54 protein-coding genes (2 of these 54 cut by a window edge) are annotated in these 56,482 nt (G+C 59.0%); 30 read left to right on the top strand and 24 right to left on the bottom strand.

Annotated elements, in window-relative coordinates:
• Positions 1-2,443 carry the 5' portion of a T9SS type A sorting domain-containing protein gene (locus tag E5K02_RS23425; protein WP_135398589.1) on the bottom strand. 437 nt of this gene lie to the left of the window's left edge, so the window shows 2,443 of its 2,880 coding nt (coding positions 1-2,443); the start codon lies at positions 2,441-2,443; the stop codon falls past the left edge of the window.
• A gap of 328 nt (positions 2,444-2,771) precedes the next feature.
• On the opposite strand from E5K02_RS23425, the gene E5K02_RS23420 reads away from it, so the two are divergent.
• The 6 genes from E5K02_RS23420 to E5K02_RS23395 all read left to right on the top strand — a co-directional run bounded on the left by E5K02_RS23420 (position 2,772) and on the right by E5K02_RS23395 (position 8,092).
• Positions 2,772-3,470, top strand: a complete 699-nt coding sequence (locus E5K02_RS23420; RefSeq protein ID WP_135398587.1) for a peptidoglycan-binding domain-containing protein — start codon at positions 2,772-2,774, stop codon at positions 3,468-3,470.
• Positions 3,470-3,856: a His-Xaa-Ser system protein HxsD gene (gene hxsD / locus E5K02_RS23415; protein ID WP_135398585.1), complete on the top strand. Its 387-nt coding sequence runs from the start codon at positions 3,470-3,472 to the stop codon at positions 3,854-3,856. The genes E5K02_RS23420 and hxsD overlap by 1 nt, the downstream gene beginning before the upstream one ends.
• Positions 3,840-5,348, top strand: a complete 1,509-nt coding sequence (hxsB, locus tag E5K02_RS23410; protein WP_206026010.1) for a His-Xaa-Ser system radical SAM maturase HxsB — start codon at positions 3,840-3,842, stop codon at positions 5,346-5,348. Before hxsD ends, hxsB begins: the two co-directional genes overlap by 17 nt.
• Before the next feature lie 7 nt (positions 5,349-5,355).
• A complete protein-coding gene (gene hxsC, locus E5K02_RS23405) occupies positions 5,356-6,507 on the top strand; it encodes a His-Xaa-Ser system radical SAM maturase HxsC (protein WP_135398583.1) in 1,152 nt (383 codons plus the stop codon).
• A 419-nt stretch (positions 6,508-6,926) separates the two neighbouring features.
• Positions 6,927-7,106 (top strand): hypothetical protein, encoded by a 180-nt coding sequence (locus E5K02_RS23400; RefSeq protein ID WP_135398581.1) that lies wholly within the window; start codon positions 6,927-6,929, stop codon positions 7,104-7,106.
• Positions 7,107-7,162: 56 nt separating this feature from the next.
• Positions 7,163-8,092 carry a toxin-antitoxin system YwqK family antitoxin gene (locus tag E5K02_RS23395; RefSeq protein ID WP_135398579.1) on the top strand — a complete coding sequence of 310 codons (930 nt, stop codon included), beginning with the start codon at positions 7,163-7,165 and terminating at the stop codon, positions 8,090-8,092.
• A 750-nt stretch (positions 8,093-8,842) separates the two neighbouring features.
• On the opposite strand, the gene E5K02_RS23390 is transcribed toward E5K02_RS23395, so the two are convergent.
• Positions 8,843-11,947, bottom strand: a complete 3,105-nt coding sequence (locus E5K02_RS23390) for a Tn3 family transposase (protein WP_135398577.1) — start codon at positions 11,945-11,947, stop codon at positions 8,843-8,845.
• Between the two features lie 138 nt (positions 11,948-12,085).
• Here E5K02_RS23390 and E5K02_RS23385 point away from each other — a divergent pair, with 138 nt between their 5' ends.
• On the top strand, positions 12,086-12,724 hold the full coding sequence (locus E5K02_RS23385) for a recombinase family protein (RefSeq protein ID WP_135398575.1): 639 nt from the start codon (positions 12,086-12,088) through the stop codon (positions 12,722-12,724).
• Between the two features lie 25 nt (positions 12,725-12,749).
• Positions 12,750-13,304 carry a murein L,D-transpeptidase catalytic domain family protein gene (locus tag E5K02_RS23380; protein ID WP_135398573.1) on the top strand — a complete coding sequence of 185 codons (555 nt, stop codon included), beginning with the start codon at positions 12,750-12,752 and terminating at the stop codon, positions 13,302-13,304.
• A 53-nt stretch (positions 13,305-13,357) separates the two neighbouring features.
• Here E5K02_RS23380 and E5K02_RS23375 read toward each other — a convergent pair whose 3' ends face one another.
• Positions 13,358-14,338 carry a lipid A deacylase LpxR family protein gene (locus tag E5K02_RS23375; RefSeq protein ID WP_135398571.1) on the bottom strand — a complete coding sequence of 327 codons (981 nt, stop codon included), beginning with the start codon at positions 14,336-14,338 and terminating at the stop codon, positions 13,358-13,360.
• A gap of 267 nt (positions 14,339-14,605) precedes the next feature.
• On the opposite strand from E5K02_RS23375, the gene E5K02_RS23370 reads away from it, so the two are divergent.
• From E5K02_RS23370 to E5K02_RS23340, 7 genes are all read left to right on the top strand, one after another.
• On the top strand, positions 14,606-15,001 hold the full coding sequence (locus E5K02_RS23370; RefSeq protein WP_135398569.1) for an HYC_CC_PP family protein: 396 nt from the start codon (positions 14,606-14,608) through the stop codon (positions 14,999-15,001).
• 166 nt (positions 15,002-15,167) lie between these two features.
• Complete coding sequence (locus E5K02_RS23365) at positions 15,168-16,529, top strand: efflux RND transporter permease subunit (RefSeq protein WP_135398567.1); 1,362 nt, start codon at positions 15,168-15,170, stop codon at positions 16,527-16,529.
• A 1-nt stretch (position 16,530) separates the two neighbouring features.
• Positions 16,531-18,423 (top strand): efflux RND transporter permease subunit, encoded by a 1,893-nt coding sequence (locus E5K02_RS23360; RefSeq protein ID WP_135398565.1) that lies wholly within the window; start codon positions 16,531-16,533, stop codon positions 18,421-18,423.
• 10 nt (positions 18,424-18,433) lie between these two features.
• On the top strand, positions 18,434-19,747 hold the full coding sequence (locus E5K02_RS23355) for a TolC family protein (RefSeq protein ID WP_167856561.1): 1,314 nt from the start codon (positions 18,434-18,436) through the stop codon (positions 19,745-19,747).
• On the top strand, positions 19,725-21,173 hold the full coding sequence (locus tag E5K02_RS23350; protein WP_135398561.1) for an efflux RND transporter periplasmic adaptor subunit: 1,449 nt from the start codon (positions 19,725-19,727) through the stop codon (positions 21,171-21,173). Before E5K02_RS23355 ends, E5K02_RS23350 begins: the two co-directional genes overlap by 23 nt.
• Positions 21,166-22,617 carry an efflux RND transporter periplasmic adaptor subunit gene (locus tag E5K02_RS23345; protein ID WP_135398559.1) on the top strand — a complete coding sequence of 484 codons (1,452 nt, stop codon included), beginning with the start codon at positions 21,166-21,168 and terminating at the stop codon, positions 22,615-22,617. Before E5K02_RS23350 ends, E5K02_RS23345 begins: the two co-directional genes overlap by 8 nt.
• 80 nt (positions 22,618-22,697) lie before the next feature.
• Entirely contained in the window at positions 22,698-22,955 is a 258-nt protein-coding gene (locus tag E5K02_RS23340; protein WP_135398557.1) for a heavy metal-binding domain-containing protein, read from the top strand.
• A gap of 150 nt (positions 22,956-23,105) precedes the next feature.
• Here the strand turns inward: E5K02_RS23340 and E5K02_RS23335 are convergent, their stop codons facing one another.
• From E5K02_RS23335 to E5K02_RS23320, 4 genes are read right to left on the bottom strand one after another with little or no spacing between them, the layout of a single operon-like run.
• Positions 23,106-23,318 (bottom strand): hypothetical protein, encoded by a 213-nt coding sequence (locus tag E5K02_RS23335; RefSeq protein WP_135398555.1) that lies wholly within the window; start codon positions 23,316-23,318, stop codon positions 23,106-23,108.
• A 37-nt stretch (positions 23,319-23,355) separates the two neighbouring features.
• Positions 23,356-23,586, bottom strand: a complete 231-nt coding sequence (locus E5K02_RS23330; RefSeq protein ID WP_135398553.1) for a GDCCVxC domain-containing (seleno)protein — start codon at positions 23,584-23,586, stop codon at positions 23,356-23,358.
• A 10-nt stretch (positions 23,587-23,596) separates the two neighbouring features.
• On the bottom strand, positions 23,597-24,220 hold the full coding sequence (merTP, locus tag E5K02_RS23325; RefSeq protein WP_135398551.1) for a mercuric transport protein MerTP: 624 nt from the start codon (positions 24,218-24,220) through the stop codon (positions 23,597-23,599).
• Positions 24,217-24,588 carry an ArsR/SmtB family transcription factor gene (locus E5K02_RS23320; protein WP_135398549.1) on the bottom strand — a complete coding sequence of 124 codons (372 nt, stop codon included), beginning with the start codon at positions 24,586-24,588 and terminating at the stop codon, positions 24,217-24,219. The genes merTP and E5K02_RS23320 overlap by 4 nt, the downstream gene beginning before the upstream one ends.
• Positions 24,589-24,756: 168 nt before the next feature.
• Between E5K02_RS23320 and E5K02_RS23315 the strand changes: the two genes are divergently transcribed.
• From E5K02_RS23315 to E5K02_RS23285, 7 genes are all read left to right on the top strand, one after another.
• Complete coding sequence (locus tag E5K02_RS23315) at positions 24,757-25,137, top strand: metal-sensing transcriptional repressor (protein WP_135398547.1); 381 nt, start codon at positions 24,757-24,759, stop codon at positions 25,135-25,137.
• A gap of 70 nt (positions 25,138-25,207) precedes the next feature.
• Positions 25,208-25,498 carry a glutaredoxin gene (locus E5K02_RS23310; protein WP_135398545.1) on the top strand — a complete coding sequence of 97 codons (291 nt, stop codon included), beginning with the start codon at positions 25,208-25,210 and terminating at the stop codon, positions 25,496-25,498.
• Positions 25,499-25,610: 112 nt separating this feature from the next.
• Positions 25,611-28,013 carry a heavy metal translocating P-type ATPase gene (locus E5K02_RS23305; protein ID WP_135398543.1) on the top strand — a complete coding sequence of 801 codons (2,403 nt, stop codon included), beginning with the start codon at positions 25,611-25,613 and terminating at the stop codon, positions 28,011-28,013.
• A 76-nt stretch (positions 28,014-28,089) separates the two neighbouring features.
• Entirely contained in the window at positions 28,090-28,452 is a 363-nt protein-coding gene (locus tag E5K02_RS23300; RefSeq protein ID WP_135398541.1) for a heavy-metal-associated domain-containing protein, read from the top strand.
• Positions 28,449-29,144, top strand: coding sequence for a cytochrome c biogenesis CcdA family protein (locus E5K02_RS23295; RefSeq protein WP_135398539.1), 696 nt, complete (start codon positions 28,449-28,451; stop codon positions 29,142-29,144). The genes E5K02_RS23300 and E5K02_RS23295 overlap by 4 nt, the downstream gene beginning before the upstream one ends.
• A gap of 385 nt (positions 29,145-29,529) precedes the next feature.
• On the top strand, positions 29,530-30,708 hold the full coding sequence (locus tag E5K02_RS23290; protein ID WP_135398537.1) for a DUF2231 domain-containing protein: 1,179 nt from the start codon (positions 29,530-29,532) through the stop codon (positions 30,706-30,708).
• Positions 30,709-30,714: 6 nt separating this feature from the next.
• Positions 30,715-33,117 carry a multicopper oxidase domain-containing protein gene (locus tag E5K02_RS23285; RefSeq protein ID WP_135398534.1) on the top strand — a complete coding sequence of 801 codons (2,403 nt, stop codon included), beginning with the start codon at positions 30,715-30,717 and terminating at the stop codon, positions 33,115-33,117.
• A 15-nt stretch (positions 33,118-33,132) separates the two neighbouring features.
• On the opposite strand, the gene E5K02_RS23280 is transcribed toward E5K02_RS23285, so the two are convergent.
• Together E5K02_RS23280 and E5K02_RS23275 are read right to left on the bottom strand one after the other, a co-directional pair.
• The gene (locus E5K02_RS23280; RefSeq protein ID WP_135398532.1) at positions 33,133-34,059 is read right to left on the bottom strand and encodes a toxin-antitoxin system YwqK family antitoxin; all 927 of its coding nucleotides are present in this window, start codon (positions 34,057-34,059) and stop codon (positions 33,133-33,135) included.
• 214 nt (positions 34,060-34,273) lie between these two features.
• Positions 34,274-34,699 (bottom strand): hypothetical protein, encoded by a 426-nt coding sequence (locus E5K02_RS23275; protein WP_135398530.1) that lies wholly within the window; start codon positions 34,697-34,699, stop codon positions 34,274-34,276.
• A 249-nt stretch (positions 34,700-34,948) separates the two neighbouring features.
• Here E5K02_RS23275 and E5K02_RS23270 point away from each other — a divergent pair, with 249 nt between their 5' ends.
• The 4 genes from E5K02_RS23270 to E5K02_RS23255 all read left to right on the top strand — a co-directional run bounded on the left by E5K02_RS23270 (position 34,949) and on the right by E5K02_RS23255 (position 39,512).
• A complete protein-coding gene (locus E5K02_RS23270) occupies positions 34,949-35,491 on the top strand; it encodes a hypothetical protein (protein ID WP_135398528.1) in 543 nt (180 codons plus the stop codon).
• A gap of 1 nt (position 35,492) precedes the next feature.
• The gene (locus tag E5K02_RS23265) at positions 35,493-35,792 is read left to right on the top strand and encodes a hypothetical protein (RefSeq protein ID WP_135398526.1); all 300 of its coding nucleotides are present in this window, start codon (positions 35,493-35,495) and stop codon (positions 35,790-35,792) included.
• A 143-nt stretch (positions 35,793-35,935) separates the two neighbouring features.
• Entirely contained in the window at positions 35,936-38,332 is a 2,397-nt protein-coding gene (locus E5K02_RS23260; RefSeq protein WP_167856560.1) for a hypothetical protein, read from the top strand.
• A gap of 127 nt (positions 38,333-38,459) precedes the next feature.
• The gene (locus E5K02_RS23255) at positions 38,460-39,512 is read left to right on the top strand and encodes a tyrosine-type recombinase/integrase (RefSeq protein ID WP_135398521.1); all 1,053 of its coding nucleotides are present in this window, start codon (positions 38,460-38,462) and stop codon (positions 39,510-39,512) included.
• A 55-nt stretch (positions 39,513-39,567) separates the two neighbouring features.
• Here E5K02_RS23255 and E5K02_RS23250 read toward each other — a convergent pair whose 3' ends face one another.
• The 11 genes from E5K02_RS23250 to E5K02_RS23205 all read right to left on the bottom strand — a co-directional run bounded on the left by E5K02_RS23250 (position 39,568) and on the right by E5K02_RS23205 (position 49,039).
• Entirely contained in the window at positions 39,568-41,457 is a 1,890-nt protein-coding gene (locus E5K02_RS23250) for an AAA family ATPase (protein WP_135398519.1), read from the bottom strand.
• Between the two features lie 12 nt (positions 41,458-41,469).
• Positions 41,470-41,946: an ABC-three component system middle component 5 gene (locus E5K02_RS23245; RefSeq protein WP_135398517.1), complete on the bottom strand. Its 477-nt coding sequence runs from the start codon at positions 41,944-41,946 to the stop codon at positions 41,470-41,472.
• A gap of 1 nt (position 41,947) precedes the next feature.
• The gene (locus tag E5K02_RS23240; protein ID WP_135398515.1) at positions 41,948-42,541 is read right to left on the bottom strand and encodes an ABC-three component system protein; all 594 of its coding nucleotides are present in this window, start codon (positions 42,539-42,541) and stop codon (positions 41,948-41,950) included.
• A 3-nt stretch (positions 42,542-42,544) separates the two neighbouring features.
• A complete protein-coding gene (locus tag E5K02_RS23235) occupies positions 42,545-42,730 on the bottom strand; it encodes a hypothetical protein (RefSeq protein WP_135398512.1) in 186 nt (61 codons plus the stop codon).
• A 406-nt stretch (positions 42,731-43,136) separates the two neighbouring features.
• Positions 43,137-43,352 (bottom strand): hypothetical protein, encoded by a 216-nt coding sequence (locus tag E5K02_RS25710; protein WP_167856559.1) that lies wholly within the window; start codon positions 43,350-43,352, stop codon positions 43,137-43,139.
• A gap of 20 nt (positions 43,353-43,372) precedes the next feature.
• Positions 43,373-43,522, bottom strand: coding sequence for a hypothetical protein (locus E5K02_RS25705; RefSeq protein ID WP_167856558.1), 150 nt, complete (start codon positions 43,520-43,522; stop codon positions 43,373-43,375).
• An 18-nt stretch (positions 43,523-43,540) separates the two neighbouring features.
• Positions 43,541-44,782, bottom strand: a complete 1,242-nt coding sequence (locus tag E5K02_RS23225; RefSeq protein WP_135398506.1) for a Fic/DOC family protein — start codon at positions 44,780-44,782, stop codon at positions 43,541-43,543.
• An 18-nt stretch (positions 44,783-44,800) separates the two neighbouring features.
• Positions 44,801-45,052 carry a hypothetical protein gene (locus E5K02_RS23220; RefSeq protein WP_073112438.1) on the bottom strand — a complete coding sequence of 84 codons (252 nt, stop codon included), beginning with the start codon at positions 45,050-45,052 and terminating at the stop codon, positions 44,801-44,803.
• 102 nt (positions 45,053-45,154) lie between these two features.
• Complete coding sequence (locus E5K02_RS23215) at positions 45,155-47,440, bottom strand: type IV secretory system conjugative DNA transfer family protein (RefSeq protein WP_135398504.1); 2,286 nt, start codon at positions 47,438-47,440, stop codon at positions 45,155-45,157.
• Positions 47,441-47,488: 48 nt separating this feature from the next.
• Entirely contained in the window at positions 47,489-48,508 is a 1,020-nt protein-coding gene (locus E5K02_RS23210) for a DUF5712 family protein (protein WP_135398502.1), read from the bottom strand.
• Between the two features lie 6 nt (positions 48,509-48,514).
• Entirely contained in the window at positions 48,515-49,039 is a 525-nt protein-coding gene (locus E5K02_RS23205) for a BfmA/BtgA family mobilization protein (protein ID WP_135398500.1), read from the bottom strand.
• Positions 49,040-50,048: 1,009 nt separating this feature from the next.
• Here E5K02_RS23205 and E5K02_RS23200 point away from each other — a divergent pair.
• Both E5K02_RS23200 and E5K02_RS23195 read left to right on the top strand, forming a co-directional pair.
• Positions 50,049-50,825, top strand: coding sequence for a ParA family protein (locus tag E5K02_RS23200; RefSeq protein ID WP_135398498.1), 777 nt, complete (start codon positions 50,049-50,051; stop codon positions 50,823-50,825).
• A 3-nt stretch (positions 50,826-50,828) separates the two neighbouring features.
• On the top strand, positions 50,829-51,392 hold the full coding sequence (locus E5K02_RS23195) for a hypothetical protein (RefSeq protein ID WP_135398496.1): 564 nt from the start codon (positions 50,829-50,831) through the stop codon (positions 51,390-51,392).
• Between the two features lie 233 nt (positions 51,393-51,625).
• On the opposite strand, the gene E5K02_RS23190 is transcribed toward E5K02_RS23195, so the two are convergent.
• The 4 genes from E5K02_RS23190 to E5K02_RS23175 all read right to left on the bottom strand — a co-directional run bounded on the left by E5K02_RS23190 (position 51,626) and on the right by E5K02_RS23175 (position 53,954).
• A complete protein-coding gene (locus E5K02_RS23190) occupies positions 51,626-52,588 on the bottom strand; it encodes a zeta toxin family protein (RefSeq protein WP_167856557.1) in 963 nt (320 codons plus the stop codon).
• Between the two features lie 17 nt (positions 52,589-52,605).
• Positions 52,606-52,833, bottom strand: a complete 228-nt coding sequence (locus E5K02_RS23185; RefSeq protein ID WP_073112424.1) for a hypothetical protein — start codon at positions 52,831-52,833, stop codon at positions 52,606-52,608.
• 279 nt (positions 52,834-53,112) lie between these two features.
• Positions 53,113-53,490 carry a hypothetical protein gene (locus tag E5K02_RS23180; RefSeq protein WP_135398492.1) on the bottom strand — a complete coding sequence of 126 codons (378 nt, stop codon included), beginning with the start codon at positions 53,488-53,490 and terminating at the stop codon, positions 53,113-53,115.
• 62 nt (positions 53,491-53,552) lie between these two features.
• The gene (locus E5K02_RS23175; RefSeq protein WP_073112420.1) at positions 53,553-53,954 is read right to left on the bottom strand and encodes a hypothetical protein; all 402 of its coding nucleotides are present in this window, start codon (positions 53,952-53,954) and stop codon (positions 53,553-53,555) included.
• 273 nt (positions 53,955-54,227) lie between these two features.
• Here E5K02_RS23175 and E5K02_RS23170 point away from each other — a divergent pair, with 273 nt between their 5' ends.
• Entirely contained in the window at positions 54,228-54,701 is a 474-nt protein-coding gene (locus E5K02_RS23170; protein WP_135398490.1) for a DUF1905 domain-containing protein, read from the top strand.
• 723 nt (positions 54,702-55,424) lie between these two features.
• Positions 55,425-56,482, top strand: partial view of a replication initiation protein gene (locus tag E5K02_RS23165; protein ID WP_135398488.1) — the 5' portion only. 76 nt of this gene lie beyond the right edge of the window; 1,058 of the gene's 1,134 nt are visible here — the first part of the coding sequence; its start codon is at positions 55,425-55,427; its stop codon lies off the right edge, out of view.

Genomic DNA, 56,482 nt, shown 5'->3' with positions numbered 1-56,482 from the left:
GGGCCACCTGGCCGCTGCCGGGTGTGCCCTTCATCAGGGTGATGGAGCGGATAGCCTCCCCGTCTACATCGTTCACCGACAGGGCAATGGCTGGCGCAACCGGTGCCGTGAAGATGCTGCCCATCGGCTGGCCACCCACGGTATAGGTGACTTCCGCGTTCCAGTCATCGGAGGCATAGAAGCTGCGCTGGCGCAGGGCCGTCAGCAGGGCCTCTTTCGTCAGGCTGGGAGCCACAATCACCAGGCGGCCCTGGGTGGTGCGGTTGAAGGTTGTGTTGTGGTTGTCGTGGTCGAGCGTGATGCCCACGTGGTAGCCCTTGGCCAGCAAGGCCGTGAACGTGCTCTCGTAGCTGCTACTGCTGGGGTTGCTGTAGGTCACGTTCGTCGAGGTGGCTGGGCCCGAGCGCAGCACCGTGCCTACCACAGCCGAGTCGGCCACCGCGCGGAAGGCACCGGTAGCCAAGTTGTTGTAGTCGCCGCTCTGCGGGTGGGCCAGCGTGGCGAAAGCCCCCGGGCGTTTGTTGATCTGCCGGAACAGGGCATTATAGTCGCTGCGGGGCACGTACACGTCGTAGTTGCCCGGCTCCCAGCCCAGCAGCTCATTCACCCCGTAGACCAGCGCGTGGCCGCCCCCGGAGATAACGCCCCACTCCATGCCGTAGAGGGCCACAAAGTCGGCGTTGGTGGCCTGGTCGGCCTGCTGCAGGCCGATGGCGTAGTTGGGCCGTTGCATGCCAGCCTGGCTGTGGTTGTGCTCGGCAATGCCTAGAAAGTCACTGTGCAGCGAGGCGTCGGCGAATTGGAAGTCCTGCAGCGGGGTGCTGGCTCCGGAGCTGCCCGCATCCTGGTTGCCGTCGGAGAAGGCCGAGTGCGCGTGTAGGTTACCAAAGAAGAAGCGTGGCGTGCCCACCGGTGGGGTGGGCACCACCAGCTGCGCAGTGGCCGGTGCCGTGGTGCGGTAGGCCGTCGCGCAGCCCGTGCCGTTGAACTCGTACACGGCCACGTATAGGGTTTGCCCGGTGGGTAGGTTCGAAAGCGTCACCGTGGTACCCGTACCGGAATAGACCACAAACTCGCCGGGGGCCAGAGCCGAGCCCGTGCCGTAGGAGCTGCCGCCAGAGTATACCATGCCGCTCACGGGCAGCGTGGTCGGTGCCTGGCCGGCACGCACGACGACGAGTCGGCCGCTGCCATTGCCCGGCTGCCAGGACACGACGGCGCCGCGCGTGCCCGAGAGCGTCGCCGTGGCCGCGGTGGCTGAAGCGGTGGGTGCCGTGGCCAGCTGGCAGGGCTGGGTGGTAAAGGTTACGCTCACTGTCGGGCCCTGGGAGGGGCTTTGTAGGTAGTTGGTGGCGCAGCCCGCCCCGTTGTACTCGTAGACTTGGTAAGTGTAGGTAGTGTTGGGCTGCAGGCCCTGCACGGTCACGCTGGAGGCCGTACCAGTAGCCACGGCGTAGGCACCCGTACCTAGTTGTCCGCCGGTGCCAAAGCTGGCGCTGACCGGGTACGTAACGCCGTCACTGGGCAGAGCCGTGCTGGCCCCGGGTCCGCGCACGACCACCAGGCGCCCGCTACCATTGCCGGTCGTCCAGTTCAGCGTCGCGCTCGTGCTGGTGATGCCCGTGGCCCCACTGGCCGTGCCGGCCTGGGTGGGCTCCGGATCCTGGGTGCAGGGCGCCGTTACGTAGATATTGTCGAAGACAGCCGCCTCGGTGGCCGTGGTGGCGTGGTTCCAGAAGCAGCCGATATAGGGCAGCGCTACGCCGGTGTAGGTATCGTCCGAGCGGCTGCCCACACGGGTAAAGGTGGCTGTGGTCGGGTCGTCAAAGGACGTGGTGTTGGCCGTTTGCTCCAGGGTCCAGGTGTTCTCCTCGGCCGAGTAAGTCACGCGTACGGTCGAGAAGGGGCCCGTGGTCGGGTTGGCCGGCACGGCGACGGCCACCAGCGTCTTCAGGTTCGTGTTGCCACTGAGCCCGCCGGTATAGCGTACCAGGCGCAGGCTGTCGCTAGCCCCACCGTTGCCATAGACGACGGCGTAGCCGTTACCCGTAAGCAGGTTCTCGGTGCTGCCGGCCAACACAAAGGCCACCCCGTAGTTGTTGTTCAAGAAACCCGAGGGATTAGGCCGGGACTGCTGCATATTCCAGGCCCAGGTCAGCTGGCCAGCGTTGTCGCTGAGCACCGGGCTGTAGCGCGTGCGCACGTCGCGGCTGACAAAGTCCTTGCCCACTGTGCCGCTGCTCAGGCGCAGCTGGCCCGCCGTGACCGTGGCCCCGGTACCGGGCGTGGTTTCGGTTTCCACCCAGCCGTTGCCTACGGTGGGCGAGTCGGCCCGGTTGAAGTCATCGAGCAGGACTGAGTTCTGGCCGTGAATTGCCCCCGAGCAGAACAGTAGCACGCCCAGGGTAAGCAAAGGGCTCATGAAGCGGGTAAATAGGTGCATATGGGAAAATGAAAGAGTGGACAGCGTAAAGGTATTGGCTTTCGCTACTAAATATGACTTGTTGGGAGTCTGAGGATCAGATGCTTTGCCGACCTATTAGCTTTAGACTGACGTGCTGGGCGTCAGTGCGCCTCGCGGTCGCCATGAACGGGTGAACCCAGCGCGGTTTGCGAGTCGAGTACCCGAGACGGGAAAAGAATAAATTACTTTTCTGCAGTGCTCAGGAAACAGGAAGAGATGCGGTGAAAAGGCGTAAAATAAAAGTAGGAAAAAGCGACGCGTTCCTCTAAACCTACTTAGCTTTAGGATTCAAACCATCCTACTGTTTATGAAAGACAACTACTATGAGGAAGATGGATTCATGGCCTTAATGGCCAAGACATTCATGGTCTTATACACGGGTTTACTGGCTTTTACCTCCACGCGCGTCGAGGCCGGTACCGTCCGTGAGTCGGCTACCGTATCGCTGGATGATGCTTTTATTGAGCGATTGCGCGCAACCAAACGCAAATCGCAACTCGTCTTGCGATTGAATGTGGCAGATCCAAGTAAAAGCAAGGCGATGATGCATGCTTCGCACCGTTCCCACAGCTCCCACCGCTCGCACTCCTCGCACTCCTCCCATAGCTCTCATTATTCCTCCTCGAGCTACACGCCTTCCTCTTCAGGGTCTTCCTATACGCCTGCGTATACACCAAGCCCTTCGTATACGCCCTCAACTACCCCTTCCTCTACCCCCAGCAGTCCTGCTCCTGCTTCCAATTACTCGGGTACAGGCACGTATTCAACTACTGCTCTTCCTTACTATACCCTGGGGGAGAGGGTATTGAAACTGGGCGATCGGGGGAGTGATGTCGAAGCGCTCCAGCAATTGTTGGTTACCCGGGGCTATCCAGGCGTAAAAGCGACTGGCACGTTTGATCTGATTACCCAGGCGGCCATTAAGCTCTTCCAGGTAAGCAAAGGATTTAAAGAGGATGGCATTGCTGGTTCGCAAACGGTGACGGCACTACGCAGCGTGTATTAATGATGGAGTTTTCGTATCCCTCAGCGACTGCCGTAGCGGTTCTGCTTGATCGCGCCACGTATAGCGAAGCCGTAATCTACAAGTGCTTCTACTGGTACGGGGGCGACTACCAGGTAACGATTGAAGCCGAAACCACCAGAACGCGCGTCCAGCTAACCGTTCCGGAAGGAAAGCCCCTCCCCCCTTCTTTTCCGCAAGCGCTGCTGAGCCGTATTCAGAATGACCTTGTAGACTTTAAACTACGGGAATTGGTCACGCAGGAAACGCAGATCGTGCGCGAGCTGCTTGTTGCCAAAGCATTTGCCCATTACGACAGCGAGCAACCCTTACGCACGGAGTTAGCAGATCCGGTCGGTTTCCACTATTCTGATGGAAAACAAGCCTAGTATGCCCAATGTGGTCCGGGCGACGCGCAAGTTTAAGGGCGCTACCCAGTACGTGCAGGCGGAAACTTCGTATCGGCTGCTTCCCTTCCGGTTTCATGTGGTGACTCCTGATCGAGAAGTGATTGTCAGTGAGGCCGGTGATTTTGTCCTGGTACCCCGTGGTACTGTCCGTCGGCTGGTGACCCGAGAGTTGGATCGTCAACGCGATAGCGAGCTCTACGCGGACCTGCTGGCAAACTTTATCCTCTGTGATTCGGCGGACTTGCCGTTGCTGGATGTGCTGGCCACGCGGTATCGTACCAAAAAGTCCTTTCTCGACGCCTTCACGGCCTTGCACATCTTCGTGGTGACCCTGCGCTGTGAGCATACCTGCCATTACTGTCAGGTATCCCGGGTCACGGCCGACAAGGATGCCTTTAACATGTCGCGGGAGCACCTGGATAAAGGCATCGCTTTGATGATGCAATCCCCAAACCCGCATGTCACGATGGAGTTTCAGGGCGGGGAAGCCTTATTGGCCTTCGAGACGATTGTGTATGGCGTGGAAAAGGCCACTGCGCAAGCCCAGCTGCATGACAAGCAGATCACGTTTGTTATTTGCACGAACCTGGCAGTGCTTACGGCGGAGATGTTAGTCTATTGCCAGGAGCATAACATCTTACTGTCCACCTCACTTGATGGCCCTGAGTCCCTGCACAATGCTAATCGGCACCGGCCCCAACGCAATAGCTACCAACTGACGGTAGAAGGCATTGCCAACGCCCGGGCAGCGTTAGGACACGATCGGGTTTCGGCCCTGATGACCACGTCGACCCTGTCGTTGGAACACCCGATAGAGATTGTCGACGAGTATATCCGGCAAGGCTTTAACAGCATCTTCCTGCGGCCTATTTCCCCCTATGGCTTTGCGTTGCGCAGCGATAAGAAGAACAAGTACGATACGGATCGTTTCCTTGATTTTTATAAAACGGCACTGGCGCGTATCTTGGATTACAACTTTCAGGGTAACTTCTTTCGGGAGGATTACGCCACGATCATTCTGCGCAAGATCCTAACGCCCTTTCCTGTTGGCTACGTGGATCTGCAGTCGCCAGCCGGTTTACTGAACAGCGTGGTTGTCTTCAACTACGACGGCAACATCTATGCCTCCGATGAGGCGCGGATGCTGGCGGAGATGAAGAACTACGAATTTCTTCTGGGCCACCTGGACACTCATTCCTATCAGCAGATTTTCTACGGCAAAAAGGCTGCTCAGATTAGCGAGGTATGGGCCAATGAATCGCTGGCCGGCTGTTCAGAATGCGCTTTTCAGTCCTACTGTGGCGCCGACCCGGTTTTGCATTACGCCACCCAGGGCGATATGTACGGCTATCGACCCACCAGTGTGTTTTGCCAAAAGAACATGGAAATCATCCGCTACCTCTTTGAATTGATGGATGCCGATCCGCACATCACACGCATCTTCCGCAGCTGGGTAGCTGATTTCAATTAAGCCTTGTATGTTACGAACCCGCGGTAAAGCGCTTCATATAACGAGCCCTGTGGTCGGTAAGGTCACGCGTGACCCGAGCAACGCTTCCTCCCAGCATTTTCTGATTACGGGCGAGTACGCGACTAGCCCAGCTCACGTTTCTGCGTTTGGAGCCGTGCTCAGTACGGCACTGGAGGCACCTTCCCGCTGGGCCATCCCTACCGTCTATGGTGCTCTCTCGTTAGATCACCTGCAGGAAGGGGATATCGTCTCGCTGGACGCCAGTGGCAGTATCAACACCCAGTACCGGGTACACTCTACCCAGAACTTTCTGCTGGCCACGGAGCGCTGCAACAGTAATTGCCTCATGTGCTCGCAGCCGCCGAAAGACCGCGATGATGTACCCTATCTCATGGACATCCACCGTCAACTGCTGCCCTTGATTCCCAAGGATTGTCCGGAGCTAGGTGTTACCGGAGGGGAGCCAACGCTGCTGGGGGAGAACTTCTTCGAGTTGCTTTCCCTGTGTGACGAGCATTTACCCGAAACGGAGCTGCACTGCCTCACCAATGGCCGCACGTTCGCGCTCCGTTCTTTCGCCGAGCGATTGGGGGAGTTAGCACTGCCGCAACTCATGCTGGGTATTCCTCTGTACGCCGATCATTATCACCTGCACGATTATATCGTGCAGGCGCCAGGTGCCTTCGATCAGACCGTGCGGGGCCTGCACAACCTGGCCAACGTGAATCAGCGGATTGAGATACGAATCGTCCTGCATAAGTTGTCTGTTCCACGACTAGTCAAGCTGGCTCATTTTATCTACAAAAATTTACCCTTTGTCGAGCACGTCACCTTTATGGGGCTGGAAAACACCGGCTATACACCGCATAATATTGACAAACTCTGGATCGATCCGGTCGACTACATGGAGGAGCTGCTAGAGGCTGTTGAGTTTCTGGCGGCCTTTCGCATGCATGTCTCGATTTACAATCACCAGCTGTGTATCCTGCCCCCTGCCTTATGGCAGTTTTCCCGGCAGTCGATCTCGGACTGGAAGAATATCTATCTGGATGCCTGCCAGGGGTGCACGCTAAAAACAGCGTGCGGCGGCTTCTTCGCTTCGTGTGGCAGCCGACACAGCCGCTTTATCGCTCCCTTGTTAGAAAGCCCGGTCAGCTAGACATCATTCGTCCTTTCTTTTTCGCTCGTGCATCGTCTATGCCGATGAGGAATACGCACTTCTTTATTTCCGATCAGGCCCGTCTCCCAAGGCAACGGCTTTGGTTAGCGCTTGCAGGAGGAATGCTCCTGCTTCTGGCAGTGCCGGCTCGCGCGCAGTCAGCATCTGGTCCTTGGCCGTTAAACGCTCGGACCGGGTCCGTTGAGTTTACAGGGACGAATAGGCTGCCCAAATCAGCCCGTGGCACCTATTCAGCGCGAGCGATGAGCATGGACCTGGAGAAGTGGTTCACGCAGCATTTTTCCCAGCAAACAGCAGACCTACCCGAAACCTGGGGCAGGGATTCTACCTGGGTGAAAGTAGGGGGCATACCAGGCAGACATCCCAGTGTGGCGCTCACGTTCATTTTTTTAGCGCGTTTGGAGCCAACCGGCCAGTACCGCTACCGCTTGTACCATTGTCAGGTAGCCGCCGCCACGGGCGAAGGCCTCGTGCAGGAAAGCGCGCTGGAGCGCGTGCTGGATGATACCGACTTTCTACCGGATGTTACACTCTTTTATCAGCGCTTGACCAGTGGGATTGCCCAACTACCTCGCTGAACGGGTCCAGTAACCTGCTAGGGCCTTGAGGCTACCGCTCTCAGTATTAATTTTCGATGCGCAACTCGTACCCCCTTCTATCCTTCCTGCTCACGGCAACGCTTCCTGTTGCTGGTCAACGTACCGCAAGTGCGCCACTCCCACCCGCCGATACGGTGTATTTCGATCAAGACTGGGAGCGGACCACCCTCCCGGAAGATCGGATTTATGCGCGTATTGCTCGCCATGATGCCGCAGGGCGCACAACTGGCACAGTGCGAGACTACTTTTATCCTTCGTGGAAGAAGCAATTTGAAGGCAAGCTACTGCAGGAAAGTCCTGATCAGGCAACCGGCCTGTGCACCGGCTGGTATGAAAGTGGCCAGCTTCATTTTAAAGGCACCTTCGTCAAAGGAAATGCGCAGCCTGATTACCGGGAATGGCGGGAGAATGGCAAAGAAATCAAAACGACCTATACCTGGCGGGAGGTATTAAGCACGGATGGCGTAAAGCTTCATTCGTACTATAATACCGGAAGCTCCCGGCAGGTCATTCCAATCGATTTGCCAGCCGGTACTGTCGGGGTTGTCTATAAGTTCGATATTCGAGATGAGGACCAGCCCCCGGTTAACTGGACAACAGCCTTGACGTTGATGGCTTCGCTGGCAACAGCACCCACGGGAGCTGGACCCGCGTTGTTACTCTCTGTGGGCGCTAAGGCAGTAGCTTCCGAAACGCAACCCGGACCAGGCATCACAACGAAATGCCGGTTCTTTATCGTCGATGATGAGGCGTTAACGGTGCCATTCACGACCTATGAAACGAAGGGCACCATGCCTGCCAGCGCGCAATGCTATCAGCAGGGGATTAACCGGTCACAGGAGACGCGAGAACTGATCATTCGGCCCGGGACGAAAAGATTATATTTTGCTGTGCAAAATGATAATATGCGTACCTCTGCACGGCTCAAGCTCACCATCAGCGCTTTGACCGCTGTACGACAATAGCGAGTGTGAACAAGCTATTGAAGGTTGTTTTATTACCATTCTTGATTCTCGGTGCAATGGCCGATTTCTTTAATGGTTTCCTACCCTGCGGGCTGGCGAGCAGCCTTATGCTGTACTTCCAAGTGTGCTGGTCGGTCGAAATCCAGTGAGAAGCGACAGCAGTTTCAGGTTGCCAAAGTTTTGTCTTTAACCCATTCCTTTTAAGGTGAGAAGTATCTATATTTCAATAGCTTGATCTATAAAGATTTCTCACCTTAAAAACACTTTGTATCATGGCAATCAAACCGGGGCCAAAACCTAAAAAAGAAGATGGCACACCTGACAGAAGAAGACGGGTTACTCCAGAAAACCAACCGAAACATCCTAATTTAAAGCCTCACAAGCATAGGGAAGGCGAGTGATAAGCTTACGTTAATGCAGTTGAAGTTATACTGTGAGGATTTCAACGGTACTTTTTCTTCGTTCGATGCTCTAGAACCCTCATACCATCTTCTCAAATTGGTGCGAGGGTTCTTGACTTTTAGTTTCTCGCTAGTAGCCGTGTTTATTGAGTAGTAATCCCATCTCATCTGCATTTGTCACGCTTGCCAAGGACCGTTCAAGAAACGTGACAAACGAAAAAATCGATCAGACATATGCCAGCAGCTATCTTCTGGTAGACAGTCTTGGACGTATCAAACGAAGAAGGAAGAGTGAACCGGCTATGCCGGAGGTAGGGTGTTGTTAAACAAATAGGGGAAATCCTCCGACTCAGCCCTGAGCGGGTTTAGCCGGCGGCTGCCACGCGGCAATCAGTTCCATGTCAAACGGGGCTTCAGGCGGCAGGGGCTGGTCGGAGAAGTCGTATTCGCCGTGCAGGTTCAGGTGGCGGTAGGAGAGGACGGCGAAGGGGGAGAGTGTGGCCAGCGTGGCGGCCTGTTGCTCGGGCGACAACCGGGCCAGGTGCTGGGAGAGGTGCAGGTAGTTCCAGCAAATGATGGCGTTCATCAGCAAGCGCTTGCAGGTCTCAGCCACCAGCTGCTCGGAGCGGGTGGCGGCGTGGAACTCCTGGTTGCGCCCGTGCCAGACGGCGTGGGCCAGCCGGTGGGCGCTTTCGCCCTTGTTGAGCTGCTTGTGGATGCGCTGGCGCAGCTCGACCTGGTCAACGTAGCGCAGCAGGAACTCGGTTTTGACCACCCGGCCCAGCTCTTTCAGGGCCCGGTAAAGCGGGTGCTGGCGGGCATAGGAATTGAGGCGACCGAACAAGCGCGAGGCCTCGCTGTGGCGCAGCTTGAGCGTGACGACCAGGCGCAGCACCTCGTCCCAATGCCGGGCAATGCGCTCGGGGTCGAGGCGTGCGTCGGGCAGCAGCGTCTGCCCCAACTGGCGGTGGGCGGCCACCGGTTCCCAGCTGTAGAGTTGCTGGTTGGTGAGCTGGCGGATGCGCGGCTCGTAGGCGATGCCCAGCATCCGGGTCACGGCGAAGATGACCTCCGTGTAGCCGTGCGTGTCCGTGGAGTGGACGTCGGTGGGCCGTAAGGCGTGGCGCAGCAGGCCTTCTAATAGGTGCGTGGCTTCGCGGTCGGCGGCGCTGAACACGGTCGAATCGAAGACGAGCAGCGTTTCGTCCACGTAAGAGTAGGCCGTCAGGCCGCGGCGGTTGCCGAAGTACTTGAAGGAGGCGCTGCCGCCGAGTGAGTCCACGGCCAGGTCGTATTTCTGGCCGTCGCTGCTGCTGTGCAGCACATCCGGCGAGAGCCGAAAGGCTTCGCGCAGGCGCAGCTGGCGGGTAAACGCCAGAATCAGCTCGTTGGCCTGGCGCAGGTTGTCAAGCGAGAAATGGGTGCTGGCCAAGCGCTGTAAGGCCGCTTCGTCCACTTGGGGCGCGACCTGCGCCAGGCGGCGCAGGCCCAGGTTGCAACCCAGGCCCACCAGGGCCGCCAGCAGCTGCGACAAGGGCGGGGGCGTGCGGGCGTGCTTGCTGGGCAGCGAGCCGAAAGCCGTGTCAAACTGCGTCAGCCGGGCCACGCTGGTGAGCACCTCGCGCAGGGGCACGACCCGGTGGCGGGGAAACAAGTGGGCGGGAAGGCGCGGCTGCTCGGCCGGCAAGCGGGGCGTGGTCAGGCGGTAGCGCCCGGCCGGGGTGCGGTGCGCGTGCGGGTTGTCCGCTCCGGTCAGGTGGGCATTCGTGGCGGCAAACTGGGCCTGCAGCTGCTGCTGGAGCGTGGCCTGCACCGTGGCAAAGTCGCGCCAGGCACTCAGCCCCGCCTGTTCGAGCAAGGCTTCGCGCTGCTTGGCCCACTGCGCGGCCGGCAGCAGGTAGTGCTCAAAGGCCCGGTACTGGTAACAGCAAGTGAAGTTGAGCTGGCCGGACTTGATGGCCGTGGCCATTTCCAGAAACAGCAGGGCCTTGTAGAGGGAGGTTCGCAGCCGGCCCTGCGCGTCGAGGACGTAGGTCCGTTGCGTGAGCGAGAGAAAGTCCAGCGGCACCTGCGCGCCCAGGTGCCCGTCGTGCTGCTGATAGTAGTACACGGCCCGCCACAGGTCGGCGCGGGTGGTCGCTTCGTCGACTACGAGTGCCTTGACCAGGGCCCCAAGCTTGGTTTGTAGGCGCAACGACGCGGCGGCCAGCGCTTCGTGAAACAAGGCTTCGCCGGCCTGCTGCTCGGTGGCCACGCGCAGCTGCTCCAGGTGCTCGTGGTCTTCGCTGAGCTGCGCGGCCGTCACTTGATGGCGTTGCAGCAGCGCGTCGATGCGGGCGAGTTTCTGCTCGGCCGGTACGTCGGGGGCATCGACCAGGGCGCGAATCTGGGTCAGGGCCTGCAGGTGCCGGTAGCCCCGGCCCGTGACTTGGCTGGTGAGCTGCTGCGTGGCGGTGCGTTGCTGGTAGAGCGTCTCCTTGACTTGCTCCTTACAGGAATTGACCGTGCTGGCCACCGTGTGCAGCAGCGTGTCGACCAGGGCGTCGCCCAACTCGTAGTACTGGTGCACCACGAAGCTGAGCAGGTAGAGGTAGCGCCGCTCGTCGCGCCGGTAGAGCTGCGCGGCCTGGGCCCGCAGCACGTACTCGGCGTAATAGGTGATGGCCTGGTCCGAGAGGCGCAGGCGTTGCCAGAGCGGCTGCAACTGCGCGAAGAGCTGCCGCAGGGACGCGAAGTGGGTCACCCGTTCGCGGATTTCGCCGGCCCGTAGGCCTTGGTGGATGCGCTTAAGAAAGGTAAGCGGGTAGCGGCGGTCCGCGTCCGTTTCCCCGGCGGCGGTTTCGTTGGGGTCATCGGCGGCCAGCAGGCGGTCCAGCAACCGCTGCTCGGCTGGGTGCAGGTGCTGCTGCAAGCGGTGGAGCAGCCGTTGCTCGAACGCGAGCAGGGCCCGCGTAATGACGTCGGCCAGCGTGTAATAGGTGGGCAACTCCAGCCGGTGTTCGTGCAGATACAGCACCAGGTAATCGAAGACCGCTGCGGGCTTCAGGTGCTGACTGCTCAGGCGTAGGGCCTCCTGGTACAGCCGCTCCGTCGCGGCCGCGTCGAACCGCGCAATGCCTAGTTGCTCGCACACGAGTTGCTGGTGGGCGTAGTACCGGGCATCGGCGTAGCGCAGCGGGTCGAAGTCGGCGGGCCCAAGTCCTACCTGCTGGGCGACATAGGCGATATCGGCCGCGTGGTAGCGAGTGGCCACGTAGAAGCGCTGGCTAATCTGGAAGTAGCCCCACTGCAAGAGGAACCCGACGCGGTTGGCCGGGGTCAGCATCCGGGCAAGGTGCGCATCCGCCCAATCCGGGACGGCAAAGACCCGCGCCTGCTCGGCCGCTGGCACCAGCGGGGGCTGCTCGTAGAGCTCGCGCTCCTTGCCCAGGTGAATCCGTAGGTGCGTGGCCATAGAGGGGGCGAAAACCGATGGACTTAACGACCGTTATCCCTACCCACGAGTGATAGCGTTAACGTACGTGTAAAGGTATCGAAAACCGGTACCTTTACGAGGCCTATTTACCTTATCGCTAACCTGACTGTTTTGCCCATGATTTTTGGCTACGTCCGCGTCTCGACCAGCGCCCAATCGGCCGAAAGCCAGAAGAGCCTCATCGCCCGCTACCTGGTCGAGCACCGCTGGACTCTGGACGAGTGGATGGAGGTGGAGATGTCCTCCCGAAGGACCGCCGGGCAGCGCCGCCTGCCCGAGCTGCTGGCCAAGGTCGCCGCCGGCGACACGGTCATCGTCTCCGAGCTCTCGCGGCTGGGCCGCTCCCTACGCGAGGTGCTGGGCCTGATTGAGGAGTTGATTCATCAGAAGCGCTGTCGGCTGATTCTCGTCAAGCAGGGCCTGGACCTGGACCCGCAAAACCACCGCGACATGACCCATAAAATCCTGCTGACCATTTTCGCCATGCTGGCCGAGCTGGAGCGGGACTTTGTTTCCGAGCGCACGAAGGAAGGCTTGCGGGCGCGACGCGAGCAGGGCATCGTGCTGGGCAAGCCCAAGGGCGTGGTGCAGCCGTCGATGTACGATGCCGACCGCGAGCGCATCCTGCACCTGCACGCGCTGGGCGTGCCGCTGGCCACCATCGTCGACGTGCACCTGAAGTACGGCAAGTACCTCTCGCTGAAAAACTACCTGGCCAAACTACAGCGGCAGCCGAGCCGGAACGCGTCAGCCTAATGGGACGAGTCGGAGGTTTTCCCCTATTTGTTTAACAACACCCAACCTGCGTCGACAGGGCCAGGCACCGGCCGCGCCGCCGCGCCTGGCCGTGATTGACTTCGATTTGCCTTCCACCGAGAAGCGGCTCTGGGTGCTGGATTTGGCCGCCAACAAGGTGCTGTTTCGCACGCTCGTGGCCCACGGCAACCAAACCGGGCAGCGTGAGGCCACGCGCTTCTCCAACACCCCCGACAGCCACATGAGCAGCCTGGGCTTTTACGTCACGGGCAGCACCTACGTGGGCAAGCACGGCCGCTCGCTGCGCCTGCAGGGCCTGGACGAGGGGTTCAACTCCAACGCCGCCGCCCGCGCCATCGTGGTCCACGGGGCCGACTACGTCAGCGAGGCCGTCATCAAGCAAACCGGGCGGCTGGGCCGCAGCCAGGGCTGCCCGGCCCTGCCCCTGGACCAGTACCTGCCCATCATTGACAGCCTGCAAGGCGGCGCGGCCCTGTTCATCAACAAGTCGGATGCCGGCTATGCCTCCCCGTACCTGGACGAGCAGGCGGCCAGCGCGGCACTGGGCGGGCTGTCATAGGGCAGGAGTACGTATATAAGCGGCGCCGGCTAAGGCCGCGGTACGGGTGCCTGTTAAAAGGCGGCCCGGATGCTGATGGTGTTCCAGCGGTGGGAGCGGGCGCCGGTGAACTCCGGTGAAACCCAGGTCAGGGCCGTTTCCACGCGGACGCCCGCGTAGCCCAGCCCCAGGGTGCCGGTGCCCTGCGCCACGGCCCGGCGCACGGCGGAGGCCGGCAGCACGTAGGGGTTGCGGCGGTTGAAGAGCCCGCCCTGCAGCGTGGCGTTGTAGCCCACCAGCCGGCCTTCTACCTGCGCCTGCCCGTAGGCCTGCACCCGTCCGTGCCCGCCCCGGGCGGCCCGGCCGGCGACGCCCAGCCCTTCGAACGTGGGCTGGCGCCAGCCCACCCGCAGGGTGGTGCCCGCGGCCGCGTAGGTCTGCAGGGTGCCCAGCGAGGCAGCGGCCGCGCCGTTGAGTTCGGCCACCCGGCCCAGGGCCAGCAGCTGCTTTTCCACCCGGGCCTCGTAGCCCAGCACCACGTCGGTTTGCACCTGGTAGTCCCAGCCCCGCGGTGTGGGCGCTCCCAGCAGCTCGTGAAACTTGGTTTGGAAACCTTTGGCGCCCGCCCCCGGCCCCAGCAGGCCCACGTTCAGGGCGGTCGTTAGCCGCAGCCGCCGTCCGGGGTGCGTGGCCACGCGCAGCAGGTCGGCGTAGATATACGAGGCGTAGGGCCGGTCACCGACCCGGATAAACGGGTCCTGGATGCGCAGGGGCGTGAAGCCGTCGTAGTGCAGGCGGATGCCGTGGTGCAGGGTGCTGCCGGCCGGCACGGGTCCCAGAATTCGATTCACGGGGGAGTATTGCAGGGCGGGGCTTACCAGCAGCAGCGTCATGCCCTGGGTGTAGTAGTAGTCGGTTCGCAGAAACGCGTCGTTAGCAAACGAGTATTCGAGCAGCCGGTCCGCGCTGACCCGGGTGCTATCGGGTAGGTGCTGTGCAGAAACGCTCGTCAAAACAAACGCGCAAAGCAATGTTAAGCCAGCTTTATAGAACATGATGATTGGCAAGGAGCTGTTGCATCTACGTGCTTGCTCACTTCCTTGGGTTCGCTACCACTCATTCCATCAGTTCAACGCCCAGGCATCCGCCCATAAATTTTGTGTGCGTCCAACCAGCCAAAACTTTACAATGCATTCGAGGTAATGCAAGGGGAGGCGCTGCCTTCGAAATTGTATAAGTTCTAAACCGGATTCTGTAAAACTCCCTCTTGACCACCCCGTACCTTTGCTAATGCGCCGGGACCCTTCCGGCTTGCTTTGCTCGTGAAACGCTACGTTAGCCTGTTCCTGCTCTTTAGCTACCTGCTGTCCAGCCCCGGGCTGGTGTACAGCATGCACTTCTGTGGGCAGGCCCTGACGGCAGTAACGGTAGCGCCCGACGCCGACAAGCACTGTTGCTGCCAGGATACCGGGAAGCCGGACTGCGGCTGCTGCCACGACCAAGAGGTCGTCAGCGCGGCCAAGGACCTGAAGCTGACGGCAACGCACTTCCTGCTGCAGGCGCCCGACGTGGCTCTGGCTCCGGCTGTATTGCAGCTGGTGTGGCAGCTGGCCCTGCTGGCGTATCCCACCAATGAGCCCGCGAGCAAGCTCGTGGCGCACGCGGCCCCGCCGCCCGAGTGCCCCGCTTACGTGCGCGGCCACGCTTTTTTGATTTAGCATACGGGTTGCTTTCCAATTCCCCCGGCCAGTTGGTCGTGGGGCTTTTTGGCTTGCCCGCTGCCAAGCAGCCGGCCCCAACTCAGGCTGTCCGCCCCGCCGACGTCCCCACTCTGGGGTTTCCGGTCCGGCCGGGCCTTACCATCTTCTTGCTGCTAATCAGCTTATGATTGAGCGACTCATCTCCCTTTCCCTGCGGAACCGCTGGCTCGTGCTGCTGCTCGCCGCCGGGCTGTTCGCCTGGGGCGCGTACTCGGTGCGCGCAAGCAAAATCGACGCCATCCCCGACCTGTCCGAAAACCAGGTCATCGTCTTCACCGAGTGGATGGGCCGCAGCCCCCAAATCCTGGAAGACCAGGTGACCTACCCGCTGGTCACCAACATGCAAGGGCTGCCCAAGGTGAAGTCCGTGCGCGGCACGTCCATGTTCGGCATGAGCTTCGTGTTCCTCATCTTCGAGGACGACGCCGACATCTACTGGGCCCGCGAGCGGGTGCTCGAACGCCTCAACTACGCCCAGCGCCTGCTGCCGGCCGGTGTGACGCCCACGCTGGGGCCGGATGGTACGGGCGTGGGCCACGTGCTCTGGTACACCTTGAAAGCACCGGGCATGGACCTGGGCGAGCAGCGCGCCCTGCAGGACTGGTACGTCAAGTTCGGCCTGCAAAACGTGCCCGGGGTGAGCGAAGTGGCCAGCTTCGGCGGCTTCCAGAAGCAGTACCAGGTGACGGTGGACCCGACCCGGATGACTTATTACGGCCTCACCCTGCCGCAGGTGCTGGCCGCCGTGCGCAGCAACAACAACGAGGCCGGCGGGCGCAAGTTCGAGCAGTCGGGCGTGGGCTACATCATCAAAACCACGGGCTACATCCAGGATATGGCCACGCTGGAAAACGTGCCCGTCGTCACCCAAGGCACCACGCCCGTACGCATCAAGGACGTGGCCACGGTGCAGATGACCGGCGAGGCCCGCCTGGGCATCATGGACCTGAACGGCGAGGGCGAGGCCGTGGGCGGCATCGTGGTGATGCGCTACGGCGAAAACGCCGACGCCATGATAACGCGGGTGAAGGCCAAGATGGAGCAAATCCGCGCCGGCCTGCCCCCGGGCGTCTCGTTTCAGCTGGTGTACGACCGCAGCGGGCTGATTCAGGACTCGGTGGACTCCATCAAGCACACGCTCATTGAGGAGATGGTGGTGGTGTCGCTGGTGGTGCTGCTGTTCCTCTTCCACTGGCGCAGCGCGCTGAGCATCCTGATTCAGATTCCCATTACCATCGCCACGAGCTTCATCCTGCTCAACGCCTTCGACATTTCCTCCAACATCATGTCGCTCACCGGCATCGCCCTGGCCATCGGCGTCATCGTCGACAACGGCATCGTGATGACCGAAAACGCCTACCGCAACCTGGCCGAGTACCAGGCCGGCGAAACGTCGGGCGGCGCCACAAGCACCGACTCTCTTGACCCCGGCCCGGCCAGCCCCGCGCCGGCGGCCAGTGCCCCTTCCACCTCAACTCCCGCATAACATGGACAACACCAAACGGCTCGAAATCATCGAGTCCTCCAGCAAGCAGGTGTCGCGGGGCATCTTCTTCTCCACCATCATCATCGTCACCTCTTTCTTTCCGGTGTTCCTGCTCACCGGGCAGGAGGGCAAGCTGTTCCACCCGCTGGCCTGGACCAAGAGCTTCATCCTCATCATCGACGCCATCCTGGCCGTGACGCTGGCCCCGGTGCTCATCTCCTTTTTCCTGAAGGGCAAGTTCAAAACCGAGGACCAGAACCCGCTGAACCGCTTCCTGGAGCGCATCTACTCGCCCATGCTGCACTGGGTGATGCGCTGGCGCAAAACCACGCTGGCCATTAACGTGCTGGCTTTGCTGGTCAGCATTCCGCTGGTGCTGAGTCTGGGCACCGAGTTCATGCCGCCGCTCAACGAGGGCTCCATCCTGTTCATGCCCGTGGCCCAGCCCGACGTGTCGAACACGGAGATGAAGCGCATCCTGCAGGTGCAGGACAAAATCATCAAGCAGGTGCCCGAGGTGCTCAGCGTGCTCGGCAAGGCCGGCCGGGCCAGCTCGGCCACCGACAACTCGCCCATCAACATGATAGAAACCATCATCCTGCTCAAGCCCCGCGAACAGTGGCGCGCGGGCATGACCAAGGCCAAGCTGATTGAGGAGATGAACGGCAAGCTGCAGATTCCGGGCGTGGTCAACGGCTGGACCCAGCCCATTATCAACCGCATCAACATGCTGAGCACCGGCATCCGCACCGACGTGGGCGTGAAGGTGTACGGCCAGAACCTGAGCACCATCAACCAGGTGTCCAACCAGGTGAACGCCGCCCTCAAAGGCGTGCCCGGCGTGGAAGACCTGTACGTGGAGCCCGTGACGGGCGGCAAGTACCTCGAAATCGAAATGAACCGCCCCGAGCTGGCCCGCTACGGCCTCACCGTGGACCAGGTGAACGAGGTAGTGGAGTCGGCCATCGGCGGGGCGCCCATCGCCAGCACCGTGGAGGGCCGGCGCCGCTTCGCCATCAACGTGCGCCTGGCCCAGGACTACCGCAACAGCCTCGCGGACCTCAAGCGCATCCCCATCCAGAGCGCGGGCTTCGGCCCGGTGCCGCTCTCCGCCGTCACCACCATCCGCTACGCCGAGGGCCCGCCGATGATTAGCTCGGAAAACGCCCAGCTCCGGGGCGCGGTGCTCTTCAACGTGCGGGGCCGCGACCTGGGCAGCACCGTGAACGACGCCATGCAGAAGCTGCAAAGCCTGGAGAGCAAGCTGCCCCAGGGCTACTACCTGGAGTGGAGCGGGCAGTACGAGAACCTGATTAGCTCGCAGCGCACGCTCAAGCTGATTCTGCCGCTGGTGCTGGTGGTGATTTTCGGGGCGCTGTACTTCGCCTTTCACTCCGTGCGGGAGGCGTTCATGAGCCTTATCACCATCCCCTTCGCCCTGATTGGCGGGGCCTACATGGTGTATTTCTACGGGGTGAACTTGTCGGTGGCGGTGGCCGTGGGCTTCATCGCCCTGTTCGGGCTGGCCGTGGAAACGGGCGTCATCATGGTCATCTACCTCAACGACGCCATGCAGCGGCTGGTGGCCGAGAAAGGCAACTCCCGGGAAACCATCAGCCCGCAAGACTTGCAGGAGGCTGTGTTTCACGGCGCGGCCAAGCGCCTGCGGCCCAAGCTGATGACCGTGTCGGTGTCGCTCTTCGGGCTGGTGCCGGTGCTCTGGGCCACCGGCACGGGCTCGGACGTGATGCTGCCCATCGTGCTGCCCATGATAGGCGGGGTGTTCACCTCGGCCACCCACATTCTCCTCGTCACGCCGCTCATCTTCCTGTATACCAAGGAGTACGAGCTGCGCAAATTCGGAAAAATCGATGTCCTCGAAGTCTCTCATTAAGCATCATCCCATGAAATACTGGCTTAATCTAATACTAATCGTCTCCCTGCTGGCGGCGGGCCCGCAACGGGCCTTCGGCCAAAAGATGAGCAAGGACATGAATATGGCGGCCCCGGGCGGCCCCGTGCTGCCGCTCGACTCGGTGCTGCAGCGGGTGGAGCGCCGCAACCCGGCCGTGCAGCAGTACGCCTACCAGGCCCGGGCCAAGGAAGCCGCGGTGGCCGGCTACAACAGTTGGGAAGCCCCCAAGGTCAGCGCCGGCCTCTGGATGACGCCCTACAACCAAGCCAAGGCCCGCGAGCTGAGCGGCGCTGGCCCCAACCAGCTGCAGGGCCAGGCCATCGTGTCGGTGGAGCAGATGATTCCCAACCCGGCCAAGCAGCGGGCTCGGCGCGAGTACCTAAGCTCGCAGTCAGCCGCGGTGCTCGCCGACCGCCAGTACCGGGTGGTCCAGCTGCGGGCCCAGGCCAAAACCCTTTATGTGGAGCAGGCCGTGCTCACCAAAAAGCTGGCCGTGCTCGACGAAAACGAGGAGCTGCTGCGCTTCCTCATCAAGCTGGCCGAGGCGCGCTACCCTTACAACCAGGCCACGCTGCCGAGCATTTACGACGCTAAGGCCCGGCTGGAAATGCACCTGAATGACCACCGGCAGGCCGACGCCCTAGCCGCGCAAAACCAAATCATGCTCAACACGCTCATGAACCGGCCCCGCAGCGAAGCCTTCGCAGTGGACACCACAGTGCTGCTGACAGCCAGCACGCTCGCCCTGGCGCCGGCCGATACGGCGGCGCTGGCCGGTCGCCGCAGCGACATCCGCAGCCTGGACCGGGCCCTGACTACCGTGCGCCTGAGCCAAAACCTGGAAGCCAGCCGCCGCCTGCCCGACTTCGGGGTGCAGTTCGACCACATGCCATTTCTGGGCGCGGGGGCCAACCAGTTCACCCTGATGGGCTCCGTGAGTTTGCCGCTGGTGCCGTGGGCCGCGCGCGAGTACCGGGCCAACACCGCCGCCCTGGGCTTCGAGGCCCAGGCCCTGCGCAAGCAGCGCGAGGATGTGCTTAACGAAGCCAGCGGCCGGCTGGCCAGCCTGCAAACCGACCTGACGCTGCGCCGCGAGCAAACCCGCGCCTTTGAGCGCCGCATCCTGCCGGCTTTGCGCCGCAGCTACCAGGCCACCATGCTGGCCTACGAGCAGAACACCGGCCAACTCTTCCAGGTGCTCGAAGCCTGGACCACGCTCAAGCGCACCCGGCTCGAATACCTCGACAACCTGCAACAACAACTCACCCAGCAAATCGCATATGAAAAAGAGCTGGAACAATAGCCCGCGGCGGGCCCGGCTCGTGCTCGTGGCCCTGCCGTTGGCTGTACTGCTAAGCGCCTGCGGGAGCGATAAAAAGCTCTCAGCAGCCACTTCCTCTTCGGAGGAAAGTGTCACCGACGTGCCCAACCACGAAGTCGCCGGGGATGTGTACACCTGCCCCATGCACCCGCAAATCATTCGCGATAAGCCCGGTAAATGCCCCATCTGCGGCATGGACCTCGTGAAAAAGAGTAAGGGCGGCGGCGCTCAGGCCTCGGCCAGCGGCAGTCTGCAGAATTTGCTTAAGTCGCCCGACGCCACGGTGGTTTCCACCCAGGCCACCGTGTACCCCACCGCCGCCGCGCCCGACCTCACGCTGACGCTGACCGGCCGGGTGGAGTACGACACGCGCCGCACCGAAGTCATTGCCGCCCGCTTCGGCGGCCGCATCGAAAAGCTGCTCGTGCGCTACAACTACCAGCCCGTCACCAAGGGCCAGAAGCTGCTGGAGCTCTACAGCCCCGAGCTGGTGACGGCCCAGCAGGAGCTGATTTTTATCCTCACCCAGGACGCGCAAAACACCACCCTGCTGCGCGGCGCCCGCCAGAAGCTGCGCCTGCTGGGCCTCACCGACGCCCAAATAAACCGCACCATCGCCACCCGCAAGCCCGCGTATAGCGTGGCCATCTACAGCCCCTATTCCGGGTACGTGGTGGAGCAGCCCGCCCAGCCCGGAGCGGCCCTTCCACCGCCACCGGCCCCGGCCGGCGGCATGAGCAGCGGCGGGGGTGACCCCATGGGAGGCGGAGCATCCGCCGCCGCCAGCACCCCGGCGGCCGCAACCATGCCGGCCGAAGCTGGCCTGACGCTCACCGAAGGGGGCTACGTGACCACGGGCCAGACCCTGTTTCGGGTGGTCAACACCCGGCAGGTGTGGGGCGTGTTTGAACCCCGGCCCGACGAGCTGACCGCCCTGCAGGTGGGCCAAACCATCCGGGTGCTGCCCGAAAACAACCCGGCGCGGGCCCTAACGGCGCGCATCGATTTGATTGAGCCCTTCTTCCGCGAAGGGGCCCGCACCGGGGCCGTACGGGTGCACCTGAATAATGCCGACGAGCGGCTGCGCAGCGGCGCCCTGCTCACGGGCACCCTGAACGTGCCGGCCACGGGCGGGCTGTGGCTGCCCCGGGCCACGGTGGTGGACCTGGGCAACCGCCAGGTGGCCTTCGTGCGCCGCGGCGAGGCCTTTCAGGCCGTGCCGGTGCAGACTGGGCGACGCAGTGCCGACCGGGTGCAGATTCTGCAGGGCGTCAGCGCGCAGGACGCCGTGGCCACCAACGCCCAGTTTCTGGTGGACAGCGAAGGCTTCGTGCAGACCGCCCGAACCGCCGCAGCTACCCAACCTGCCGCTTCCACCCAAGCTAAAACTGACTACCGCGATGAATAAGCCATTTAACCTGCTCACCCGTTGGAGCCGGGGCCGCTTAATAGCCTTGGCACTGCTGGCGGGCCTGCTCACCTTCGGGGCCGGGGCCTGTCAGAAATCCGCGCCCGAGGACGCCCACGCCCACGACGGCGCCAGCACCTATTACACCTGCCCCATGCACCCGCAAATCGTGCGCGACGAGCCGGGCAAGTGTCCCATCTGCTCCATGGACCTGGTAAAAGCTACCAAGCAGGGGGCGGCCAAACCCGCTACAGCTGTCACGCCGGCAGCCGCACTCACGCACTACACGTGCCCGATGCACCCCCAGATTAGCCGGGACATGCCCGGTAAATGCCCTATCTGCAGCATGGACCTCGTGAAAGCGGCCAAAGCGGCGCCGGCCACGCCGGCCCCCGCTGGCGGGCCAGCTGCCGCGCCGGAAGTCATGTTGAGCGCGCAACAGCAGCAGCTCGCGGGCATCCGCGTGGCCGCGCTGGGTGGCGCCGGCAGCAGCGCTGGAAGCGCCGCAGGCACCACCTTGCTCACGGGCACCATTACGGCCAACGCCAACCAGACCCGCACGGTGAGTAGCCGGGTGGCCGGCCGCGTGGAACGCCTGTTCGTGCGTCAGACCGGGGAATCCATTCAAGCAGGCGCCCCGCTGGTGTCCATCTACAGCGAGCAGCTCCAGGCCCTACAGCAAGAATACGTGCTTAGCTTGGCCCAACAGCGGGCCGGGGGCACAAGTGGTAACCAGTACAGCCGCCTTATAGCCAGTGCCCGCCAAAGGCTGCGGCTGCTGGGCCTGAGTGAGGGCCAGCTGCGCGCCCTGGCCGCCACGGGCCGGCCGACTGCCTCGCTGACGTTTTACAGCCCGCAGGCGGGCCTGGTGCAGGCCGTGGGCGTGACGGAAGGGCAGTACGTGGGCGAGGGCACTCTCCTGGTCTCGCTCACCAACCTGTCTTCGGTCTGGGTGGAAGCCCAACTCTACCCCGAAGAAGTTTCGGGCATCAAGATGGGTCAGTCCGTACAGGTGCAGGTCGCCGGGCTGCCCGATACCTACGCCGGCCGGGTAGTCTTTCTCAGCCCCGAACGGCAGGCCAACAGCAAGGTGACACTGCTGCGAGTACAAGTAACTAACGCCGGCGGATGGCTGCAGCCGGGGATGCAGGCCAACGTGCGCCTGCCCAGTCGGAGCACCACCGCCGCTACCCAATCCCTGACCCTGCCCCAGGACGCGGTGCTGCGCGACAGCCGCGGCAGCTACGTGTGGCAGCAAGTGGATGCTGCCGGCCGCTTCCGCCGCCACAAAGTGAGCACGGGCCCTGAAACCGATGAGCGCGTGACCATAACCGGAGGCCTGAGCGCCGACGCGCAAGTAGTGGTCAGCGGTGCTTACCTGCTGGAAAGCGAGTACCAACTCCGTCAGGGCGCGCAGGACAGCATGAACGGCATGAGCATGTAGCCTGTCACTTTCTAGTACTTACCACCCCGTTGTGGTGCTGCGGTTCAGCGCTCGTTTATTAATCACCCCTATACCAACCCATGAGAAAGCTTCTTTTCCTTGGCCTAGTCCTTACCAGCCTCTCCGCCCTTATCACGTCCTGCTCGGACACCAAACGCACTGCCGAAACAAGCACGGTTACCAGCCCTGCCGCAGCGACCGATAGCGTCGCTACGCCCGGCGGCAACCCCGGCCCGGTCATCGCCGCCGAAACCTACACCTGCCCAATGCACCCCGAAGTCATTGCCAACGAGCCCGGCAAGTGTCCTAAATGCGGCATGGACCTGGTAAAGAAGTAAGGCCCTTGACTCAACAACTTGTGTGTTTTGTTTTTCGTTGCCTGCCTTTTGCCTGCTGAACCAGCACCACCAAAAAAGCGCTTGACTCCCAAAGTCAAGCGCTTTTTCACTAAGTACAAGCTTCTACTGGTCAGCCGCCAGGAAAGGCCCTTATTTCTTGGCTGCTTGCGGAGTAGCCGGAGTGGCGATGGCCGCCGTGGCAAGTTTCTTGGCGCAGCAGCCAGCGCCGGCTTTCTCGTCTTTGGCGCACTGCATCTTGGCTTCGGCGGTGGCCTTCTTAGCCTTTTTGCCGGGCTTGCCGTCGTTGGCGGCAGCGGTGCCGATGGAGGCAAATAATGTCAGGGCAAGGAGTAGGTTTTTCATGAGTTGAGAAGGTAAAATATTGACAGTGAGAGGTTGATTAGCAGCAGCCACAGGCACCTTTGCCCTGCTCCTGGATGGGCGGGCAGGGGACGGAGCCATACGAGCAGTACACGCAACAGTCGCCGGCCAGGGGTTTAAGAACGGTGTGGCAACTTGTGCACTCGTAGAACCACTGGCAGGCGTCGGTGGGCATCTGCTCGGCCTGCGCGTGCTGGCAGACGGGGCAGGTGAGCACGGAGGTAAGGGTGACGGGTTGGGTGGGCGTCATGGGGCGGTGGTTAGCGGGTGGGGTTCTGGACGTGGTAGCCGGTGCTGTTAATGGCGCTCTCGACCTGGGCGGCCCGGGCCTGGGCGCTGTTGTAGCGCACCTGGGCGGTGGCCTGGTCATAGGAAACGGCCACGGACTGCACGCCGGGCACTTGCTGCACGGCACTTTCGACGTGGCGGGCGCAGGCCTCGCAGGTCATGCCTTGGATGCGGTAGGTGCGGGTTTGCCAGATGGGGGCGCCGCCGGGGGCGGTGGCCACGGAAACAGTGGGCTTGGCGGTGGGGTAAAGGGCGGCGCCGTAGTAGGGAAAGACCAGCAGCAGGGCCGCCAAGACCGTAATGGACGCCAAGAAGCCGGTAGACTGCATGAATGAACGTTGGGCAGGCACAGCACAGCAGTCGGCCGCGGCCGGCGCGGGGCGCAGCTGGCGGTACCAAGCAAAGCCGAGCACGGCCACGGTCAGGGCCACCAAATAGAGGCGGTAGGGTTCGAGCCAGGCGAAAGAGCTGGCGGCCCCTCCGAGTCCGCCGACCACGGCCAGCAGCGGGGTGATGCAGCAGAGCGAAGCGGCCAGCGCGGCCAGCAGGCCGGCGCCAAACAACGATTTGGAGGGCTGGGCGGGGGCGTTGTTCATGGGGCCGGTTCGGGTTGGGTAGTAGTCAGGCGAGCCAAAAGCGGCTGCAGCACGGGCAGGTGTTCGGGGCTGAGGGTGTAAAATACCGTCTGACCCACTTTGCGGGCGGTGACCACGCCGCCGTCTTTGAGCTTGCGCAGGTGCTGGGACACGGCCGAAATAGTCATTTGGAGTACGTCGGCCAGGTCGCACACGCACAGCTGCTCATCGGCCAGCAGAAAGAGCATTTGCAGGCGCACTTCGTTGCCGGCCAACGCTAGGACATTGGCCAGTGAGCCAAGCGCGGGGGCGGCCTGGGTCAGGCGCTGTTGGCACTGCTGAATGTGGTCGGTGTCGGCAAAGACCCGAACGCAGGGGGTTGGATTCATCGAGAAGCCTAAAAGCCTACTATTGTATTTAAGCAAATGCTAAAGTACGCAAAAAGGGTTCACTTGTTGGCGGAGGTCAATGACAAACGGGTAACCCTACGACAAAAAAGCAGCGGGCCCTTGACGGACACCCTCGGCGGCTTCGTACTTGCAAAAAAATCAACACCTATGCTGCCCAAAGACCTTACCCGCGACCTGAAAAGCCGCCTCAACATGCTCGCCGGTCAGCTGCAGGGCATCGGCAAGATGCTGGACGCGGAGAATATCGAGCCCGACCAGGTGCTGGTTCAGTTCAAGGCCGTGACCAACGGATTGAGCAGTGCCGAACACCTGCTGCTGGACGAGGTATTTCGTAAGGGCCTAGCGCTGCAAATTGTGGACGTGGTAGGGGCCTGCCCCGGCGACTGCCAGGACGCGGGGCGCATTGAGGAGCTGCGGCGGCAGTTTCCGAATCTGACGGAAAGCGAGTTGACGCAGAAAATGCAGGAGCTGCGCGAGATTGGCGGGCGGCTGGAACAGCACAATGCGGGGCTTGGGAAAAAAAGATGAAAATAAGTCTTGACCGACACCCAGGGGGTGAGTGGAGCTTTGTCTCACTGTATACGCTAACCCCTTCCCCATGAAACGCATTATCGAAGTATTCACCGCCGGCTGCCCCTTGTGCAGCCCCGTGGTGGAGCTGGTAAAAAGTACCGCTTGCCCCAGCTGCGACATCATCACGCACAACCTGGCCGGCACCGAAGCGGGCAACCCCGCCCTGCGCCGGGCCCGCCTGCTGGGCGTGCAAACCTTGCCCGCGGTGTCCGTGAACGGTGCGCTGCTGGCCTGCTGCCAGGGCGGCGGCATCACCAAAGAAGCGCTGGAGGCCGCCGGCATTGGCCAGGCCGTGCCCGCCACCGAGCCCGCTTAATCATTCCCCTTCCTGCTTACCCCGGCCTGTCCGCGCGGTTTCCGCGTCGGCACTGGGTCCACTCTGGACGCCTGCCCCTGCACGGGGTGGGCAGTCCTAAAGTTCTTGAATTATGGCCACTGAAATGGTGCAAATGAAAGTCTCGGGGCTCATGTGCTCGTTCTGCACGATGAGCGTCGAGTCGGCCCTGAAGCGCAACCCCGGCGTGAACAGCGTCATGGTGAACCTCGTGCACGGCATCGTGCTGGTCGAGGCTGATACGGCGCAGATGAGCCGGGAAGAGCTGGCCGTAGCGGTGGAAAAGCTGGGCTACACGGTCTCGGCGACCGAAACGCAGCAGTACAAAAACGACGAGGACCTGTTTGAAGTCATCAAGCAGCGCGGCACCATCGGCATGGTGCTCTCGGCCATTGACCTGCTGGTGGACCCCTTGAACCTCTTCGGCCTGCCGGCGCAGACCCGCGGCTATTTCAGTTTGGCGGTGGCGCTGGTGGTGCTGTTCTGGGTGGGCTACCCGATTCTGCGCAAGACGCTCATGGCCCTGGGCCAGCGGGTCATCAACGCCAACGTGCTGCTCTCGGCCGGGGCCTGGGGCTCGTTCATCATCGGCAGCCTGTCGCTCACGGATGCGCGCTGGCCCAACTTCCTGCCCGTGGCCGCCTGGCTGATGTCGCTGCACCTGTTCTTCGCTTACTTCAAGCTCGACACCCGCAAAAAGGCCTCCGAGGCCGTGCGTAAGCTGCTGAGCCTGCAGCCGCCGCGGGCCCGGGTGCGGCGCGGCGACCAGGCCGTGGACGTGCTCACCAGCGACGTGGCGGTGGGCGAACTCGTGGAAGTGCGCCCCGGCGAGCGGCTGCCCCTGGACGGCGAAGTCGTCTCGGGCCAGGCCAGCGTGGACGAGTCGAGCTTTACCGGCGAGTCGGTGCCGGCCACCAAGGAAGCCGGGTCCAAGGTCATCGGTGGCACGCTGAACCTGGACGGGGCGCTGCAGGTGCGCGTGACCAAGGTGGGGCTGGATTCCTTCCTTAACCAGGTGGTGCGGCTCATGAGCCAGATTGCCGAGCGCAAGCCCCCGGTGGAGCTGCTGGCCGACAAGCTCATGAACTACTACGGCCCCGTGGTTTTCATTGTGGCGGGCCTGGCCTTTGTGGCCTGGGCCTTAATTACCGGCGACTATAACAAGGCCACCCTGGCGCTGGTCACAACCATCATCATGGGCTACCCTTGTGCCCTGGGCATCACCACGCCCATGCTCGCGGCCATTGCCGGCGGCAAGGGCATTTCCATCGGCCTGCTGGTGAAAGCCAGCGAGGTGTTCTACGGCCTGTCCATTGTCGACACGCTGGTGTTTGACAAGACCGGCACGCTGACCTACGGCCGGCCCACGGTGACCGACGTGGAGGTCATCAACGGTGAGCGCATGGACGCGCTGGCGCTGCTAGCCGCCGTGGAACGGCAGAGCGAACACCCGCTGGGGCAGGCCATCGGCTTCTTCGCCAAGAAAGAAGGCGCGGCGGAGCTGGCCACCGAGAATTTCCGCGCTACGCCGGGCAAGGGCGTGTCGGCTCTGGTCAGCGGCGGGGAGGTGCTGGCCGGCAAGCCTGGCTTTATCCAGGAGCGTGGCGTAACGTTTAGTGCCGCCGTGCAGAGCCGCATTTCGGCGTTGGACGCGGCCGGCAAAACCGTGGTGGTGCTGGCCCGGGGCAGCGAGGTGCTGGCCCTGGTGGCGCTGCAGGACACGCCCCGCCGGGGCGCGGAGCACGTCATGGCCCGCTTGGCGCAGAAAAACATCCGCACTGTCATGCTCACCGGCGACGCCAACGGCGCGGCGCAGGCCATCGGCCGGGCGCTGGGCATCGACGAGATTCATGCGCAGCTGCTGCCGGCCGACAAGGTGGCCATCATTGAGCAGCTGCAGGGACAAGGCCGCAAGGTGGCCATGGTGGGCGACGGCATTAACGATGCCCCCGCCCTGGCGCAGGCCGAGGTGGGCATTGCCATCGGCGCGGGCACCGACGTGGCCATTGAATCGGCCGGCGTCATCCTCATCGGCGACCGGCTGGACGACGTGGTCAACGCCCTCGTGCTGGGCAAGGCCAGCTACCGCACCATGACCGGCAACGTGCTGGTGGCCGTGCTGTTCAACGTGGTGGGCATGAGCCTGGCCGCCCTCGGTTACATCACCCCTGTGCTGGCCATTGCGGTCATGATATTCAGCATTTTTGCCATCCTGCTCAATACCCTGCGCATCCGCTCGATTAAACTGGACCGGGGCACGGAAGTGGTGCCCGAGGCCAGCACGCTGGCCCAGGTGGAGTTCAGCGTGCCCAACATGGTCTGCGAGGGCTGCGCCGGGGCCATCAGCGCCAAGCTCACCAAGCTGCCCGGCGTGCAGGAAGTAAAGCCCAAGGTGGCGCAGAAGCAGGTGTACGTGCAGTACCAGCCCGGCCAAGTCAAACAGCAGCAGCTGATGGACGCGCTGGCCGAGTCCGGCTTTACGGCCGTGGAGGTTTGAAGCGGGCCGGCATACGCCTACCAGCTTCCGGACGGACGCTTTTCATCGGTTCTTTAACAAATTATTCTCCCCTTCCATGTTCGCACTTACTGTTTCCAAATCGGCCCTGTTGGGCACCCTGATTACCCTGAGCCTGGCTACGACGGCCTGCGGCCAGCAGTCCCCTAAGCAGACCACCCCAGCCGCGACGTCCGCTCAGCTCGTGGGCTTCACCACCGCTACGCTGCCCATCGAAGGCATGTCCTGCGGCTCGTGCGTCTCCAACGTCAAACAAACTCTGAAAGGCCTCTACGGCATCTCGACGGTCGCCGTGAGCCTGGAGCAGCGTACGGCCACGGTGGCCTACGACCCCCAAAAGGTGAAGCCGGAGCAGATTCAAGCAGCGGTCAATGCCAAGGGCTATAAGGCCGGCGCGCTGACCACCGTCACCGGCAAATGAGCTTAGAGGATTTCCTGCACCAATCGGCCGCGTCGCTGGCCGGGGGCCTGGGGTTTTCGGCCCTGCTGGCCGTGGTGGCCGGCGTGGTGGCCTGCAGCGTGTGCCCGTGCTCGCTGCCCGTGGGCCTGGGGCTGGCGGGCCTGGTGAGCACCAACTCGGAAACGGCCAGCAAGCGCAGCGGGCTGCCCGTGGCGGTGGCCTTCTTTTTGGGCATCGTGGTGAGTTTGACGGTACTCGGGGCCGTAGCCGGCCGGTTGGGCGTCATCCTGACCGAGTCCTTCGGGCGGTACTGGGCCCTGGCCATGGCGGGCATTTCGCTGCTGGCCACCGTGGTGGCGTTCTACGGGCCCTACCTGAAGCCCCACCAGCTGCAGACCCTGCGTAAGCCGGGGCTGAGCGGCACGTTCGTGTACGGCTTCATCTTCAGCCTGGGCACCTCCGCCGCGCCGCTGCTGCTGCTGCTGGCCGTGGCGGCGGGGCAGGCCAGCGTGGGGCGGGGGCTGCTGCTGGCCCTGGCCTTTGGCATCGGGCGGGGCCTGCCGTTTCTGCTGGCCGGCGTGTTTGCCAAGTCGCTCACGGCGCTGGCGCAGTCGACCCGCTGGCGACGCGGCATCCAGCTGGTGAGCGGCATCGCCCTGCTGTTTGTGAGCGGCTACTACGTGCGGGTGTTCGTCAACCTGCTCGACGGCTAAGCAACCGGCCCCGTGAGGTGAATCTATAGCTGGGTGCGCCTAGCTGTCGCGCCCCCGGCAGGCTAGTCTTTCCAAGCAAACGCCTGGCCTTGCAGCCGGGCGATTTTCGTTTCAGGCTACACCACTGCTGCCCGAAGCCGACCGAAGCCGACTGGGCGAGCATATGTGGCGGTCGCCATGCTTGAAATTATGCAACTGCGCAAGCCTGGACACGCAAACATTAGGGCAACCCACCCACGTATGGCAGCCTAAGGAAAAGCAACGACCATTTGGTTAGGCTTGATGGTTTTCGCTCCTTTCCCTCGTCCATCGGGAAATGCCCCGGCGCTGCTGCTTGCGGTGAGCCGGGGTTTTTCCGTGTACCAGCCTTATCTAATTCGGCTCTATGTTTTCAGATTTCCCCAATCTGCACCCCCTGGTGGTGCACTTACCCATCGTCCTTATCATGCTGGCCGCGGCGTTGCAAGCGCTGCTGGTATTCAAGGACTGGCCCCAGGTGCGCTGGATTGCGCTGGCGGTAATGGCCGGGGGCTTTGCCGGGGCGGTGGCGGCCAGCACGGTGTTTCATGCCCTGCCTCTGGGCTTGTCGCCCCGGGCCGCGGCGGTATTCGCCGCCCACGAACAGTTTGCCAGCTACACCACTTGGCTCTCGGGCATCACGCTGCTACTGGCCGGCATCGGGTTTTACTTTAAGGTGCAGCGCCGGGCCTACGAAGTACTGGTGCTGGTAGCGGCGGTAGCGGCGGCCGGCGCGCTTTCCGTGGCCGGGCACCGGGGCGCGCAGCTGGTGTACGTGGAGGGCGTGGGCCCCAAGGGCAACCTGCTCGATAAAAGCCACGGCCACGGCGGAGAGGAAGAAATGTCTGATATGGATATGCCTACTTCGGGGGCGGATGCCCACAACGAGGAGCCCGGCACGACGTCGGATAACGCCCAACCCGGAATGGAGGGCATGAACATGGACCCCAAGGCCGCTCAGCCAGGCCAGCGCAACCAATCCATGGAACCGATGGACGGCATGACGATGCCCAATCAACCGCGGGGCGGCCAATCGCAGCCGGCACGAACACGTAGCGCCGCACGGCCGGGGGCCATGGCGGATATGCCGGGGATGAACACGCCCGGCATGAGCACTTTGCGCTCTTCTGCCCAAGGGCCCAGCCGTAAAGGGCAGCCCACTCAAATGGACATGGGCAGCATGCCGGGCATGGATATGGGGCCCACCCGCCCGAAAAACACGTCCCGGAATCAGCCTGCCATGGGCAATATGGGCACGATGAAGGGCATGGAAAACATGCCCGGCATGCTGCCCTCCGGCGGCCAAAAGCCTGCCACGACCCGTCAAGCAACAAGCGACATGTCGGGAATGCCAGGCGTGAAAAAGGGCGATTCCATGCCCGCCATGGGCGATATGAAGGGCATGGACATGAAAGGGAAGGATGGCAAGGCAATGGATATGAAGGGCACCGGAACGATGCCCGGCATGACCATGCCCAGCCCGATGGACAAGTACCGCTTCGAGGACAACAACCCGGCGCGCACCCAACCTAAACGCGATAACTAAGTGACGATGCGAGTGATTTTTCTGCTGGCTGCGCTGCTGGCCACCCTGCCCGCCTGGGCCCAGAGCATGCCGGGCATGCGCATGGCCAAGGGCACCGGGCCCCACCTGACCCAGTCCGCGCCCCCGGCCGCCGAGCTGCAGGGCAAGGTCGTGACGCCCCGCAGCAGCTACGTGGGCAAGCGGGTGGAATACGACCTGTACGTCGACGAGCGCCTGGTCAACTTCACCGGCCGTACCCGCCGGGCCATCGGCATCAACGGCCAGATTCCCGCCCCCACGCTCACCTTCAACGAGGGCGACACGGCCGTGATTCAGGTGCACAACCAGATGCACATGGAGACCTCCATCCACTGGCACGGCATCCTCCTGCCCAACGAGCAGGACGGCGTGCCCTACCTCAACACGGCCCCCGTCGAGCCCGGCGGCACCCACACGTTTACGTTTCCGCTGATTCAGAGCGGCACCTACTGGTATCACTCCCACACCATGCTGCAGGAGCAAGACGGCGTGTACGGGTCCATCGTCATCCACCCCAAGCGCATTCCCTACGAGATGAAGGAGTACGTGCTGGTGCTTTCCGACTGGACCGACCACAAATCCAAGGAAGTGCTGCGCTACCTCAAGCGCACCGGCGAGTGGTTCGCCGTGCAGAAAGGGGCCACCCAGAGCTACGGAGAGGCCCTGGCCGCCGGCTACTTCAAGGACAAGCTCAAGCAGGAGTGGGGCCGCATGCCGGCCATGGACCTGACCGACATCTACTACAAGAAGTTCCTGACCAACGGGCAGGAAAAGGGCTATTTTAAGGACGCCAAACCCGGGGAGGTGGTGCGCCTGCGCGTCATCAACGGCAGCGCCTCCTCCTATTTTTTCCTGCAGTACGCCGGCGGCCCCATGCAGGTCATCGCCGCCGATGGCATCAACGTGGAGCCCTTCCCGATCAACAAGCTCGAAATTGCCACGGCCGAAACCTACGACCTGCTGGTGACGGTGCCCGCGATGGGCGCGGCCGAGTTCCGGGCCACGGCCAACGACATCACGGGCTACACCTCCACCTACATCGGGACGGGCGAGCCGATGAAAGCGCCGGACCTGCCCCGCATCAACTACTTCCAGATGATGCGCGAAATGAACAGCATGGAGGGCATGAGCGGCATGGACATGGGCGGCGCCGGCATGACCAAGCAGCAGGGCGGTGGGGAAATGAAAGGCATGGACATGTCGGGCCAGAAGCCGGCGAGTGGCTCGCCGATGCCGGGGATGGACATGCAGCACGGCTCAGCGCCCACCACCACGGCGCCCTCGCCGCAGAACCGGCCCGAAAATGCCCAGGAAAAAGCCGGCAAGAGCATAGGCAGCATGCAGGACATGGGCGGCATGTCGGGCATGGACATGGGAGGAATGGCCGGAATGAGTGGCATGGGGGGCAGTGCCGGCGACTTCAACTACAACCAGCTGCGGGCCCTCAACCCCACCACGCTGGATTCGACCAAGCAGTGGCGGGAAATTAACCTCACCCTGACGGGCAACATGCTGCGCTACGTGTGGTCGTTTGACAACAAGACCCTGTCCGAGGCCGACAAAATTCCCATCCGCAAGGGCGAGAACGTGCGCATGACTTTCACCAACACCACCATGATGCGCCACCCGCTGCACCTGCACGGGCACTTTTTTCGGCTCGTCAACGCCCAGGGCGCCTACTCGCCGATGAAGCACACCTTCGACATCCAGTCCATGGGCAAGGTCACCATCGAGTTTGACGCCAACGAGGAGCAGGACTGGTTTTTCCACTGCCACATCCTCTACCACATGATGGCCGGCATGGCCCGCATCGTGAGCTACGAGGGCACCCCGCAGAACCAGTATGCCCGCACCGACTACAAAGAGCTGAAAAAGGAAGACAACCGGCCCTACCTGTGGGCCGACCTGATGGCGCACTCCCAGGGCGCTTTTCTGGAAACCACCCTTTCCAACAACCGCAACGCCCTGGAATTTGAGGGCCGGGTGAACTACCAGGGCAACTTCGAAACCGAGACCCACCTGCTGCGCTACCTCGACAACCGGCAGTTTCTCGCCGCCTTCGTCGGCTTCGACTACCGCAACAACCGCACGCTGCTGGCGGAAGGGGAGCGGAACACCAAAAACAACCGGCGCGTTTTCGACGTGGGCGCCTACTACCTGCTGCCGCTGCTGGTGCGCTCGGAGCTGCGTCTGGACAGCAACGGCAAGGTGCGACTGCAGCTCGAACGCACCGATCTGCCCCTAAGCAACAACTTCTTCGCCGACCTGCTGGTGAACACGGACCGGGAGTACAACGTCGCCTTTCGCTACATGGTCAGCAAGTACGTGTCGTTGAGCACCAACTACGACAGCGACTATAAGTGGGGTGCCGGCCTGACGCTCCACTACTAAAGGGCCGCCGGCTTTCTATTTGCAGGTCTGCACCAGCGCCGTCACGCTCAGCGTTGCCGTGGCGTCGGTGGTGTAGTTGTCGTTGTTCACGCACACGTACAGGCGGCGAATGCCGGGCGGCAGGCTGATGGGCCGGGTTTCCTGGGGGGTGTTGGACGCCACGCGCAGGCAGTTCTTCACGTCCTTAATGTAGCCTTTCGTGTCCAGAAACTGCTGCGCGGAGGCTTCGTCGGGGGTGATGTACCAGTGGCACTTGGTGCTCACGGTGGGCGGCGCGTTGTTGCCCTGCTTCGTGAGGGCCGTAGCCGCCGTAGTCAGCAGTGCGGGCGCGGACATGCCGCCCGTACCGACTACGCCGGCCAGGGCCAGAGCCGTGGACCATGACACCGGGGGCTGGCCTTCGTCGCGCACATCCAGCTTGTAGACGATGCCCACCGTGCCTTCGGGAATGTCCACGGTGAAGACCTTGCGGCTGATGTGCATGCAGTTGCTGCAGTGAATCGAGGCGGTGCTCAGCGGCAGCGCCTCCTGCATGAGAGACTTGCACTTGATTTCCCGGCCATCGTCGCGCCAACTGCGAAAGTCGGCTCGCTGCACGCCGTTCACGTACGTGCCCTTGAAGCTAACCTGGCCGTTTTCGTGCCAGCCGCAACACAGGCCCGTGGGCTTATCGGGGGCTTCGCTGGCCATCTTGCCTTCCCACTGCTTTTTCCAGGACGGATAGAAGTAGTCCCGCACCGTGCCAATGGTTTTGCCGGCCGCGTCGTGGCGGGCAACGCGAGCGTAGGCCACTTCCTCCAGCGTTTCGGTGCGCTCCCAGTCGCGGTCGAAGTAGACCGTATCGGCCGGGGGCAGGGTAACCGCGGCGGGCTTGGGCCGCTGGGCCAGCGTAGGGATACTTATTATAAGGAGTAGTAAGGGCAGAAAGTAGCGTTTAATCATACAGCAAAAGCAATGGGTAGAAGGCGGATTTTGGTGAGTAAATATAGGTATCGTCCCACTACTGCTTAGCTTGTACCCCGCGTTATGCTTTTCTATTTTTTCCTTGTAAAAGCTTCCTGCGATAGGCCGAAAAGCCCAGGAGCTGTATGACCGGCACGGGCAAAATGAGGGCGGCCAGCAGCTGTGGGTACGGCAGCTGGCGGCTCTCGACGACCTAGTAGGAAACCCCGTGCACGACTACTAGGCCATAAAACAGGTAGTTCCAGCGCTGCCAGTACTTCCAGCGCGGGTCCTTGAGCTTGCGCAGGGAGAGGTCGTTAGACAAGGCCAGCAGCATGTTGCCCATGTGTACCTGCAAGCCAATGGCCACGTGGGCAAGGCCCACAATGCCGCTCCAGATGCCGATGTCGCGGCGCAGGTCGGTGGAAACCGGGTTGCGCAGCCGGCGCAGCACATTCAGCGGCCCGGTCAGCAAAATGGCGCCCAGCAACAATATCGAAACATAGGCCGTGCTCATGCTCCACTTGTACTTGACGTCGGGTGATTCTACGGCGTAGTACATCCCGCCCAGCAACAGCAGGCTGAGCACGCCCAGTAACACTTGGTGGTACAGTCTGCGGGAAGAACGAAATTCTAGCATAAATTGGTCGGACTGAATTTACCTAAGCGAAGCAACGCTGAAATGGGAAGCTACCCGATTACCGCAGATGCTAAACCAGAAGTATGCGGCTACGTCCAATATGCTTCACTAGACCGTTAGCATAGAATTAATTTTTAAGTTATGATAATACTTAATTATCATAACTTGTTTTTTTATCTCAACCAAAGGCAAATACTACTGGTAAAAGCTTCTATCACTATGCGACTCTCGCCCGCAATTTATAACACCATGTCTGACTACGAAGATGGCTACGAGGCTGGCCGCAACGCGCCCAACATTCGACAGTCCTATCAAAACGGCAAGGCTATTGGCAACGGACTAGCCGTGGTGCTGGGCCTGGGCTTTCGCTTAGTAGTCGAAACGCTGGTACTGGCTCCATTCCTGGTGCTGGGCCTGGTGCTGACAACCAACCTGGATTTTCTCGGGGCGGGTTTCGGGTATGCCCGGCTGCTGAGCATCGGGGCGCTGGCCTACGGCTTCTACGCGCTGCTCTATTTACTTAAAGGAGTTGCTATCGGTCTGCGCCTGCGCGGCACCCGGCACTGGCTGCTGCCGTTCACGCTGTGTTTGCTGGTGGCCTGCGTCGTCCCGTCGCTGCTGCTGCACCTGTTCATCGTGCATACCGTCAAAGCGGCTCACCCGGTTTTGGTGTGGGTGGTGCCGGGGTTGTTCGCCCTCTACACGTATTCCCGTTACCGCTTCACGGAAGACATTGCCCCCAACCTCGTACTTTGGGCTTATCGGCGCGGCTACCGCTGGACTGTTAAGTAATATGAGTCAGCTGGAATTTGTTGAGCGAGTGACAACGCAGGTGCTGGCCTACCTGCAGCAAGCCCGCGCTTATGAACCTACGCCGGAAGAATACATCAAGTGGGTGGATAGTCACCCCTCGGCCATTCGGGTATTGCTGTTGCGGCGGGGCATGGCCGCGTGCTGGGCGGGCGGCTCCCCTTCGTTTCAGGATTTCATTCTCACCCAGCGGGGCCACTCGGTACACGACTACATGGCCTATCAGCTCAACGAAACGGAGTACCTGCGCTGGGTGAACTTCATGGACGACACAACTTTCTAAATATGTTTTTTCCCTTAGCTGCTAATCTTTGTCCTTCACCGGGTTCATCTTCCAATGAGGCTGATTTACATGCTAAAGAAACAAGTAGAGGTACCGCAAGGCTGAGTAGAAAATTTTTTCCTATTGTTTAATAACACCTTGCTTTGGCAAAACAGATGAAGGTTACCCGAAACACTGAAAGAATTATTGAGGTCTTAGACTTATTGAATAATGAACAGCGGCCAAGCACTATCAATAGCTATATCATTTATGTAATTTCTAGTTCACGTGAGGCTTCATTAAAGGATATAATTGAACTTACGCAAGTAGAGTTTGATATCAACCTCGAAATTTCGGAGGTTTCAGATGCTGTCAATCAGTTGATGAAAGATGGGCAACTTGTTTTGCTTGGCGAGAAATATAAGCTGACAGAAGCAGCAAATGAAGCACATGCAAAACGGGTTGCGGCCAGCGAACAACAAGAAGAACAATTAAGAGAAAGGTTTTACGAAAAAGCTTCGTCTTTGAGCGAAATTAAATTAACTGACGAAGAATTACAGAAAATATTCAAGGAGTTTAAAGGTTATATCCATGAAAACTTCTTTTACTACGGAAAATCAGCTATTGCAATACTTGGAAAAGACAGCAGTGAGAATGCCAGCTTGACAACCCAGCAGCTTTTTAGATTGTCATCTGATAAGCTGCCGACTAAGCTGAAAAAAGTATTTTACAGATATATAGAGAACTTGACTGAGAATAGTTCGGAGCTTGAATTAGCGTACTATGAATCCTTAGCTGATAGAGCAGAACAGTTCTTTGCTCTAGGGCTGTCGAAAGAGTTGGCCCAAGAATTGGCTTCCTTTCAAGAAATTGATTGGAAAGTTTTTGTTGATACCAATTTTCTGTTATCAGCTCTAAAAATTCGTGAAAACACAATGAACCCTGCTGTTGATTCTTTGTTAAAAATCATCGAAGAAAATAAAGAATATTTTAAAATAAAACTCACCTATCTTAGAAGTACTTATAAAGAATTAACGCAATTCAGACCAGTATTAAATGGGCTCGTTCACAGCCAAAAGCTGACCGATAATCAGATAAAAGCTGCTTTACAAAGCGGGAATTTAGATAGTTTCACAGAAGCGTATTATAGATTGCAGTTAGCCCACCCGCAAGGCGCGCAACACCCTTCAGTCATACTTGACCAAGCGTCTTTTATTTTAAGAAGCAAAAAAATAGAAATTCATAATGGTGCGATTAAAGGTGTAGACACGGAATCTGAGGTATTCAGTGATTTAATATCGGATTATTCTAAATACTATGCCTTGATGAATGAGGCTAGGATAGAAAAACAGCAACTTGGTGAAGTAAGATATAAGGATACACCGCAAATAGAGCATGATGTTGAACTTAGAGAGTCAATTCTTTGCGAACGTGATAAAAATGGTGAAACCGCTACCCATTTTCAAGACTGTAAAACTTTTGGTTTAACTCTGGACTTTGGCTTAATCGCATATGATAAATATGCAGGACGCAGAGATAATGGCAATGAATTATTCATTCCCGCATTCTTTACCCCTATTTATTTACTGAAAAAGCTATATAAATTGTTGCCTGTTCAAAGCGACGATTACAGAAAGGCATTCTTATCATCCATTGCAAGCCCAGTTTTTTCAGGCTCTCATGCCAAAAGTGAGGTTTCTCAATCAGCTCTTGCAGTGTTTAATGCAATTGGCATTGATGATTTATCATTTATGACAAAAAGCCTGACCAGCAAGATATTCCTAGATGAAATCAAGAAAATTGGAAGTGATATTGAGAAAGCAACTGTTTTCATAGAAAGTGAAATCAGTAAAGAACTGAGACAAAAGGGTCAGAAGGAAGCAAGACTTGCTAAAGAGTTAAAGGACAAACAGGATATTTTGATTAAGACTACAAGCGAGTACAGTTCAACTTTGCAAGATAATAGTGCTCTGAATGATAAAAAGACATTGCTGGAGCAGCAAGTCGATGCTTTAACCAAGGGGTTAAAGGCCACAAAAAAAGCACAAGACCGATTGCAAGGAATGCTTATTAAAGCAGCTAGTAACCCTCAACAACAAATACCTTTTAGCAATGAGCAAGACAAACAAGAAATTGATCGTCTAAAAGATATTGTTAGGCAAAAGGAAGAAGCTGAGTCGGCTCTTGCTAAGCAGAAGCTAGACGAACAGCTTAAGACAGAAAAAGAGAAAAAGGAGACGGACAAGGAAACATATATTCAGAATGCGGTAAAGAAGTGGCAATGGGATTCAATAAAGCATTTATTAATAGCATTAGCAGTGCTACTTATATTGACTATTTACTCATTATCAAGGTACAATTGGAGCTTTAAGGCTCTAATAGATGCGATGAGAGATATAAACAATAACCCTGACTTAGCTTTTACGCTACCCTCTATTTTCACTTTATTATTATTTACGTTCAATTTATTCCTTGTTCAAAAGTTTTACAGCAGGCACTATAATCATTCTAACATAAAAGCCTTTAGAGAACTGTTGCCCATTCCTAAACATCTCAAATAGCTATAATGCTTCTAAAGCAAGGTATTGTTAAACAATAAAAAACCCTTCGACTCATCCTTGCGGCACCTCTACTTGCTTCCTTAGCATGTAAATCCGCCTCATTGGAAGAACCCCTTCACCTCAAATCATGAGTAAATACCTAGGCAAAGTGCCGGCCGTAACGACGGGGTCAACAGTCGCTGCCAACCTGACGCGGGCTTCTTCTAAAGTGGCCGGCTTCCTGGAAACAGGCCTGCAGGGTGCCGCTAACACGGAGCGGGCTTATAAGTCGGACCTGAACACCTACGCTGAGTTTTGCGCGCTGCACGGGTTTACGGCAGTGCCGGCCGACGTCACCACCCTAACGGAATATGTGGCCCATTTGGCCTCCGAAAAGCCGACTCCAGATGCTGGGGGCGGTAGGGAGAAAAAGAAGGGGCAACAACCTCTCACCGGGCCGCACGCGTTGGCCACTATCCGGCGGCACTTGGCCGCCATCCGCAAGGCGCATCAGCTCAGCGGCCACCCGATGCCGGCGACAGTGGATGCGCTCAACATCGTCATGGAAGGCATTGCCCGCACCCTGGGCAAGCGGCAGGACCAGGCGCTGGCTTTTACCGTCGAGGAGTTGAAACAAGCCATTCGAGGCATCGACCTGGAAACGACGGCGGGCCTGCGGGACCGGGCACTGCTGCTGGTCGGCTTCGCGGGGGCTTTCCGGCGCTCCGAACTGGTGGACCTCAACATCGAGCAGCTGGAATTTACGGAGCGGGCCTTGCTGGTACATCTGGCCAAAAGCAAGACTAATCAGTATGGCGCGGTGGAAGATAAAGCCATTTTCTATGCTCCCAATGCAGATTTCTGCCCCGTGCGCTGCCTCCGTGCCTGGCTTAATCTGCTGGGCCGGACCACGGGGCCGCTGTTCGTGAAGATTCCGCGGGCGACTCCAGGCCAGATGGCCGCTCCCTCAGATAAGCGGCTCTCGGACATTTCCATTAACAAGCTGGTACAAAAGCGCCTCGGCCCAGCTTACTCAGCCCACTCCCTGCGCGTGTCGTTTGTGACGGTGGCTGTGCTTAATGGGCAGTCCCACAAGGCCATTAAGAACCAGACCAAGCAGAAGACGGATGCAATGATTGAGCGCTACACGCAGCTCAACAACGTGGTTTCTTATAATGCTGCTCAGGCACTGGGGTTATAATGAAAGGCCAATATTCTCAGAGAAAGAGACTTTTATCATAACCTATAAGCTGATGCTACACTTTCAGCGTCTTGTTCTCTTTGCTGTGGAAGTCGCCAATACAGTATGCATCTATATCAAGCGAAGCATCAATCATCGAGGTGGAAAAGATGATTTGGTGTTCCACTTTAGCTTGATTGGATAGCTCAATAATAGTCCGTTGCAGGTTTTGACTGCGCGCTTCCTGCATTCCTTTATCCTCCATGTTGTCGCACATGATGAGGCGAGGGTAGCGGAAAAAGTCGTTTTCCAGTGACGCGAAAAAGATGGCGTACAACACGCTGTTCTTCAGGTAAACGACCGAGCTGGCAGAGAAATTCTGTCGTCCGTCTACGTAAAAAGTGTTGCGGTTAAAGTCAATGGTCACTTGTTTCGCGTCAGCGAATGCCTCCTCGTAGGCCCCATCTTCTTTGAGCAGATGGCGCGCATATTGGCTGATAGAATTATAAGCCGTTTGTGAATTTTTACCCTGAGCCTTTAGCCGAAGCTCAATTACCTCGTTTAGCTCTTTCACCTGTACTTCCAACTCCACCATACGTCGGCGATGTTCATCCAGCACGTCCATGGCCGCCAGCTGGCGCTGCAGAAATTGAATTTCCTTTTCCAGCTTACCTTTCTCTATTAGCATCTGATCCACCTTCTCATCGCGGGTAGACTGAGCGGTATCAAGAAACTTGTCGTAGGTGCGCTGCTGCTGCCGGGCAATAGTCTTCATTTCTGGCAGCGCGGCCTGCAGCTTCATCGACATATTTATTTTACCCGTCAGCAGCTTTTCTGACTCGCGCAGCTGAAATTCCAACTCCTGCCGCATCCTCATGGCCTGCGTCTGCTCTGCTTCTGGCGGCAAGGGTTGGGCACATAGTACACAATGGTTTTCGGCCCGCTCCCGTGCCAGTGAAGTGAGGCAATGCGGGCATTGAGAAATAGGCAGCTGGCCAAGAATCTTGCGGGTTTCTATGGATTCGGTCAGCGCCTGAATGCGATGCTGAAGGGTTTCGATGAAGTCCTTGGAATCGGCAATGTCAAAGGTCAGCTTCTCCAAGTTTTGGATGGCCGTGCTCAGGGCCGTGCGCGAGGCCGTCACGCCTTTCATCAGGTCAGCCAACTGAGTATCAGCCTGCTTGCGCACCTGCAACGGGGAACTGGCCTGTATCTGGGCGTTTAGCTTTTCTACGTCGCCCTGCATCACTGCAATGTGGTTTTTTATCTCAGCCAACGAGCTAAATTGTTCGGCTGCCTGCAGAATGGCAACCAACGACTTGTATTGACTGGTTTGCGCCTCCAAGTCCTTTTTCACCTTGCGCAGCAGCAGTTGCGCATTGTATAGCTCGTTGTCGAACACACCCAGCAACAGGTCACCGGTTGCACGGCGGGTCAGAGGCGAATCAAACTTTTCATCAATCATCAGGCTAAACGGCTGACTTAGCTGGTCGATGAACAGCAGGCGCAGAACCTGATGAATGGTGATATTACTCTCGTCCTCGGTTTTAACCTCTGGGAACAATAAGGCCCGGAACATTACCTGGGAGAAGCTTTCCTTACTCTCAGAGCGGCGTAGCGGATACTGCGTCCAGCTAACCGTAGAAGCCAGCCCGTCAGCCAGCGGCCCCCAATACAGATTGACGGGCTGCGCGGCACCGCCGTGAATCTCGCGGTTGAGGGAAAGCACGGCCCCGTTCACTTCCAGCTCCACATACACGTTGGTGCAGCGTAGCACCTCCGGCGTCCAGCGGGCGTAGTCGCCGCCAAGGCCGTAAAAGAGCAGGCTCATCACAGTAGATTTGCCCGAGCTGTTTTTACCCCGAATGATATTAACCCCAGTGTGAAATTCGGCTTCGTAGGCTACTTGGCTGCCGCTGTAAACGGCCAACCGGCGCACCATTAAGTACGGAGAAAGTTTACGCATGAAAATGAGGCACTAGAATAAGTTGGAACGCTCTTTCAAGCCGACGGGGCCCTCATAGGGCATGCGCAAGAGCACTTCATTCATAAAGTCAAGCAGGGTAGTGCTTTCCAGCGTGTTTTCCAGCAGTGCGTTCAACTCCGCCGATATCACGGTGTCATTGAGCTGCACTTCCCCCTTCACGTACTGTAGCGGGTCGATAAAGGCGTACGCAGCTAGGCACTGCAAAGCGGCGTCCTGGTAGCCTTGCAGCTGCTGAAACACAATGCGGCTGTTGCTGACAGCCTCGTACTTGTTGACCTTGATTTTCTTGCGAAAGTCGGCGTACTGCATCGGCAGCCGGATTTTGAAGGTTTCGCTGGGAAACACCACAAAGTAGTCGATGAGCTTAAAGTGCTCTACGGAAAAGACCCGGCCTTCGGAAAGGCGCAACAGTTTCAAAAAACGACGAACAGCGTGGTAGATGTCGAAAGCAGGATGATAGACCAGCATGTTACCTCCACTTGATATGGCAATTGCCTGTTAGATAGAACAGCATACCGGCAATTTCGTCGTCGTATAATTCCAGAATGTTTTCGCCGAGGCAGTCAACGATTTTCGCGTACACGTGTACCTCAACCAGCTGCATCACCTCTTGCGGAGGGCTGCCCTGCACTATAGCCGGGTATACGTGCTGCCCGAAACAAGTATACACCTTCGCTAGCAGGAAAGCGTACATCTTCTGGGCCGACTCCGAGAACTGATATTTGAATAGATGCTTCGTAAAATGCTCCTTCGTCTGGGCCGCGAAGTGCATATAAGGTACGTAGCCACCCTCTTCCAGCTTACTTTCCAAGCCAATCATGAGTGTAGCTTCCTCCTGCACGGGGGTAGAGTAGCGCAGCAGCTTGTCAATGATGTGACCGATGCCCTGATTCTGTTCCTGCTCCGCTAGAAACTGCCGCCCTAGGGCCGCCAAATAGTCCACGCGGCTATTGCCGCTGCTGCCGAAATAGTTGTGGCTGGTGGTGGTTCGATTCAGGTTGCCCGCCACTACGTCGCCGCCGGCAGATACCTGACTCTGGCTCGTACCGTTTCCGAACGGCATGGGCTATTTCGTCGTCTTGTTTCCACCTACGACGTCGCCGAAAGTGTTAATGTTTTTTTGACTGACCCGATTGGCCGTCACTTTGCTCGTGTTGGTGGTGCGGCGGATAACCTTGATGGTAATAACAATGCCGGCTGCTACCACGGCGGCAACGACGGCAAGGACGATTTTGGTAGTATTCGGGTCCATCAAGAAAGGTATAGCGGTGGGATAAAGAAAACCTGAATCGGATACAGGGACTGTAAAGTTAATGAGCGGCCTGACACTTGTTCAGTTAATTCATCGATTCCTCCACTTTTAGTGAAAGTTTGCCTTTACTGAACGCGCTGCTATGGCAAAGGCTAACCCAACGCTAGAGCTTTCTAGTTTTTGCCATTCGTACGTGGTTTATAGCCTCCGTACCGTCATCAGCTCAATTACGCTCCGCTTTCTTATGCCCACCCTACATTGGATTGGTAAAGATAAAGCCCACCACCAGGACGTTCCGTTTCGCCTCCTCGACCAACAGTACGAGGCCCTGTGGAACCGTATTCGGTGTAAATACAATATTATTACCAAGTCAAAGGCCCCGTTGTTACCCACGGGGCCTTTGTGGCTAATTCTGGCGCACTTTGCTGCTGGGCGGGGTCCAGTCCGTCCACGTCCGGGTGGTCTGGCAGCAGGTACACTGCATTTTCAACTCCGTGGCAACGGGCGACACATCCAGTACCTCATCGTGGGCGTGGAGCGTCTCCTCGCCGCAAGTGCTGCACATCAGCAACTCGGTACCGGCTACCATATCCTCCATAAAGCTTAGCTCGTCGTCTTGCATGGTCGGGTGATTAGGTAGTATCAGCGTTCAATTCCGCTACTGTCGCGGCCGGCGCTGGGGCCGCTGCGCTCAATCATTTTAGGTGGTTTTTCCAGTACGCTGACGGAGTTACGCAGTTCATCGGTGTACTTGTTGCTGCTCAGGCTCGGGATACTGCCGGCGGCCTGCATGGCCTTATGAGTATTTTCCTAGTTCATGCCCGCAATAGCCGGGCTGCGCTCCACAAACCTGGCTACCTCCCGCAGGCGGGCGGCATCGAGTCCCTTGCCGTTTTCTTCTAGGCCCTTGGCTACCTCGCGGGCGGCTTTGATAAAGAGCGGCTGGGCCTCCTCGTGGGTTTTGGGCACAATGGCCACTGGGTTGGCCGTGCGCTCAACGGCAGCCGGTGCGGCAGCTTGCGGCTGCCGCTGGGGGCTCACCAGTTCCTTGCCCTCGGCTAGCTGCACCACCTGCACCGATGAAGCACGTAGCCGCCTGGCGTCTTCCAAGTCCAACGTCATATCCTTCATGCCGGGATGCTTCAGAATCTTGTCAGCGGCCAGTTGCATTTCAATAATGCCGGGGCCTTTGATGGAAATGGGGTCCTGGGTAACCGCTGAAACCCGCTGGGCCAGCTTTACGCCCTGGTCGTAATTGCCGGGGCCGGGCATATTGGCAATGACGTTTGCTGCCCGGTAGCCCGTCACCTCCAATTCCCGCCGGGCATCCATTGCCTTCATGGCCGGCGACAACTCCGGGGGCGCGGCGGCCAAACTAGGGTCGCGAAGCTTTTCGGCCGCGGCTCCCGGTGCCGGAGTCGTTATCTGCTGCAACATTTCCCGCAGGGGCTTGAGGTTCTTATCGGCCTCAGCCGGGGGATACAACCGTACCATTGCCTCGTCGCGGCTGCGGTTCAGCACTTCGGGCGAGATTTTCCCAAAGTCCACCTGGTAGCCGGCTTCCTTGCCCAACTGGGTAACCATTGCCTGCAGGGTGCGGCCGTTGCCCTCGCGGAAAGCATGCGTGTGGTTGTACTGGTCCATGTAGTAGGCGGCCCGCTCGGTGAACTTGTCCTGGTCCAAGCCCTTTAAGCCGTTCTCCTTACCCAGCTGCTCCCCGATGGCCCCTAGCCGCTGCTCTATCTCCTTATGCGGGGCGTAGGTCATAGTTTCCTTGAAGCCGGTAACGTAGGTGGCCTTGTTACCCTGAAACCCCCGGTCGGCCCGCGTCTCGCCGGCCCACTGGTACACGTCCTCAAAAAGCTTTTTGTGTAGCTCTTTCAGGTGGGCATGGTCAAACTGCCCGCCCTGGATGCCGCCCGACTCATTGAGTTTAGCCAGTTTGGGCAAGGCACTGTCATTCTCCACCTGCCGTAGCACTTCGGCATCCTTGATGCCGAATTTGTTGAGTAGTACTCCGTTTTCGTTGCTGAACTTGTCGTTGGCTGCCATTCGCTGGGTGCTTGCAGGTTACTGCTCAGTTGCTGCCGGCGTGCCGTACTTGGCCTGCAGGCGGGCGCGGTTCAGCTCGTCCACCTGGTCTAAGGTCAGTTCCCCATCGACGTAGCGCTGCATCAGGGCCATTACCTCCTCGCTGGGCGCGGGGCCGTTGCTCATCAGAATAGAAACCGAGTTGGAGGCGTGGCGCTCCCGCTCCTGGCGGGCGCTCAGCTGCTCGGGCGTTAAGCCGGCGGCGGCGGGGGCAAACGTAGGTACTTGCATAGAATTCTGGTAAGAGAGAGTGGATATCACTTAAACGAAAAACAGGGCCTGAACGTCGCTTTTTAGCCCTTTTTCGGGTTATTCAGCAGCAATTTTTGCCCCTCATGCTAAGGTGTTTACGTGCAGGGCCAACGTATCCCGCACCTCCTGACGCACCCGCATGAAATTCTCCTGCACCGCGTCGGCCAGGGCCTTCTCCGGGTCGTCGTCTGGCCCGCCAAAACTCACCATCGGGTGCAGGGGAAACTGCTCCCCCGTCCACTCGGGCCGGGTGATAGTCCCTTGGAAAAAGGTGCTCTCGGTTTCCACCGTCTGCCCAATGAACTCCCCCTGCTGCAAGCCGATGGTATCCTGCACCCGAACGAGGTTGCGCTCCTGGTAGCTGGTGCTTTGGTTGGAACTGCTGTTGCGGCTGCCGGTACCGCCCTGGCTCGTGCCGGTGCTGGTGCTTATCATTTCCTTGTCCTCGCGGCCTACCAGCTCCGAAATGAACTTGGCCGTTTCCAGCGAGTTGACCTTGCCGAAAAACTGGTTGTTCAGGTTCGACACCATCACCTGCATCTTTTCCTTGCCGTAGGCATCCGTCATCTGGCTCAGGTCCTGCGTCATGTACACCATCGCCACCTTGTTGCTACGGGCCGTGGCCGGAATCACCTCCAGGCCGGGCACATAGATGGTCGCGGCCTCGTCGAGGAACACGTAGCTGCGGTGCTTGCGCTGCTGGTTCATCAGCTTTAGCGCTACCGTTATCACGCACGAGACCACCGGCGAGAATGTCTCCTTCAGGGTGGGGTCATTGCCGATGCACAGCAGCTTAGGGGCCTTCGGGTCATTCAGATTGAGCGAGAAGCCTTCCCCCTCGGCTTCGTTGGGCGTCAGCACCCACACGATTTGCGGGCTGTTAATCCGGGTTAGAATCACCTGCAGCGTGCCCACTACGGCGGCTATCTGCTTCTCCGCTTTTTGCTTCACGGCAGTAATGATGGACCTGGCCAGGTCGCCACTCTCCAGGTCCGTGTCGAGCATACTCAGCACGTGCTTAAAGTCGTCGTGCATCGCCGTAGCGACGACGTGGGGAATGGTGCACAGCGCCGGGTAGTGCTTGCGGTAAAACCAGATGATGCTGGTCAGATACGCCACGGCGCTGGTATCGAAGAACTCCATCTTGCGGATGCTGGATGGATTCAGGTTATTGATGATAGCCCGGCTGTATTCCTCAGCAAAGGCCACCACGGGCATATCATCGGGCCGCAGCGGGTTCACCCGCTCACTGCGCGTCAGGTCCCGGAAGTTGATGATGTGCAGCTGTACCGGCGGCTCGTCCTGCTCCTGCTCGGCAGTGGTCAGCTTAGCCGTGGCCTTGCCCATCATGCTGCCAGCGTACTTGGACGCCTGCTGCTTCTCTTTCTCCCGCTGGCGCTCGGCCAGAACCAACGCTTTCTGCGCGGTTTCCGCCAGCACCGGAAACTTAAAGTCGTAGATGAGGCCGGCGAAATTCTTGTAGGCAAACTGCTCTACCATCGGCTCCCCTATCGAGAAGGTCTTGCCCGCGCCGGCCCCGCCCAGTACCAGCGTGCCCCGGTACGGGTTGGCAATGGTTATCCAACCGCCATCTGCCGTGCGGAAATAGATGCCGTCCGGCGTTTCTATCTTCTTGCGCTCGGTGGTCAGCCCGAAGGCCGGGCGCTTGGTAGTGGCCCACAACAGCCCTACCAGCCCACCGCTGGCCAGTACGGCCGTAGCGGCACCCGGATACCCGAACGTGATAAAGCCGGGCGTGTAGTGGTGCATATTCAGCAGCACGTAGCCAGCAATAAGGAACACAGCCGCGCCTGTTCCGGCCACCACGCGGAATGCCTTTTGGTTGATGGGCTTGCGTTTTGGCTTGCCTGGCACCGTGGCCGGAGTCTTCTGCACGAACACCAGCACGAGGCCCGCCAGCAGCAGCAGTGCCCGCAGCCACACCCCGGCCGGGCCGTAGAACTTGGCCGCCTTCACCAGCAGCTTCGACTTGAACCCCTGGCCCGCCTTCGCTACAGCCTCGGCGCGGGCCACGCTTTTACTCAGCGCCTGGTCGGTGGCGTGAGTCGCGGATACGGCAGCCTGTGCTCCCCCCTCCCCTACTACCTGGCCAGCTTCGAGCTGCGCCTTGGCAATCCTGCGCTGCCGCTGGCGCTCGTTGATGGCGGCAATCCGGGCGGCTAGTTTTTCCTTGGGAGTAAGGGCCTTTATCTCGGGCTGGGTGAGCTGCACGGCGCGGGCCTGGGCTACCTCGTCACGATGCAGCAGCGTGTAATACTCGCCGCCGATGATGGCCAGCAGTAGCAGGGCGAAAATCAGCCCGACGTTCTGGGTGTTGGGTGCAGCCCTGGGTGGTTGGCTAGACATAACTGTGTAGATGGTTATTGGAAAGAATAAGCGTTTTAGGTGGTGGCGCTACATTTCAATATCAAGCTCGCCGGCTGTGCGGCCTCGCTTCTCGCCGATGCTCTCGGTCTGCTCGTCGCGGCCCCGGCCGGAACGGACGGCCTGTTGCAAGGCGCGGAGGGCACTGGTAGCCGCTTGCTGCTGCTGAGGCTGCTCCCGGCCGGTGGTCAACAGGTGGTACGCGTTATCAATGGGCTCCCCCGCCTTCGCCCGGCGTTCGACGGTGGCCAGTGAACGGTAAAAGGTCTTATCGTACTCGCGGCCCTGGGCTATCTTCTGCACCCGCGCTGGGTCAAGCTGCTGCGCCTTTAGCACCTGCTTGTTCAGTACCGCAATCCGCTCCCCAATCTTGGCGGCGCGGCTGGCATCGCGGCTGGCATCACGCGGCTTGACCTTTACCTTTTCGTGCTCCTGCGCGGTGTAGGCAAACTGCTTCTCGAACTGCTTGCCCGCCTGGGTCTGCCAGTTGATTAAGTCGAACCGCTGCCGGCGGCCGGCGGGGTTGAGGCTTATCTTCTGGCTCCGGTCGCGGGCACTCACGATGACGTGAATATGCGTTTGCAGACCAGACTTCTTCTCGCCCGTCTGAGCTTGGCCGGCGGCCACTTCGGGGTCAGTGCCCCGGTAGCTCCTGTCCTGGTGGATTGTGGCCCCCCAAACCAAATCCTCACTGCGCAGCTGCCGTCCTTCCTTTAGGTTAAAGTTGCCGGCGTACTGCTCCATCACTGCCCGCGTGTAGGCTTTCAGCTTCTGTTCGTCATTACCGATATGCTCCAACTCGTCGGCGCTGGGGCTAATCACCAACGAGTAAAACTTGGCATCATCCGCCCGCAATCCTTTCACGTTAGTGTCGATTTCCTGCATCAGTTCTGCCGCTTCAATCCCGTCGCGGTCAGCCCCGAAAAACGTTGCTGTCTGCCCATCTTTAGCCGCTTCCTGCTTCAGATAATTGAGCGTCTGCGCGCTGCTGCCGCTGTTATTATAAGCGGCTTTACCGTGCGTCGCGGGGTTGATTAGCTTAACGTACATGCTGGCTTAGCTACTCGGTTCGGTATCCTTTTTACCCGGCTGCCCCTCCCCTACTGTCTTGCCTGAACTAATGGATTGAGCACCGGTCAGCGCCTCTTTTAGCTGACGCTCTATGGCCTCGTCATTCTGCTGCCGTAGCTTCTTTAGCGTCTCCCGGTGCGCCGCCAATTGTCCTTCATTGAGTAGGCTCAACTGGCCATTCAGGTTGTTTACCAGGATTTCATTCATCCGTAGAACCCGCTCCAGCGTGATACGGGACCGCAGCATTTCTTCCAGCATGGGGAGTAGTAAGCTGCGCTCCTCCTCCTGCATATAGCTGAAAACCCGGTCGCCTAGCTTCTTCACCTGCTGCATGATTAGCTGACCCTCGCGGGCCACATCGTCCGCTGGGTTGAGTTGCCGGCTTGTGAAGTAGTCCAACGCTGCCTCAGTGTATTCACCAAGACTCATTTTCAGCCGGGTGGCGGCTTTCGCGGCGGCCCTATGGCTGGTTGCATTTACCCGAATCTGCGGCTTCTGCTCTTTGGCCATTTCTACAACTGAAACAGTGGCTAAAACTACGATTCAACGATATCTTGTGAGCAAATACATACTGTATATCAGACTATTAAGTATAATAGTCACATTATTTCAGCTCTGCTGAAATTCAAGTAACACAAATACAGTGCTTTAGCGCTGTGTTTGTGTTACTCTTCTTGCTAAAAAGAAGTGAACGAATATCATTACGGCTTTGCCTGCCCGATGTTGTCTACGGCCGTGAAATCACCAGCTGCCACTATTGCTAAGACTACCGCTAAGCTACTAGTTAGAATTACTACCCCACAGCCCGGACTGGGGCTCTCCTTCTTTTCTGATGCGCCACCTTCTATTTGATATGTTGCACCAATTGGGCTATTGGGAGAAGAGCCTGCGTGGCCTTTTACTAACCGCTTTTCACCTTTCTGCTAGAAACCCCTTGGTGACGCTGTAATCCCTCTTTAATCATTTACTCACTACTTCACCACTTCGCTACTTTAAACAATCCTCTGATTACATCTATTGCATCAGTATTCGCTACCTCGCTACTTAACTACTTCGCTACCTATAAAAATTAAACATCAAGCTATCATTTAATTTCTTCGCTACCTCGCTACTTGACTACATCGCTACCTATAAACCTAATGGCATTGCAACGTACTATCTGATTATTCACTACCTCACTACTTGGCTACTTCGCTACTTCGCTACTTAAATTGTTAGTTCATTGGCATTTCTTCACTACTTCGCTACCTGACTACTTCGCTACCGACGCTATATCAATGTTCTCATTTTTTCGCTACTTCACCACTTGACTACTTCGCTACCCTTTATCACCATATTTAATTCGCTACTTCACTACATCGCTACTTAAATACTTAGATTTATCGCTACGTCGCTACTTAACTACCTCACCTCATCGCTACTTCGCCACGTAACTACTTCGCCACTTTCTATGTATGTTTGCGCTATCCGCCTGACTGACCACCCGGCGTAAAGTTCTTTAACCCTAACCAGTAAACCCATGCCCAAAATTATCAGCTTTGCCACTCAAAAAGGCGGCTCCGGTAAATCAACCCTGCTACTCGTGCTCGCCGCTCCCCTGGCCACTGAGTATGGGCTAAAGATTGCCGTTCTGGATTGCGACTATCAGCAGAGCATCGTCAAAACCCGTGCTCAGCTGGACGCGCACAACCTAGCTAACCTTCAGAAAACCGACCCGGCGGCTAAGTACCCCTACGATGTATTCCCGCTGGCCCTGGATAAGATTTTCGAGTTCATCGACAATCCCGATAATCAGGATTACGACCTTATCATCATCGACGTACCCGGCCGGGCCGATGGCGACGATGTTTTCAACGCGCTCACGGCCTGCGACGCGGTAATTGTGCCCCTGGTATCGGATTACCTGGACCGGGCCTCTACGGCGGAGTTTATGGGCATTCTGGAAGCTATCAAGCAGTCTGCGGAGGAAGCCCAACTGGATTTTCAATACTTCGGCCTCCCAACCAAGCGCGTTGCCGGCCGGCGGGAAGAAAAGGACATGGATGAGTACATAGACGGGCTGGGCCTCTCGCGCCTCAACTCCTCCCTGGGCCTGCGCACCGCCTACAGCCGGGCCTCGACGCTCTATAGCTTGCTCAACCCTACCTACCGCACCTACGCTGGCGGCAACAAGGACACGGATGCCGAAATACGCCGCGTGTGTGAGGAACTAATAGAACGCCTGGGCTTGCCCCAGCGCAAAGCCGGGAGCCAGATCAGCGAGTCGGCCGATACGTCAACCACTAAAACCAACTAAGCAATGGGTATCGAGAAACCGAAAATCGAGCCTCGGCAGCGTATTCCCGTTTCTGCTGAGCGACGGAATCAGGCCCGGGCAGGCATGGATGGGGAGCTGGTCAAATCAGCCAGTGCCACGGCTGCTGACGCTGCGCCGGCGGTAGCCGACCCTGCAGTAGCCCCACTGGCTCCGGTCGATGCGCCGTTGGCTCCGGAGCCAACGCCGGCTCCCGCAGCGGCTCCTGAGCCTGCAGCTGCATCGACCAGCCAGCCAGCACCGCCTGTTCAGGCGATGGCCACGGTGGCCCCCACACTGCCGGCAGCCGCTCCAATAGCTAGCCCCGCTGCGCGGCCCCGGCGTGGGCGCAAGCCGGCCGCCCCGGATGCCGTGCTGATGGAAACCGAGCGCTCGGTAAAAATCCCGGAAAGCGTCTGGAATGAGATTCGCCTGTCGCTGGTGCTGCTACCCAAAGGGGAGGATAGCCCGGTCAGCATAAAGGCGTACCTGGTCGCCGCCCATCGGCACTACGAAGCGCAGCTGCGCAAGCAGGGCAAGCTACCGGCTAAGCCAGCGGAAAGTAAATAGCGTAATTTGCAGCACTGGTTAGGGGTAAGTCGTCGGTTTGGTCGCCGGCACTTGGCTTCTCCTTTCTGGCGCTGTAGCGCCAACCAAGGGCAGTTCCTACCAGGGCTGCCCTTGTTGTTGGAACAGCAGTAAAAACCTGCTTTCTGAGGCAACGCACCTCCCGACATAGAAGAGTCCCGGCTTGGACAAGCCGGGGCTTTTTGTTGATTCACTTGAGTAGGGGAGGGGAGAGGTCAGCGCTCCTGCTGGTCCTGGCCACGCTCAGTTGCCTGGCTTTGCCCGGCCTCCCGCGCCTGGCCTGGGGCCTGGCGGCGCTGCTGGTCTTTAGCGCTTTCCATCACTTCACTGCCCGACTGCCGATGCACCGCGTCAAGCGTGGTGCTGATGCGCTCTAGCTCCGGGCTTTTCAAGCTGTACTGCACGTTCAGATAGCTAACCCGCTGGCCCTGCTCTGACGCCGCGGCGGGCTGCACGTCGCTTACCTGTGCTCCGCTCATGCGAACGGCCGCTTGTACTGCCTCGGCCTGGCCGCGGGCACCGGGTGCCCGCGCTGCTTCCGTAACCCGGATAGTTGCCTGCTGCATGTCCGCTGCCGGTTGGGCTAAAAACTGGTTAACCCGTTCCATCCGTTGGACATGGGTCACGACACCCTTCACCCACTCCGGCGGCGGTGACTGCAAAGGAGCTATCAGGCCCTTTTCGATGAGCGCACCCGGCTGAAATGGACGACTGGTATTGTCTATCAGCTCGATGCGGTCAAATTCCTTGTAGTTCTGCTTTAGCAGGGAAAGGGACTGGTGGTACCGCTGCTCGATGATGGCCGGGGGCACGTCGTGCCCGCCCTTGGCTACGCGGCTCAGTACCCGGTCCTGGCACTCGCGCACCGACTCCAAGCTGACGTACACCAACTCAACGCGGTAGCCGGCGGCTTTCGCGCCATGAATCAGTTTGTAGTCATTGGTCTGGGCTAAGTTGCTCTCGACCGAGAAAGAAACCCTGCTGTCACGTAGCTCTTTGATGCGCTGGGCGGTCATCGCCTCCACGTCAAAGCCGCTGAGTTGGGGGTTCTGCTGTTTCAGTACGTCGCCGTTCACCTGTTCCACCGATGGACTACGAGCCGCCATTGCGTTGAACAAGGTGCTTTTCCCAGCGCCGTTTGGGCCGGCGAATACATAGAGTACTGGTTGCTGCTCCACCGGCCGCACTTCGCTCACTAGGCCCCTACAGCGTCAAGCAGTAGCCGGCGCGTCTGTGGCTGGGTCAGCGAAACCTCGTACACCTCGCCGGTGGCAGGGTATTCGTGCACGTAGCGGCCTTGCTCGTCCCGGTAGGAGAGGAAGGTGTTCGCGGCGGCGGCCTCAGCGCGCAACTGCTCCCCAATGGATTTCTGAAACTCCGGCGTCGTCAGCTGGGCGAGAAAGTTGGTTACTGGGGAGTTCATGGCAGGAGGCAAAGGGTACACGAATATAACGCAAGCGCCGGTAAAGTAGTGGCATTGTGCCAAAGAAAATGAGCGCAGCAACCGGCCAGCAGGTACTGAAAGAGGGGAGGGGCAGTTGGGGAAAAAGGAAGGGATGCCCCTGCGACTTACCTACTGGTCCCGCTGCTCGTCGCCGGGATGCTCGGGGTACTCCTCGCTGTCTTGGTTGTCGTCCGTCTCCTCCTGGGGAGGGTATTCCGGTATCCAATCCTGCGCGGTGCCGGTAGCGACTTCCGCGGCCTAGCAGTTGGGCACGAGTTGCGCAGGCTGCTGCGGGGGGTGGGGCCGGCGTGGCTCCAACTCGCGGCCGAAGAAATGGCCTAGCGTTACGCCGGGTGCCTGCTTTTGGTACCAGTCGGGCATTTCGTCCGGCTGGCAGATTACGCCCAAGTACCCGTCGGCGTGGAAATACGCCCGCACGACGGCTGGACCAAAGCCGTTCATGTGAATATGAACGCGGGAGCCGATTTCAGGCAGGGCCGAATCTGCCGACCAATCGAGGTTGATTGGCAGGCTCAGGCGGGTTGGATAGCCCAGCCACTGCGGGCAAGGGGTCACGGAATTCAGCCACTGGCAAGAGCTAATCTGGGGCTGCTTCGGCGCGGGGGTGGTATGCATAGCGGTATATTTCCTATTGAGAAAATCAGATTGGGAGCTATCCAGCTGCTGGTGCTATACAGCTAGGCTGCCTGAGCAAGCTGGCTGCCGAAAACGCAGTGGGCGCGGGGGTGCATCTTGTGGGCACGTCGGCTGCCGGGGTGGAAGGGCTGGGTCACGAGGCCGATAAAGCCGGCGGCGTGACAGTAGCCCAACACCTTCACCGTTTCGACCTTCCCGCCTTGGTTGGCGCTCACGTACACCCCAACTGGGGGCACCGGCTGCTGGGCCGACCAATGCAGCCCGCCCGGTAAAGCTTTCAGGCTGGGCACGGCGGTAAACTCGGGCGTGGCCAAGCGCAGTTGGGCCGCTTCCTGGCGGGCCTGCTCAGTTGCGGCCTTCTTGGCGGCGTGGGTGGCGCGCATTTTAGCCAGACGAGCGGCGGGGATGCGGCGGGCGGGGCGGTACAGATTGGTACTTTTCATGGCTAGAAGGGCGTTTTTTACGTTGTTGCTTACACTTATTAAACGTAATAGGCGCATCCTAAGTTGCAAAACATACATTTACAAATGTATGTTTTGCAAGTATTATTCAACCTTTTTTCCCCACTGCCCCTGAGTAGACTAGTGCATGGTGGTATTGGTTTCATTGTGGCTTGGACCAAGAACTGACGGACCGCGGCCAAGTGAAAGATTTTGCCCAATCCTTCATCCTGGTTGTCTGGCAACATTTCCCCCGTTCTGGGGGTCTTGGTAGCTATGAGCTACATCGTGAGAGACCAAGAGTTAGTGCTTCAGCACTGGCCGGGCAAAGGAGCCTGGACTTATCACCTTATCATCCCGAACTCGCGTGATATTCCCGGTACGTGGGGTCACATCAAGGTGTCGGGCACAATAGATGACTACACGGTTGAATCACGGAATTTGGCCCCGCGCAAAAACCAAGACAAAATGCTCTCCGTGAATGCTGCCATCCGCCAGCATTTGGGCAAGCAAGCTGGCGACACGGTGCACGTCACGCTCTATCGCGAGCCTAACCCAGTATTGGTCCGCGAAGCCGAGGTACTAGCTTGCTTAGACGACGCCGGCGTGTTGACGTCGTTTAACGCTTGGAACGCCGAAGACCGACGAGCTTTACTGCACGAGGTGTTTTCTCAGCCGGACGTCACTCGGCAGGAAAAGAAAATCCTGGCCCTGATTGCTATGCTTGACTTGCAGAGTACCACTGGGTGAGTTCACGAGAAGTGTAGCTTCAGCAGGCAGGGTGGCCGCTCATTCAACTTTTGGACTAAAGTTTTAACTAAAGTCCATGGGGTAGTGAATGCCGCACCCGTTCTTGGCTTCATCGGAGAATAGCTAAAACTTGCCCTGTGCGCGGCTTGGCGGCTGGATGGTAGCAGCGCTACTTGAACGGCTGCGGGTTGATTCTGCAGCCTCTTGAGGCACTAATTCAGTCCTTCCCGGCTCGGCTGGTCTTGATTGGCTGTGGGTTAGTAATTGGAGAGGTAATCAGGGAGTATAACAGGGAGTTGCTAATAGCAGAAAAAGGTAATTAAATCTTGAAAAAGTACAAAGCATTTTTATTCGCGTATATGCTTTTTTGGACTGTCTTGTTTTGTTGATTCTCGACTTGTCCACACAGTTTTATACCCTAAATTCTTCTCGTTCTCGCGTAACAAAGTTGTAGGTTATTTTAAGAAGATGGTAAGGTAAACCCTAATAGTAACTAATAAGGAGTAAATCGAATAAACCTGCTTCTTTAAGGTAATAAACCTGCTTCTTTAAGGTGAGTTTGAGTGAATAAACCTGCTTCTTTAAGGTAATAAACCTGCTTCTTTAAGGTAATAAACCTGCGCACTTTTACACAAGCTGGTTTTTTCGCCGTATGTTTCGGCCTGATATCACTGGATGAGGCAAAAGTGTCTCTGGTGGCTGCAACCGTAACCTATCGGCTAGATGTTAGGAAACCGACTACCCCGCGTTACCCTGCCCGTTCCGATGCTGGAACTAGACCTGCAGTACGAGCCCGAAGCGCTGGCGCGGGTCAAGCAGCATTGGGCGGCCACCTTCGCCCACCAGCGCAGAATTTCCGTGTACGGCAAGCGCATTATGGCGCGGGTGATGGAGCAAATCAAGGAAGATGACTTGCAGTTGCGCGACTACTATCAACTGCGGGTTTCCTCCGTAGTCGAGGGCACTGACATTGATACGGACACAGCATATTCCTTCCTGAAAAAAGCTATCTATGAGTTGGCCCACGTCACCTGGGAGTTCGAGAGCCTGGACGGGAGCGAGTGGTACATCCGCCACCTGCTGGATACGACCAAGGAACGGCGCGTAGGCTTCAAGGATGGCATCATTACAATCATTCTCAACCCGCAGCTCGCGCCTTATTTCGTCCAGATTGCCGGTCAGTACTCGACCTACAAGCTGGATGGCTACATGGGCCTGCATAGCTGGTACAGTATGCGGTTCTTTGAGATACTATCCGCGTTTCGGGATACCGGCTGGTGGGAAGTGTCGCTGGAGGAATACCGCCTGCTCATGGACTGCGGCCAGGAACTGGACAAGTACGGCTCCCCAAAAAAGGACCGGAAAGGCAACCCGGTGATGAAGCACGCCGACACCAACGAGTTGATTAAGAAAACGGTGCTGGGTGCCCAAAAGGAGTTAGAAAGAACGCCCTGCGCCTTCGTCTACAATCCTATCCTGGAAGCTAACCGGGCGGGGCGGGGCCGGAAGAAGATTGTGGGCCTGCGCTTCGAGCTGCTGCACAAGCAGTCTACCGTTATCCCGGCCTCGTGGCTGGCCGACGAAATCTTACGCCCGGTTATTGACCGGTTGCGGGAGTTCAAGGTTACCGACCGCAACATTGCGCTTTACCTCAAAGTGATGGAGGTAGTCGAAGCCCGCAAGCTGCTGCGGGAGTGGCAGCTCAAGGAGAATAGCCAGAAGAAGATTGACGACAAGCAGAAGTACTGCAACGCCGTTTTCGTGCGGGTCGGCAAGCAAAT

The sequence above is a fragment of the Hymenobacter metallicola genome (genome assembly GCF_004745645.1).
Taxonomy (GTDB): domain Bacteria; phylum Bacteroidota; class Bacteroidia; order Cytophagales; family Hymenobacteraceae; genus Hymenobacter; species Hymenobacter metallicola.
This window is presented reverse-complemented; position numbering and strand designations above follow the sequence as displayed.

Bases quoted from the DNA above. Each gene is read 5' to 3' on its own strand.
- E5K02_RS23335 (WP_135398555.1), bottom strand. From the start codon at position 23,318: ATGAAAAACCTACTCCTTGCCCTGACATTATTTGCCTCCATCGGCACC.
- E5K02_RS23420 (WP_135398587.1), top strand. From the start codon at position 2,772: ATGAAAGACAACTACTATGAGGAAGATGGATTCATGGCCTTAATGGCC.
- E5K02_RS23365 (WP_135398567.1), top strand. From the start codon at position 15,168: ATGATTGAGCGACTCATCTCCCTTTCCCTGCGGAACCGCTGGCTCGTG.
- E5K02_RS25710 (WP_167856559.1), bottom strand. From the start codon at position 43,352: ATGCAAGACGACGAGCTAAGCTTTATGGAGGATATGGTAGCCGGTACC.
- E5K02_RS23355 (WP_167856561.1), top strand. From the start codon at position 18,434: ATGAAATACTGGCTTAATCTAATACTAATCGTCTCCCTGCTGGCGGCG.
- E5K02_RS23220 (WP_073112438.1), bottom strand. From the start codon at position 45,052: ATGCAAGTACCTACGTTTGCCCCCGCCGCCGCCGGCTTAACGCCCGAG.
- E5K02_RS23255 (WP_135398521.1), top strand. From the start codon at position 38,460: ATGAGTAAATACCTAGGCAAAGTGCCGGCCGTAACGACGGGGTCAACA.
- E5K02_RS23395 (WP_135398579.1), top strand. From the start codon at position 7,163: ATGCGCAACTCGTACCCCCTTCTATCCTTCCTGCTCACGGCAACGCTT.
- E5K02_RS23205 (WP_135398500.1), bottom strand. From the start codon at position 49,039: ATGGCCAAAGAGCAGAAGCCGCAGATTCGGGTAAATGCAACCAGCCAT.
- E5K02_RS23210 (WP_135398502.1), bottom strand. From the start codon at position 48,508: ATGTACGTTAAGCTAATCAACCCCGCGACGCACGGTAAAGCCGCTTAT.
- E5K02_RS23245 (WP_135398517.1), bottom strand. From the start codon at position 41,946: ATGCTGGTCTATCATCCTGCTTTCGACATCTACCACGCTGTTCGTCGT.
- E5K02_RS23345 (WP_135398559.1), top strand. From the start codon at position 21,166: ATGAATAAGCCATTTAACCTGCTCACCCGTTGGAGCCGGGGCCGCTTA.
- E5K02_RS23300 (WP_135398541.1), top strand. From the start codon at position 28,090: ATGTTCGCACTTACTGTTTCCAAATCGGCCCTGTTGGGCACCCTGATT.
- E5K02_RS23235 (WP_135398512.1), bottom strand. From the start codon at position 42,730: ATGGACCCGAATACTACCAAAATCGTCCTTGCCGTCGTTGCCGCCGTG.
- E5K02_RS23285 (WP_135398534.1), top strand. From the start codon at position 30,715: ATGCGAGTGATTTTTCTGCTGGCTGCGCTGCTGGCCACCCTGCCCGCC.
- E5K02_RS23375 (WP_135398571.1), bottom strand. From the start codon at position 14,338: ATGTTCTATAAAGCTGGCTTAACATTGCTTTGCGCGTTTGTTTTGACG.
- hxsB (WP_206026010.1), top strand. From the start codon at position 3,840: ATGGAAAACAAGCCTAGTATGCCCAATGTGGTCCGGGCGACGCGCAAG.
- E5K02_RS23310 (WP_135398545.1), top strand. From the start codon at position 25,208: ATGAAACGCATTATCGAAGTATTCACCGCCGGCTGCCCCTTGTGCAGC.
- E5K02_RS23290 (WP_135398537.1), top strand. From the start codon at position 29,530: ATGTTTTCAGATTTCCCCAATCTGCACCCCCTGGTGGTGCACTTACCC.
- merTP (WP_135398551.1), bottom strand. From the start codon at position 24,220: ATGAACAACGCCCCCGCCCAGCCCTCCAAATCGTTGTTTGGCGCCGGC.
- E5K02_RS23385 (WP_135398575.1), top strand. From the start codon at position 12,086: ATGATTTTTGGCTACGTCCGCGTCTCGACCAGCGCCCAATCGGCCGAA.
- E5K02_RS23170 (WP_135398490.1), top strand. From the start codon at position 54,228: ATGAGCTACATCGTGAGAGACCAAGAGTTAGTGCTTCAGCACTGGCCG.
- E5K02_RS23250 (WP_135398519.1), bottom strand. From the start codon at position 41,457: ATGCGTAAACTTTCTCCGTACTTAATGGTGCGCCGGTTGGCCGTTTAC.
- E5K02_RS23275 (WP_135398530.1), bottom strand. From the start codon at position 34,699: ATGCTAGAATTTCGTTCTTCCCGCAGACTGTACCACCAAGTGTTACTG.
- E5K02_RS25705 (WP_167856558.1), bottom strand. From the start codon at position 43,522: ATGCAGGCCGCCGGCAGTATCCCGAGCCTGAGCAGCAACAAGTACACC.
- E5K02_RS23315 (WP_135398547.1), top strand. From the start codon at position 24,757: ATGCTGCCCAAAGACCTTACCCGCGACCTGAAAAGCCGCCTCAACATG.
- E5K02_RS23180 (WP_135398492.1), bottom strand. From the start codon at position 53,490: ATGCATACCACCCCCGCGCCGAAGCAGCCCCAGATTAGCTCTTGCCAG.
- E5K02_RS23225 (WP_135398506.1), bottom strand. From the start codon at position 44,782: ATGGCAGCCAACGACAAGTTCAGCAACGAAAACGGAGTACTACTCAAC.
- E5K02_RS23270 (WP_135398528.1), top strand. From the start codon at position 34,949: ATGTCTGACTACGAAGATGGCTACGAGGCTGGCCGCAACGCGCCCAAC.
- E5K02_RS23360 (WP_135398565.1), top strand. From the start codon at position 16,531: ATGGACAACACCAAACGGCTCGAAATCATCGAGTCCTCCAGCAAGCAG.
- E5K02_RS23175 (WP_073112420.1), bottom strand. From the start codon at position 53,954: ATGAAAAGTACCAATCTGTACCGCCCCGCCCGCCGCATCCCCGCCGCT.
- E5K02_RS23185 (WP_073112424.1), bottom strand. From the start codon at position 52,833: ATGAACTCCCCAGTAACCAACTTTCTCGCCCAGCTGACGACGCCGGAG.
- E5K02_RS23390 (WP_135398577.1), bottom strand. From the start codon at position 11,947: ATGGCCACGCACCTACGGATTCACCTGGGCAAGGAGCGCGAGCTCTAC.
- E5K02_RS23340 (WP_135398557.1), top strand. From the start codon at position 22,698: ATGAGAAAGCTTCTTTTCCTTGGCCTAGTCCTTACCAGCCTCTCCGCC.
- E5K02_RS23195 (WP_135398496.1), top strand. From the start codon at position 50,829: ATGGGTATCGAGAAACCGAAAATCGAGCCTCGGCAGCGTATTCCCGTT.
- E5K02_RS23295 (WP_135398539.1), top strand. From the start codon at position 28,449: ATGAGCTTAGAGGATTTCCTGCACCAATCGGCCGCGTCGCTGGCCGGG.
- E5K02_RS23350 (WP_135398561.1), top strand. From the start codon at position 19,725: ATGAAAAAGAGCTGGAACAATAGCCCGCGGCGGGCCCGGCTCGTGCTC.
- E5K02_RS23265 (WP_135398526.1), top strand. From the start codon at position 35,493: ATGAGTCAGCTGGAATTTGTTGAGCGAGTGACAACGCAGGTGCTGGCC.
- hxsC (WP_135398583.1), top strand. From the start codon at position 5,356: ATGTTACGAACCCGCGGTAAAGCGCTTCATATAACGAGCCCTGTGGTC.
- hxsD (WP_135398585.1), top strand. From the start codon at position 3,470: ATGATGGAGTTTTCGTATCCCTCAGCGACTGCCGTAGCGGTTCTGCTT.
- E5K02_RS23330 (WP_135398553.1), bottom strand. From the start codon at position 23,586: ATGACGCCCACCCAACCCGTCACCCTTACCTCCGTGCTCACCTGCCCC.
- E5K02_RS23320 (WP_135398549.1), bottom strand. From the start codon at position 24,588: ATGAATCCAACCCCCTGCGTTCGGGTCTTTGCCGACACCGACCACATT.
- E5K02_RS23240 (WP_135398515.1), bottom strand. From the start codon at position 42,541: ATGCCGTTCGGAAACGGTACGAGCCAGAGTCAGGTATCTGCCGGCGGC.
- E5K02_RS23305 (WP_135398543.1), top strand. From the start codon at position 25,611: ATGGCCACTGAAATGGTGCAAATGAAAGTCTCGGGGCTCATGTGCTCG.
- E5K02_RS23200 (WP_135398498.1), top strand. From the start codon at position 50,049: ATGCCCAAAATTATCAGCTTTGCCACTCAAAAAGGCGGCTCCGGTAAA.
- E5K02_RS23280 (WP_135398532.1), bottom strand. From the start codon at position 34,059: ATGATTAAACGCTACTTTCTGCCCTTACTACTCCTTATAATAAGTATC.
- E5K02_RS23215 (WP_135398504.1), bottom strand. From the start codon at position 47,440: ATGTCTAGCCAACCACCCAGGGCTGCACCCAACACCCAGAACGTCGGG.